The sequence below is a fragment of the Streptomyces sp. NPDC031121 genome (genome assembly GCF_055570615.1).
Genome location: NZ_JBVIGV010000003.1, coordinates 240,632 through 286,788, shown reverse-complemented (window position 1 = coordinate 286,788; position 46,157 = coordinate 240,632). Strand labels below are relative to the sequence as shown.

Here is a 46,157-nt window from a genome sequence, read left to right as displayed (position 1 = left end):
TGCACCACACTACATGTGTCCTCTTTCTTTTTCTTGGGTTTGTCCCGCTGCTCCCTCACCTGCCCCACACAGCCCCCCCCCCCCCTCCGCCCCCCCCCCCCCCCCCCCCCCCCCCCCCCTCTCCCCTCCGTGCCCCGTGGTTCCCGCGGTCCCCCCGGGCCGCAAAGGATCACGGATTGGCCTGGACCAACATAGACGCCAGTCGGGCGGGTCCCGTGCCGCGCGGGGCGGCGCGGGGAGTGACCTTCGTCCCACGGCGGGGCCGGCCGTTCACCGGGTCGGGCCTGGTCGGCGCCCCGTCAGGGCCGGTCGAGCCGGAGCCGCTCCGCCCGCGGAAGGCCCGCGACCACCAGGTCGTAGCTGTCCTCGACGAGTTCGCGGACCAGCGCGTCGGGGAGGGCGCCGGCGCCGCCCGCGGTGACCGTGTTCCAGTGCCGCTTGTTCATGTGCCAGCCCGGGACGACCGCCTCGTGCTCGGCGCGCAGCCGCACCGCGTTCTCCGGCTCGCACTTGAGGTTCACCTTCAGCGGCTCGCCGTCGAGCGCCGACAGCGCGAACACCTTGCCGAGCACCTTGAACACGGAGGTCTCGGGACCGAAGGGGAACTCCTCGACGGCCGCGTTGAAGCCGAGGCAGAAGGCGCGCAGCTCCGCCGGCGTCACCCGGCCTCCCCGTCCTCGTCCTCGGCGGGCTCCACCGGCTCCACCAGCACCGTCACGATCTTGTTCCGGCGTCCGGCCGGGGCCTCGGCCGTCAGCCGCAGCGGCCGCCCGTCGGGCAGCTCCACCATCGCGGACGCGCCGGCGATCGGGACCCTGCCCAGCGCCTTCGCCAGCAGCCCGCCGACCGTCTCCACGTCCTCGTCGTCGAAGGCGTCGACCTTGAACAGCTCGCCGAGGTCGGTGATGTCCAGGCGCGCGGTGACCCGGTAGCGGTCCCCGCCCAGCTCCTCGACGGGCGGGAGCTCCCGGTCGTACTCGTCGGTGATCTCCCCGACGATCTCCTCCAGGATGTCCTCGATGGTGACGATGCCCGCCGTGCCGCCGTACTCGTCGATGACGACGGCGACGTGGTTGCGGACCTGCTGCATCTCGCGCAGCAGGTCGCCCGCGTTCTTCGTGTCCGGTACGAAGGCCGCCGGCCGCATCGCCGTCGAGACGAGGTCGGTCTCGGCGTCCCGGCTGACGTGCGTCCTGCGGACGAGGTCCTTCAGGTACACGATGCCGACGATGTCGTCCTCGTTCTCCCCGGTCACGGGGATGCGGGAGAAACCCGAGCGCAGCGCGAGCGTCGTCGCCTGCCGGACGGTCTTGTAGCGCTCGATGCACACCAGGTCGGTGCGCGGCACCATCACCTCGCGCACCAGCGTGTCGCCGAGCTCGAAGACCTGGTGCACCATGCGGCGCTCCTCGTCCTCGATCAGCGACTCCCGCTCCGCCAGGTCCACCATGGCGCGCAGCTCGGCCTCGGAGGCGAAGGGGCCCTTGCGGAAGCCCTTGCCGGGGGTGAGGGCGTTGCCGAGGAGGATCAGCAGCTGCGGGATCGGGCCCATCACGCGGGCCAGCGGGACGAGCACGTACGCGGCGGCCGTGGCCGTGCCCAGCGGGTGCTGGCGGCCGATGGTGCGCGGCGAGACGCCGACGGCCACGAACGACACGAGGACCATCACGCCGATCGCGGTGAGCAGCGCCGTCCAGTTCTCGCCGAACTCGTCGAGGCAGACGTACGTGACGAGCACGCCGGCGGCCATCTCGCAGGTCACGCGCACCAGCAGCGCGACGTTCAGGTAGCGGGTGGTGTCGGCGGCGACCTGGACGAGCTTCTCGGCGCTGCGCCTGCCCTCCCGTACGGCCTGCTCGGCGCGGAAGGAGGAGACGCGGGCGAGCCCCGACTCGGCGCAGGCCGCGAACCAGGCGACCACGACGAGCAGGACCGCCCCGGTGATCAGCTGGGGTGCGGTCACGAGACGGTGGGGGCCGGGGAGGGGCCGGTCAGGCCGCGCTCGGTGCGCCAGCCGTCCACGATGGCCGCCTGGAGGCCGAACATCTCGGCCTTCTCCTCGGGCTCCTCGTGGTCGTAGCCCAGCAGGTGCAGCACCCCGTGGACGGTGAGGAGCTGGAGCTCCTCGTCCATGGAGTGCTGCGTCGGCGCCTCCAGGCCCTGCTTCCTCGCCACCTCGGGGCAGAGCACGATGTCGCCGAGGAGGCCCTGCGGGGGCTCCTCGTCGTCCTTCGACGGCGGGCGCAGCTCGTCCATCGGGAAGGACATGACGTCGGTGGGTCCGGGGAGGTCCATCCACTGGATGTGGAGCTGCTCCATGGCGTCCTCGTCGACGACGATGACGGAGAGCTCGGACAGCGGGTGGATCCGCATCCGGGTGAGCGCGTAGCGGGCGATGTCGAGGATCGCCCGCTCGTCTACTTCGGTTCCGGACTCGTTGTTGACGTCGATCGACATGGTGCGCTGGGTTCTACTTCCGCTGGGTGCCGTTCCGGGCGGGCCGGGTTTCCTGGCCCGCCTGGCTGTCGTCGTACTTCTCGTACGCATCGACGATACGGCCGACCAGCTTGTGCCGGACCACATCCTCCGACGTGAGCCGCGAGAAGTGGATGTCGGGCACCCCGTCGAGGATCGCCTGGACCTGCCGCAGGCCGGACTTCGTGCCGCCCGGGAGGTCGACCTGGGTGATGTCGCCCGTAATGACGATCTTCGAGTCGAAGCCGAGCCGGGTCAGGAACATCTTCATCTGCTCCGGGCTCGTGTTCTGCGCCTCGTCGAGGACGACGAAGGCGTCATTGAGCGTGCGCCCGCGCATGTACGCGAGCGGGGCCACCTCGATCGTCCCGTTGGCCATGAGCCGCGGGATCTTGTCGGGGTCGATCATGTCGTGCAGCGCGTCGTACAGCGGCCGCAGGTAGGGGTCGATCTTGTCGAACAGCGTGCCGGGCAGGAAGCCGAGCCGCTCCCCCGCCTCGACGGCCGGGCGGGTCAGGATGATCCGGCTGACCTGCTTGGACTGCAGGGCCTGGACCGCCTTGGCCATGGCGAGGTAGGTCTTGCCGGTGCCCGCGGGTCCGATGCCGAAGACGATCGTGTGCTTGTCGATCGCGTCGACGTACCGCTTCTGGTTGAGCGTCTTGGGGCGGATGGTGCGGCCGCGGTTGGAGAGGATGTTCTGGGTCAGCACCTCGGCGGGCGTCTCCTGCGGCCCGTCGCCGTTGTCGCTCGCCTTGAGCATGGCGATCGAGCGTTCCACTGCGTCCTCCGTCATCGGCTGCCCGGTGCGGAGCACGAGCATCATCTCGTCGAACAGGCGCTGGATCAGGGCGACTTCCGCCGCGTCCCCGACCGCGCTGACCTGGTTTCCCCGGACGTGGATGTCGGCCTTCGGGAAGGCATTCTCGATCACGCGGAGCAGGACGTCACCGGAGCCGAGCACGGCCACCATCGGATGGCTGGCCGGAACGGTGAAGTGCGCTCGCGCCTGACCCTGCGCCGGGGTGTGGGCTGTGGATGTCTGAGTCATGGGCCGGCACTGTGGCCTGCACATACCTCCCGCTGAGGGGTCGCGCCGATCGACGACCTCCGGAGTACCAAGGGTACGTCGCCGACCGGGCGGCACCCAGGGGTTTTACCCGGCCGCCCGTCCCGGCCGGGCGGCTCCCCGGCTACGCCGTGTGGCGGAAGCCGATCGTCGGGACCGCCCGGCGGCGCGGGGCGTGCGAGCCGGCCGGCGGGAGCAGCTCGTCGAGGAAGGCGTAGCGCTCCCGCAGCCCGTCCGGGGCGGCCGCCCACCAGTGGGCCACCTCGGCCCAGCCGGGGGCCGAGAGGGAGCCGCCGAACTCGCGGACCGACAGGGCGGCCGTCAGACCCGCGAAGGCCAGCCGGTCGGCCAGCGGCCAGCCCGCCAGCGAGCCGGTGACGAACCCGGCCACGTACACGTCGCCCGCCCCCGTCGGGTCCAGGGCGTCCACCGCGATCCCCGGCACCTCGGCCGTCTCGCCGGTGGCGGAGTCCACGGCGTACGAGCCCTCGGCGCCCAGGGTCACCACCGCGACCGGGACGCGCTCGGCCAGCGCCCGGGCCGCCGCCCGCGGGCAGTCCGTCCGCGTGTACCGCATCGCCTCGCCCGCGTTCGGCAGGAACGCCTCGCAGTGCTCCAGGTCCGTCAGCTCGGCCAGGGCCCACCTGCCGGTGGTGTCCCAGCCGACGTCCGCGAAGACCCGCGCCCCGCGGCGGGCGGCCTCCCCGATCCAGCCGTCCTCGCGGGCGGGGGCGAGCGAGGCCACGGCGGCCCGCGTGCGGGGCGGGCACTGCGGGAAGACGGCGCCTCCCGGCCCGGCCGCGCCCTCCCCGCCGAAGCCGGGGGGCGCCTCGTGGCCGTGCGAGACCATCGTGCGCTCGCCCTCGTACGCCATGGAGACCGTGACGGGGCTGTGCCAGCCGGGGATGGTCCGGGACATCGACAGGTCGATGCCCTCGCCCTGCTCCAGCGCGTCCCAGCAGTACTCGCCGTAGTGGTCGTCGCCGAAGGCGGCGGCGAGCGAGGTGCGCAGGCCGAGCCGGGCCAGCGCGGTGGCCATGTTGGCGACGCCGCCGGGGCTGGAGCCCATGCCGCGCGCCCAGGACTCGGTGCCGCGCACGGGCGCCGAGTCGAGGCCGGTGAAGATGATGTCGAGGAAGACCGTGCCGGTCAGGAAGACGTCGCACCCGGGCTCTTCGGGATCGCGCACCGGACCGAGGGGGTCCACTGCTGCGCTGCGGCTGAAGCGGCTGTCCCGGTTGACCACGGTGTTCTCCCCGATCGGCGCGAAGGGTCGTTTCCGCAGGGCGGGACGGGGCGGACCGCGTCGGACGACCGGCAGTCCCGCCCGTCCCGGCCGGACGGAAACCCAGTGTGGCGCACATCACTGCCGCGGACTCTCCCGCGGCTCGCGATCCCCTCGTGCGGCCGCCCCGCCCCTGCCGCGGTCAGCCGCCGGCCGTCAGGCCTCGGCCCGCTTGGGGACGGGGATCCGCGCGAGGTCCGCCGCGATGGTCAGCTCCCCCTCGAAGCCCGCCGCGCGCGCCTGGCGCTCGAACTCGCCGGGGTCTCCGTAGCGCTGCGAGAAGTGCGTGAGCACCAGGTGCCGCACGCCGGCGCCGCGGGCGATGCGCGCCGCCTGCCCGGCGGTCAGGTGGCCGTGGTCGGCGGCCAGGCGCCCGTCCTCGTCGAGGAAGGTCGACTCGATGACCAGCAGGTCGCAGCCCTCGGCGAGCTCCTCCGCGCCGGAGCACAGCCGGGTGTCCATGACGAACGCGAACCGCTGGCCGGGCCGCGGGACGCTGACGTCGCCGAGGGTGACCGCGCCCAGCCGGCCCTCGCGCTGGATCCGGCCCACGTCGGGCCCCTTGATGCCGTGCCGCGCGAGCAGCTCAGGGACCATGCGCCGCCCGTCGGGCTCGGTGATCCGGTAGCCGAAGGACTCCACCGGGTGCGAGAGCCTGCGCGTCTCCAGGAGGTACGGGGGGCCTTCGGCCAGCACGCCGTCCCCGGTGACGGGCTCCTCGCGGAGCTTGACGGTCTCCCGGTAGGCGGTGGCGTACCGCAGCCGGTCGAAGAACACCTGGCCGGAGGCCGGGTAGTGCGCGGTGACGGGATGCGGGACCTGGTCGAGGTTGATGCGCTGGACGACGCCCGCGAGGCCGAGGCTGTGGTCGCCGTGGAAGTGCGTGATGCAGATCCGGTTGATGTCGTGCGCGGCCACGCCGGCGCGCAGCATCTGGCGCTGGGTGCCCTCGCCGGGGTCGAAGAGGATGCCCTCGCCGTCCCAGCGCAGAAGGTAGCCGTTGTGGTTGCGGTGGCGGGTGGGCACCTGGCTGGCGGTGCCCAGCACCACGAATTCGCGTACGGACACGGATTACCCCGGCGGCCACTGGAGGCCGCGCCCGCCGAGGACGTGCGCGTGCGTGTGGAAGACGGTCTGGCCCGCCCCGGAACCGGTGTTGAAGACGATCCGGTAGCCGTGGTCGTCGACCTTCTCCTGGGCGGCGATCTCGCCGGCCTCGCGGAGCACGTCGGCGGCGAGCTCCGGCGCGCCCGCGGCGAGCGAGGCGGCGTCCGCGTAGTGCGCCTTGGGGATGACCAGGACGTGCGTCGGCGCCTGGGGGTTGATGTCCCGGAACGCGACGGTCGTCTCGGTCTCCCGGACGACGGTCGCCGGGACGGTCCCCGCGACGATCTTGCAGAACAGGCAGTCCGCCTGCGGTTCCCCTGCCATGGCTTCGCCTTCCGTGACGGTGGCGCGGGCGCTGCCGCCCGCACGGGTTGATCAGTTCGGGCATCGTATCGGGCGGCCCGCCGCCGCCCGCCCGCATTTCAGGACCAGCGGCCGGTCCGGGCCAGCAGCACCGCGGCGGCCGCCGTGCCCGCGGTGGAGGTGCGCAGCACCGAGCGGCCCAGCCGGCAGGTGCGGGCGCCGGCCTCCGCGAAGGCGGCGAGCTCCTCCGGGGAGACGCCTCCCTCGGGGCCCACGACCAGGACGACGGAACCGGACTCCGGCAGCTCGGCCGCGGCCAGGGCCTCCGAGGGGGCGTCGCGGTCCTCGTGCAGGACCACGGCGAGGTCGGCGCCCGCCAGCAGCGCCGCGACCTGCTTGGTCGACATGGCCTCGGCCACCTCGGGGAAGCGGACGCGCCGGGACTGCTTGCCGGCCTCGCGGGCGGTGCTGCGCCACTTGGCGAGGGACTTGGCCCCGCGGTCGCCGCGCCACTGGGTGATGCAGCGGGAGGCCTGCCAGGGCACGATCGCGTCGACGCCCGTCTCCGTCATCGTCTCGACGGCGACCTCGCCGCGGTCGCCCTTGGGCAGGGCCTGGACGACGGTGATCGTCACCTCCGGCTCCGGCTCCTCGCCCGTCGCGGACACCGCCACGACGAGCCGGTCCTTGCCCTCGGCCGCCTCGACGACGGCCTCGGCCCAGCCGCCGCGGCCGTCGGTGAGGACGACCGCCTCGCCCGGGGCCAGCCGCTTGACGGACACCGCGTGCCGGCCTTCGGGGCCGTCCAGGACGAACCGCGGCCCCGCCGGGACCTCCTCCACCACGAACACGGGGGCGGTCATGTCGTACTCCTCTTCTGCATGTCGTTCAGGGCGCTCTGCGCCTCGGCGATCTCGGCGGCCAGCACCTCCACCAGCTGCCCCGCGGGCAGCGCCCGCGCCAGCCGGTGCCCCTGGCCCGCCCACAGCGCCATGCCCTGCGGGTCCCCGGCCGCGGCGGCCGCCTTGCGCAGCCCCGCGGTGATGTGGTGGACCTGCGGGTACGCGGCCGGGGCGTACGGCCCGTGCTCCCGCATGAACCGGTTGACCAGGCCGCGGGCGGGGCGCCCCGAGAACGCCCTGGTCAGCTCGGTGTGCGGGAACAGCGGGTCGGTGAGCGCCTTCTTGTGCAGCGGGTGCGCCCCGGACTCGGGGCAGGGCAGGAAGGCGGTGCCGAGCTGCGCTGCCTCGGCCCCGGCGGCGAGCAGCGCCGCGATCTGCGAGCCGCGCATCAGCCCGCCCGCGGCGATGATCGGCAGGCCGACGGCCTCCCGGACCTGGGCGACGAGCGCGAGCAGCCCGACTCCGGCGGTGGCGTCGGCCTGCGGGTCGTCGCGGTGAGTGCCCTGGTGGCCGCCGGCCTCGACGCCCTGGACGCAGACGGCGTCGGCGCCCGCGGCCTCGGCGGCCCGGGCCTCGTCGACCGAGGTGGCGGTGACGATGCTGTACGTGCCGGCCCTGCGCAGGGCGGCGACCGTCCGCGGGGCGGGGCAGCCGAAGGTGAACGACACGGCGGGGACGGGGTCCTCCAGCAGGATCGCGAGTTTGGCGTCGTAGCCGTCGTCGCTGGTGCCGGCGGTGTCCTCCTCGGCGAGGGAGACGTCGTACCAGCTGCCCTCACCCGCGAGCTGCCCGCGGTACGTCTCGATCGCGGCCGGGTCGGCGTGGCCGGTCTGCGGCATGAAGAGGTTGACGCCGAACGCGCGCCGGGTGAGCGCGCGCAGCCGTTTGACCTCCTGGTACATCCCGTCGGCGGTCTTGTAGCCGCCGGCGAGGAAGCCCAGGGCGCCCGCCTCGCACACCGCGGCGGCGAGCGGCGGGCAGGAGGCGCCGCCCGCCATGGGAGCCTGCACGATCGGGTACCCGGCGAGACCGTTCAGTGGCGAGGACATGCACCGCATCGTGCCATGTCCCGCTCACGGGGCCGAATCACCGTATCCGCCTGGCATAGTCCGCCGCGCCGGGCGGCCGCGGCGGTCCCGGGAACGCGCCGAACCCGGCCCGGGGTGTTCCCGGGCCGGGCTCGGCGGGGTGGTCCGCTCCGGCCGGTCAGCGGCCGTTGAAGGCGTCCTTCAGGCGGCTGAAGAGGCCCTGCTGGCCGGGGGCGAACTGGCCCATGGGGCGCTCCTCGCCGCGCAGCTTGGCGAGCTGCCGCAGCAGCTCCTCCTGCTGGGCGTCCAGCTTGGCGGGGGTCTGGACCTCGACGTGCACGATGAGGTCGCCGCGCCCGCCGCCGCGCAGGTGGGTCACGCCGCGGCCGTGCAGCGGGATCGACTGGCCGGACTGGGTGCCGGGCCGGATGTCGACCTCCTCCATGCCGTCGAGCGTTTCCAGCGGGCACTTGGTGCCGAGCGCGGCCGCGGTCATCGGGAGGGTGACCGTGCAGTGCAGGTCGTCGCCGCGCCGCTGGAAGACCGGGTGGCTCAGCTCGTGGATCTCCACGTACAGGTCGCCGGCGGGGCCGCCGCCGGGGCCGACCTCGCCCTCGCCCGCGAGCTGGATCCGGGTGCCGTTCTCGACGCCGGCGGGGATCTTCACCGTGAGGCTGCGGCGGGAGCGGACCCGCCCGTCGCCCGCGCACTCGGGGCACGGGGTGGGGACGACCGTGCCGAAGCCCTGGCACTGCGGGCAGGGGCGCGAGGTCATGACCTGGCCCAGGAAGGACCGGGTGACCTGCGAGACCTCGCCGCGGCCGCGGCACATGTCGCACGTCTGCGCCGAGGTGCCGGGAGCGGCGCCCTCGCCGGAGCAGGTGGTGCACACGACGGCCGTGTCGACCTGGATCTCCTTGGTCGTGCCGAAGGCGGCCTCGTCCAGCTCCAGGTCCAGGCGGATCATGGCGTCCTGGCCGCGGCGGGTGCGCGAGCGCGGGCCGCGCTGCGCCGCCTGGCCGAAGAAGGCGTCCATGATGTCGGAGAAGTTGCCGAAGCCGCCCGCCCCGAAACCGCCCGCGCCGCCGCCGCCCGAGGAGGACAGCGGGTCGCCGCCGAGGTCGTAGACCTGCTTCTTCTGCGGGTCCGAGAGCACCTCGTACGCGGCGTTGATCTCCTTGAAGCGCTCCTGCGTCTTCGGGTCCGGATTGACGTCCGGGTGGAGTTCGCGCGCGAGGCGGCGGAAGGCCTTCTTGATCTCGTCCTGCGATGCGTCGCGGCGCACGCCGAGTACGGCGTAGTAGTCCGTGGCCACTTACGACTCCGCCAGGATCTGTCCGACGTAACGTGCCACTGCGCGTACCGCTCCCATCGTTCCGGGGTAGTCCATGCGGGTCGGTCCGACCACGCCGAGTTTGGCGACTGTTTCGCCGCCCGAACCGTAGCCGACCGAGACGACGGACGTGGAGTTCAGTCCCTCGTAGGCATTCTCATGCCCGATTCGTACGGCCATGCCCGATTCATTGGCCTCGCCGAGCAGCTTGAGGAGCACGACCTGCTCCTCCAGCGCCTCCAGCACCGGCCTGATCGTCAGGGGGAAATCGTGTCCGGAGCGCGTCAGATTGGCGGTGCCGCCGATCATCAGGCGCTCCTCGGCCTCCTCGGCCAGGGTCTCCAGCAGCGTCGACAGCACCGTCGACACCGTGCCCCGGTCCTCCGGCTCGAATGCCTCGGGGAGGTCCTGCACCAGCGTCGGTACGTCCGTGAACCGGCGGCCGACGACCCGGCTGTTGAGCCGCGCCCGCAGGTCGGCCAGGGAGGTCTCGCCGAAGGGCGCCGGGCAGTCGACGAGCCGCTGCTCGACCCGGCCCGTGTCGGTGATCAGCACGAGCATCAGGCGCGCGGGAGCCAGCGACAGCAGCTCCACGTGCCGGACGGTCGAGCGGGTCAGCGACGGGTACTGGACGATCGCGACCTGCCGGGTCAGCTGCGCGAGCAGCCGCACGGTGCGGCCGACGACGTCGTCGAGGTCGACGGCCCCGTCGAGGAAGTTCTGGATGGCCCGGCGCTCGGGCGTCGACAGCGGCTTGACCCCCGCCAGCCGGTCGACGAACAGCCGGTAGCCCTTGTCCGTGGGGATGCGGCCCGCGCTGGTGTGCGGCTGGGCGATGTAGCCCTCCTCCTCCAGCACGGCCATGTCGTTGCGCACGGTGGCGGGCGAGACGCCGAGCTTGTGCCGCTCGGTGAGCGCCTTGGAGCCGACCGGCTCCTCCGTCCCGACGTAGTCCTGGACGATGGCGCGCAGCACCTCGAGTCTGCGTTCGCTGAGCATCGCGCGCACCTCCAGCTGTGATGCGGGTCGTGGTGGTCGTTCGTTTTGGCACTCGGGTCGTACGAGTGCCAGAGATCCCCCGGTCAGTGTACGGCCGGGGGGTACGCGGCTAGCAAGGGCGGCCCGCCAGGTAGCGTCGCGGTATGGACGTGGCTTGGGAAGAGGCGGGCTGGGAGAGGCTGACCGGGCGGACCGGCCGGAAGCGCCTCCCGGTGTGGGATTGCACCGTGGGACTGGTGGTGGGGGACGATTCCGTACTGATCGTCGACCCGGGTTCCAGTGTGCGCGAAGGGGCCCTGCTGAGGGCAGAGGCGGAGCGCCTGACGGGCCGGCACGTGACCCATATCGCATTCACGCACGGCCATTTCGATCATGTTCTGGGCGGTGCGGCCTTCGCCGGCGCCGAGGTGTACGGCGCCGTCGGCCTCGACGCCGAGCTGTCCGCGGGCCGCGAGGAGCTCCGCGGCGACGCCGTACGGCACGGCCTGGACCCGGCGGACGCCGCCGAGGCGGCCGACCTGCTGGTTGTCCCGCGGCACCTGGTGTCGGGCGAGTGGACGCTGGACCTGGGCGGGGTGCAGGCGCTGCTCGCGAACGTCTCCCCCGGGCACACCCGCCACGACCTGGCGGTGCTCGTGCCCGGCGAGCGGGAGACGGTCTTCTGCGGCGACCTGGTGGAGGAGTCCGGGGAGCCGCAGGCCGGCCCCGACGCGGTGCCCGCGCAGTGGCCCGCGGCGCTGGACCGGCTGCTGGCGCTGGGCGGCGGGGACGCCCTGTACGTGCCGGGGCACGGGGCGGTCGTCGACGCGGCGTTCGTCCGTGCGCAACGCGCCACACTGGCGGTGCGTTTCGGCGTGTCGGACGCCTGAGCGCGCCCGCTCTCCTAGGGTCGGCCGGATGCGCGAGTACTCCCCCGACCTCACCCCGCAGTGGAAGCGCCCCAGGCCCGTCCCGGAGGTGCCGGCCGAGCCGGACCTCGTCGTGGAGGAGGCGGGCACGGGCTTCTGCGGCGCCGTCGTCGCCTGCGAGGCGGGCACGGTGACCCTGGAGGACCGCTTCGGCAAGCGGCGCGTGTTCCCGCTGGAGCCGCGGGGCTTCCTGCTGGAGGGCGCCCCCGTCACCCTCGTACGGTCCTCCCGGGCCCCGTCCGGCCCGCGGCGCACCGCGTCGGGCTCGATCGCCGTCCCCGGCGCCAGGGCGCGGGTGGCCCGGGCGGGCCGCATCTACGTGGAGGGCCGGCACGACGCCGAGCTCGTCGAGCGGGTCTGGGGCGACGACCTGCGGATCGAGGGCGTCGTCGTGGAGTACCTGGAGGGCGTCGACGACCTCCCGGCCGTGGTTGCCGAGTTCGCGCCCGGCCCGGGCGCCCGCCTGGGCGTGCTGGTGGACCACCTCGTGCCGGGGTCGAAGGAGTCCCGCATCGCCGCGCAGGTGTCGGGCGAGCACGTCCTGGTCGCGGGTCACCCGTACGTGGACGTCTGGCAGGCGGTGAAGCCGTCGTCCCTGGGTATCGCGGCCTGGCCGGCGGTCCCGCGGGGCCAGGACTGGAAGACGGGCGTCTGCCGCGCCCTGGGCTGGCCGGAGAACACGGGCGCGGCCTGGCGGCACATCCTGTCCCGCGTGGCGTCGTACCGCGACCTGGAGCCGTCCCTGCTGGGCCGCGTCGAGGAACTGATCGACTTCGTCACGGCCCCCGCCGGCTGAAGGCGCGGCGGCCCCGGGGCCGCCCGCCCGCTTCAGTCCACCAGGTCCCGGACCACCGCGTCGGCGAGCAGCCGCCCCCGCAGCGTGAGGACGGCCCGCCCCTCCCGGTACGGCCCGGCCTCCAGCAGCCCGTCCGCGAGCGCCCGGCGCGAGGCCGCGAGCCCCTGCTCGGCGAGCAGCGCCAGCGGCGCGCCCTCCGCCAGCCGCAGCTCCAGCAGGATCCGCTCCACGCGGCGGTCCTCCGCGGACAGCAGCTCCCGGCCCGCCCCGGGCGAGCGCCCGGCGGCGAGCGCGGCCGCGTACGCGCCGGGGTGCTTCACGTTCCACCAGCGCACGCCGCCGACGTGGCTGTGCGCCCCGGGGCCGGCGCCCCACCAGTCGGCGCCCCGCCAGTACAGCTCGTTGTGCAGGCAGCGCCCCGCCTCGGAGGCCGCCCAGTTCGAGACCTCGTACCAGTGGAAGCCGGAGCCGGCGAGGACCTCGTCGGCGATCAGGTACCGGTCGGCGTGGACGTCGTCGTCCGTCATGGGGACCTCGCCGCGCCGGATCCGGCGGGCGAGCTGGGTTCCCTCCTCGACGATCAGCGCGTACGCGGAGATGTGGTCGGGGCCGGCGCCGAGCGCGGCGTCGAGGGAGTCGCGCCAGTCGTCGTCGCTCTCGCCGGGGGTGCCGTAGATCAGGTCGAGGTTGACGTGCTCGAAACCGGCCCGGCGGGCCTCGGCGACGCAGGCCTCGGGGCGTCCCGGGGTGTGGGTGCGGTCCAGCACCTGCAGGACGTGCCGCTTGGCGCTCTGCATGCCGAAGGAGATCCGGTTGAAGCCGCCCTCGCGCAGTTCGGCCAGGTAGGCGGCGTCGACCGACTCGGGGTTGGCCTCGGTGGTCACCTCGGCGCCGGGAGCGAGGCCGAACTCGTCGCGGACGGCCGCCAGCATGCGGACGAGGTGCGCGGCCGGCAGCAGCGTCGGGGTGCCGCCGCCGACGAAGACCGTGCGGACCGGCCGGGGGTCGTCGCCGAGGACCTTGCGGGCCAGGCGGACCTCGTCGGCGAGGGTGTCGGCGTAGTTCTCGCGGGACGCGAGCACGCCTCCGCTGCCTCGCAGCTCGGTGGCGGTGTACGTGTTGAAGTCGCAGTAGCCGCAGCGCGTGGCGCAGTACGGGACGTGCAGGTAGAACCCGAGCGGACGGTCCCCCGCGCCCGCCAGGGCGTGCGGCGGCAGGGCGCCGTCTTCGGGCATGGGTTCACCGTCGGGCAGTGCGGAAGGCATGGGCCCATTGTCCCGCACGCCCGCCCGGGCCCGGCCGTGCGCGCGGCGGGCGCGGGCCTGCGGGGGGCGGTCCGGCGGCGGGCCCGGCCCCCTCCGGCGGGGCCGGGGGCCCGCCGGTACGGGGCCGGTCGGGGTTTCAGGCCTCGCGGGTGCCCTCGTACATCTCGTCGATCAGGTGCTTGAACTCACGCTCGACGACGGGCCGCTTCAGCTTGAGGCTGGGCGTGAGGTCGCCGTGCTCGACGTCGAGGTCGCGCGGCAGGATCCGGAACTTCTTGATCGTCTGCCAGCGCTGGAGGCCCTCGTTGAGGGTCTGGACGTACGTCTCGACCAGGCGGTCCGTCTCGGGGGCGGCGAGCACCTCGGAGTACGTCTTCCCGTCCAGCCCGTTCTCGGCGGCCCAGCCGAGGATGGCGGCCTCGTCGAGGGCGACGAGGGCGGTGCAGAAGTTCCGGTCGGCGCCGTGGACGACGATCGACGACACGTACGGGCAGATCGCCTTGAACTGGCCCTCGATCTCGGCGGGGGCGACGTACTTGCCGCCCGACGTCTTGATCAGGTCCTTCTTGCGGTCGGTGATGCGCAGGTAGCCGTCGGGCGAGAGCTCGCCGATGTCGCCGGTGTGCAGCCAGCCGTCCTCCTCCAGCACCTCGGCGGTCTTCTCGGGCTGGCCGTGGTAGCCCTGCATGATGCCGGGGCCGCGGAGCAGGACCTCGCCGTCGTCGGCGATGCGGACCTCGGTGCCGGGGAGCGGCTTGCCGACGGTGCCGGTGCGGTAGGCCTCGCCGGGGTTGACGAAGGAGGCGGCGCTGGACTCGGTGAGGCCGTAGCCCTCCAGGATGTGGATGCCGGCGCCGGAGAAGAAGTAGCCGATCTCGGGGGCGAGGGCGGAGGCGCCGGAGACGGCGGCGCGCAGCCGGCCGCCGAAGGCGTCGCGGAGCTTGGAGTAGACGAGCGCGTCGGCGATGCGGTGCTTGGCGGTGAGGCCGAGGGGGGCGGTGGCCCGGCCGGTGCGCCGGTAGTTGTCCTGGGTGGCCTTGGCGTACTCGCGGGCGACGCCGACGGACCACTGGAAGATCTTGTACTTGGCGCCGCCGCCGGCGCGGGCCTTGGCCGCCACGCCGTTGTAGACCTTCTCGAAGATGCGCGGAACGGCCGCCATGTAGGTCGGCTGGACGACCGGCAGGTTCTCGATGATCTTGTCGATGCGGCCGTCGACGGCGGTGACGTGCCCCACCTCGATCTGGCCGGAGGTGAGGACCTTGCCGAAGACGTGGGCGAGCGGCAGCCACAGGTACTGGACGTCGTCGCCCCTGATCAGGCCGGTGGCGACGGTGGCCTTGGCCATGTACGACCAGTTGTCGTGCGGCAGGCGGACGCCCTTGGGGCGGCCGGTGGTGCCCGAGGTGTAGATCAGTGTGGCGAGCTGGTCGGAGGTGATGGCGCCGATCCGCTCGCGGACCGCGTCCGGGTGCTTGGCGAGGTACTCGCGGCCGCGGTCCTCCAGGTCGGCGAGGGAGAGCACCCAGCCCTCGGGGTCGTCCTCGGCGGCGACGGCGTCGGCGGCCTCCAGGACGACGACGTGGGCCAGCTCGGGCAGCTCGGCGCGGCGCTCGCGGGCCTTGGCGAGCTGGGCCGCGTCCTCGGCGATCAGCACGCGGCTGGCGGAGTCGGCCAGGATGAACGCCGACTCGTCGGCGTTGGTGCTGGGGTAGACGGTGGTGACGGCGCCGCCGGCGCACATCACGCCCAGGTCGCTGAGGATCCACTCGACGCGGGTGTTGGAGGCGAGCGCGACGCGGTCCTCCGGGCCCAGGCCCAGGTCGATCAGACCGGCGGCGATCGCGAAGACCCGGTCGGCCGCCTGGCCCCAGCTCAGCGACTTCCAGTCGTCGGGGCCGCTGCCGGATGCCGCGGGCACCGGGTACCGGTAGGCCTCGGCGTCCGGCGTGGCGGCGACACGCTCAAGGAAGAGGGCCGCCACGGTGGGCGGGCGGTTCTCGATCTGGGTCAGTGTGTCGCTCACGGACGTCCTCCGGACCACGCGGCAGGGCTGCCGCCCGAGGGGGTGGGACGGCGGCTTCCAACAGGGTTTGAGACCAGGCTGCGAAACTGGCGGGTAACCAACGGGGCAGTGATCAGACTAGGGGCCCTCCGGCTGCCGCGTAAGAGTCCTTGAGCCGCCGATTCATAACGAAACAGGCCCCCGCCGGTGCGTGCGGGGGCCTGTTCCGGGTGGCGGTGCGGCCGGCTGCTACTTCTTCTTGGCGCCGGACTCGTCGCTGGAGAGGACGGCGATGAAGGCCTCCTGCGGGACCTCCACGGAGCCGACCATCTTCATCCGCTTCTTGCCTTCCTTCTGCTTCTCCAGCAGCTTCCGCTTACGGGAGATGTCACCGCCGTAGCACTTGGCGAGGACGTCCTTGCGGATGGCGCGGATGGTCTCGCGGGCGATGACCCGCGAGCCGATGGCGGCCTGGACCGGCACCTCGAACGCCTGCCGCGGGATCAGCTCGCGCAGCTTGGCGACCAGGCGGACGCCGTACGCGTAGGCGGCGTCCTTGTGGGTGATGGCGGAGAACGCGTCGACCTTGTCGCCGTGCAGCAGGATGTCGACCTTGACGAGGCTGGAGGCCTGCTCGCCGGTGGGCTCGTAGTCGAGGGAGGCGTAGCCTCGGGTCTTGGACTTCAGCTGGTCGAAGAAGTCGAAGACGATCTCCGCGAGCGGGAGGGTGTAGCGGATCTCGACGCGGTCCTCGGAGAGGTAGTCCATGCCGAGGAGGGTGCCGCGGCGGTTCTGGCACAGCTCCATGATCGAGCCGATGAACTCGGTGGGCGCGAGGATGGTGGCGCGCACGACCGGCTCGTACACCTCCGAGATCTTCCCCTCGGGGAACTCGCTCGGGTTGGTGACCGTGATCTCGCTCTTGTCCTCCATGACCACGCGGTAGACCACGTTGGGCGCGGTGGCGATCAGGTCGAGGCCGAACTCGCGCTCCAGGCGCTCGCGGATCACGTCGAGGTGGAGCAGGCCGAGGAAGCCGACGCGGAAGCCGAAGCCGAGCGCCGCGGAGGTCTCCGGCTCGTACACCAGGGCGGCGTCGTTGAGCTGGAGCTTGTCCAGGGCGTCGCGCAGCTCCGGGTAGTCGGACCCGTCGAGCGGGTACAGGCCCGAGAAGACCATCGGCTTCGGGTCCTTGTAGCCGCCGAGGGCCTCGGTGGCGCCGCGGGTCTGCTGGGTGATGGTGTCGCCCACCTTCGACTGGCGGACGTCCTTCACGCCGGTGATCAGGTAGCCGACCTCGCCGACGGAGAGGCCGTCGGCGGGGAGCATCTCGGGGGAGTTGGTGCCGATCTCCAGCAGCTCGTGCGTGGCGCCGGTGGACATCATGCGGATGCGCTCGCGCTTGCTGAGCGTGCCGTCGACGACGCGGACGTAGGTCACCACGCCGCGGTACGAGTCGTAGACGGAGTCGAAGATCATCGCGCGGGCGGGGGCGTCCTTGACGCCGACCGGCGCCGGGACGTTCTGCACGACGCGGTCGAGGAGCGCCTCGACGCCGACACCGGTCTTGGCGGACACCCGCAGCACGTCGTCGGGCTCGCAGCCGACGAGGTTCGCCAGCTCCTCGGCGAACTTCTCCGGCTGGGCGGCCGGCAGGTCGATCTTGTTCAGGACCGGGACGATCGTGAGGTCGTTCTCCATCGCCAGGTACAGGTTGGCGAGGGTCTGCGCCTCGATGCCCTGGGCGGCGTCGACCAGCAGGATCGTGCCCTCGCACGCCGCGAGGGAGCGCGACACCTCGTACGTGAAGTCGACGTGCCCGGGGGTGTCGATCATGTTGAGGATGTGCGTCCTGCCCACGCCGTCGCCCTCGGTGGGCGCCCAGGGCAGGCGGACGGCCTGGGACTTGATCGTGATGCCGCGCTCGCGCTCGATGTCCATGCGGTCGAGGTACTGGGCGCGCATCTGCCGCTGGTCGACGACACCGGTGAGCTGGAGCATCCGGTCGGCGAGCGTCGACTTGCCGTGGTCGATGTGCGCGATGATGCAGAAGTTGCGGATCAGCGCCGGGTCGGTACGGCTCGGCTCGGGCACGTGGCTGGGGATGGCGGGCACGCAGTGTCCTGATTCTCGGGTCGCAGTCGGAAGCCTGGCTGGGTGTCGGTCCGTTCCATGGTCCCATGGACGGGGCAGTGCGCTCGGTTTGGGCCACCCGCGGGCGCCCTGGTAGCGTGGGCAGCTGTGTCTTCCACGCCCTCTCAGCTGGGGGACACAACCGGAAGATCAAACTCTGAACCTGAAAAGGCTCTTTCGTGGCGAACATCAAGTCCCAGATCAAGCGGAACAAGACGAACGAGAAGGCGCGCCTGCGCAACAAGTCCGTCAAGTCCGAGCTCCGCACCTTCATCCGCAAGGCCAACGAGGCCGTCGCCGCAGGCGACGTCGAGAAGGCCACCGCGGCGGCGCGCGTCGCCTCCCGCAAGCTGGACAAGGCTGCTTCGAAGGGTGTCATCCACAAGAACTCGGCCGCCAACAAGAAGTCGGCGCTGGCTTCCAAGGTTGCCTCCCTCCAGGGCTGAGCACTCGATGTGATCGCCGGAACGGACCCAGCGGGCCCTCTCTTCCGCTCCTGACCGGCACCTCCCCCGCCCCGGCGGGGAGACCAGCGCCGCACGCGGCCTGCGTTCGCCACGCGGGTGCGGCGCACCAGAGCAGTAACCGAAGGCCCCGGCCGTCGCCCTTCCCCAGGGCACCGGCCGGGGCCTTCGGCATGCCGTGCCGGGTCAGTGGGCGGGGCGGCGGGGGCGGGCCGCGCGGGCCACGGCCACGACCGCCTTCTCCAGGGCGTACTCCGGGTCGTCGCCGCCGCCCTTGACGCCGGCGTCGGCCTCGGCGACGGCGCGCAGGGCGTCGGCGACGCCGTCCGCGGACCAGCCGCGCATCTGCTGGCGGACCCGGTCGATCTTCCACGGCGGCATGCCGAGGTCGCGCGCCAGGTCGGCGGGGCGGGCCCCCCGCGGGGCGGACGCCAGCTTGCCGACGGCCCGGACGGCCTGCGCAAGCGCACTGGTGATCAGCACGGGGGCGACACCCGTCGCGAGGGACCAGCGCAGGGCTTCGAGGGCCTCCGCGGCCCGGCCCTCCACCGCCCGGTCGGCGACGGTGAAGCTGGACGCCTCCGCCCGCCCCGTGTAGTAGCGGCCGACGACGGCCTCGTCGATGGTGCCCTCGACGTCCGCGCACAGCTGCGCGGCCGCGCTGGCCAGCTCCCGCAGGTCGCTGCCGATCGCGTCGACCAGCGTCTGGCAGGCCTCCGGCGTAGCCGACCGGCCCAGTGTGCGGAACTCGCCCCGGACGAACGCCAGCCGGTCCGCGGCCTTGGCCATCTTCGGGCAGGCGATCTCCCGGGCGCCGGCCTTGCGGGCGGCGTCCAGCAGCCCCTTGCCCTTCACGCCGCCCGCGTGGAGGAGCACGAGCGCGATGTCCTCGAGGGGCGCGCCGACATACGCCTTGACCTCCTTGACCGTGTCCGCGGACAGGTCCTGGGCGTTGCGCACCACCAGCACCTTGCGTTCGGAGAACAGCGAGGGGCTGGTCAGCTCGGCGAGGGTGCCTGGCTGGAGCTGGTCGGGCGTCAGGTCCCGCACGTCCGTGTCGGGATCGGCGGCGCGGGCGGCCGCCACCACCTCCCGTACGGCGCGGTCGAGCAGCAGGTCCTCCTGACCCACCGCGAGGGTGAGCGGGGCGAGCGGATCGTCGGTGGTGTTCTTTCTGGTGGCCATCGCATACAGGATCCCATGCCGCACCGACAGGCCCCCGCGCCCCGTGCCCGACAATGGTCGCGTGAACGTGCGACATGTACTGGTGCTGCCGGACCGAGACGCCGCCGAGGAGGTGGCGGACGAGGTCGTCGAGCGGTTCGGGCCCGGCGAGGAGCCGCAGTTGGTCCGGGACGCCCTCGCCGGGGAGGACGACGCCGAGGACGCCCAGTGGCTCGTGGTCGTCGAGGATCCGGAGAGCCGGCTCGACACCGCGGAGCTGGACGGCCTCGCCGCCGAGTACGAGGGGTGGCTGGAGGCCCCGTAGGGCCCGGGTCAGGCCTTGCGGACGACCTGCACGTCGAGTGTGACGTCGACGGCGGAGCCGATGGCGGCGACCCCGCCCGCCAGCACCGACTGCCAGTCGAGGGCGAAGTCCTCGCGGTGGAGGCCGGCGGTCGCCCGGCAGGCGGCCCTCGGCTCGCCCTCCATCCCCGTCCCCAGCCCCAGGTACTCGGTGTCCAGGGTCACCGACCGGCTGGTGCCGTGCAGGGTGAGTGCTCCCGCGACGGCCCACCGGCTGCCGCTGCGGTGGATGAACCGCTCGCTGTAGAACTCCACCGTCGGATGGCGGGCGGCGTCCAGGAAGTCCGCGGAGCGCAGGTGGTCGTCCCGCATCCGCAGCCCCGTGTCGATGCTCGCCGTGTCGATGATCACGTGCATGGAGGAGTCCTCCATGCGGTCGGCGATCCGGACCGCGCCGGCGAAGGTGGTGAACCGTCCCCGGATCCTGGCGAAGCCGATGTGCCGGGCCGTGAAGACGATCGAGGAGTGCCCCGGGTCGATCTCCCAGTGCCCGGGCGCGGGCAGCAGCGGCGGCTCCACCGCATCGAGGATGATCTCCGCGGTGCCGGCCGGCGCGGCGTCCCCGAGCAGCGTCGCCCCGTGGAACGGCGCGTAGCCCTCCGCCGTGACGGTGAGCCGGTACTCGCCCTCCGGGACCGCCGCCGTGAACCCCCCGTACGGGTCGGTCTCCCCGCTGACGACGTGGCGGCCGATCGGGTCGGTCACCTCGAACGCCGCCCGCCGGACCGGCTGGTGCACCGTGTCGAGGACCCGGCAGCTGAGCAGGCGAGCCGTATGAGGCAGCGTCAGGGTCGCGGATGTGTGCGAGCCGGCGCTCCCGGCCGTCTCGGACCCCCGTCTGCGACCGAACATGGTTGATGCACCCCCGTGCTGCGTGGACTTGTTCCGCTGTGGCGAAAACGCATTCGATCATGCGGCCGGGTTGGGGGCAAACAGAGCGGGCGCGCCCGGTATGGGCGTGTCGCCGCGTTCGTCGCGCTGGGAATGCGCGCAGTCGCGGACCGCTTCCGGCCACGGCCACCGACCCGTCGGTGTCGGTCCGCAGGACGGTCGCTCCGAGCGCCCTCAGCCGGGCGAGCGTGCCCCGTGCGGGATGCCCGTAGCGGTTCCCCTCACCGACCGGGACGACCGCCAGGCGGGGCCTGACGCGGGCGTGCAGCTCGGCGTCCTGGTGGGCGGACCCGTGGTGTGCGACCTTCAGGACATCGACCGGGCCGAGGTCTGGCCGGCTTGCCAACAGGGCTTGCTGCGAAGGCGGTTCGAGGTCTCCGAGCAGCAGCAGGGTCAGCCCGGAGGTACGGGCCAGCAGGGCGACGCTCGCGTCGTTGGGGCCCTCGGGCGCAGGGCCGCCGGGCGGCGGCCACAGCACCTGCCACTCGAGCGGCCCGGCCCGGCGGCGCTCCCCCGCCCAGGCGGGCACGACCGGCACCCCGGCCGCCGCGGCGGTCCTCCGGACGAACGCGGCCTGCCCGGCGGGCTCTTCCAGCGCAGTGGTCTGGATCACGCCGACGGACCGGCCGTTCAGCACTCCGCGGAGGCCGCCGACGTGATCGGCGTGGAAGTGCGTCAGGAGCAGCAGCGGCACCCGCCGCACCCCGAGGGCGCGCAGGCAGGAGTCCACCGGCCCAGGTTCGGGCCCCGCGTCCACCACGACGGCCGTGCCCGGGCCCGCGGCCAGGACCGCGGCGTCGCCCTGCCCCACGGCGCACTGCACGTAGCTCCAGTCGGGCGGCGGCCAGCCCGTGAGCGTACGGGTGAGCTGCGGCGGCCGCAGCAGCGCGGCAAGCAGCAGCACCGCCAGCCCGGCGCACGCCCACGGCCGGCGGGCCAGCCGCGGGCCGAGCAGTACGGCGGCCCCCGCGGCCGCGGCCAGCAGCAGCCCGCCGCCGAGCCCGCCGGGCCAGGCGAGCTCCGCCCCCGGCAGCCGGGCGCCCGCCCGCGCGACCGCGGCGATCCACCCGGCCGGCCAGGCCGCGCACCAGGCGAGCAGCTGCGCGGCGGGCGCGTACAGCGGGGCGGCCGCCAGCGCGGCGAAGCCCAGCACGGTCGCCGGAGCAGCGGCGAACTCCGCCAGCAGGTTGCACGGCACCCCGACGAGGCTGACCCGGGCGGAAAGCACGGCCACCACCGGCGCGCACGCCGCCTGCGCGGCGGCTGCGGCGGCGAGCGCCTCCGCGGGCCGGGCCGGCATCCCGCGCCGCCGCAGGGCCAGGCTCCACCGCGGGGCGAGAGTCAGCAGTGCGCCGGTGGCGAGGACGGAGAGCAGGAATCCGGGGCTGCGGGCCAGCCACGGGTCGTGGAGGAGGAGCAGCAGCGCGGCCGCGGCGAGCGCCGGCAGGAGCGAGCGCCTGCGGCCGGTGGCGACGGCCAGCAGCCCGATCGCCCCGCAGGCCGCGGCCCGCAGCACGCTGGGGTCGGGCCGGCAGACGGCGATGAACGCCAGCACCAGGGCCGCGCCGGCGAGGGCGGTCGCCCGCAGGGAGAGCCCGAGGCGGGGCGCGAGTCCGCGCCGCTCGGCGAGCTGGGCCCGCGCGGGCGGACCGATGAGCAGGAACAGGACCACGGTGAGGTTGGAGCCGGAGACGGCCAGCAGGTGCAGCAGGTCGGTGGCCCGGAACGCCTCCTGCAGGTCGGGCGGGACCCGGGAGGTGTCCCCGACCACGAGCGCCGGCAGCAGTGCCCTGGGGTCGGGAGCGAGCCTTTCGGTGGCCTCACGCAGCCCCTGCCGGAGCCGCCCGGCCGCCTGCTGGACGGCTGTGGGCGGGCCGGTCACGGCAGGGCCGGTGCCGGTCTGCGGCCGCAGCACGGCGACCGCCCGCTCGCCGGCCCGGCCGGGTGCCAGCCGGCCCTCCACCGCGACCCGGGTGGACGGCAGCAGCCGCGCCCACCCCGGATCGGCGGCGAGGACGCGCACCGGTGCGGCCACCCGGACGTGCCCGCCGCCGGGCGCCCCCACCCGGGTCAGCAGCGCGTCCACCACGACCAGCGGCGGGCCGCTGCCCCCGCGGGCGGTCCGCGGGTCGGCGGTGACGGCCACCTCGGCGAGCACCCGGGCGTGCTGCCGGGCCAGGCCGGGGACAGGCCCGGCCCGCTCCTCGGCCCGGGTCAGCCCGGCCGCGGCAGCACCGGCCGCGGCGCACAGCAGTGCGAGGGCGGCGGCCGTCCCGGCCCGCCACAGCCGCTCCGGGCGCCGGCACCCGGCGCACAGCAGCAACCCGGCCCCCGCGAGGGCCCCGCCGACGCCCGCGGCGGTCCACGCGCCGGGTACGCCGAGCGCGGCCGCGGCGGCCGCCCAGGCCGCCAGTGCGGGCACCACCAGCCGCAGGTCCGCCGGCCCCCTCTCGGGGTCGCCCTCGCCGGGCGCCGGGCCGCCGGGCGCACTCCGGACGGTCGGCCCACGGTTCACGGCCGCACCAGCTTCCGCAGGTCGGCGAAGCGCCGCTCACCGATGCCGTCGACCTGCCGGAGCTCCTCCACCGAGCGGAAGCCGCCACGGGCGGTGCGGAAGTCGATGATGTGCCGGGCCAGCACCGGCCCCACCCCGGGCAGGGCGTCCAACTGCTCGACGGTGGCGGTCCCGAGGCTGAGCGGCCCGCCGGCGGGCCCGCCCGGGGCCCCTTGGCCGGGCGGTGCGGCCGGTGCGGCCACGCCGACCAGCACCTGCTCGCCGTCGATGAGGACGCGGGCCCGGTTGAGGGCGGTGGTGTCCGTGCCGGGAAGCACTCCCCCGGCGGCGGCGAGCGCGTCCTCCACGCGGGAGCCCGCGGGCAGCCGCCGCAGCCCGGGCTCTCGGACCTTGCCGCCGACGTCCACCACGACGCGGGACGCCGGTCCGGCAGCGGCAGGCGGGGCGGGGGCCGCACCCGGCGAGGGTCCGGGCACCGCGGCGGGGGCGACCACGGCGGGCGGGACCACCGGCCGCGGCCGCGCCGACCAGAACTGCTGCGCCCCGAACGCCACCCCGGCCGCCAGGACCACCGCGACGGCTGCCACCGCACGCGGCCGCACCTCCAGCCGCGCCTGCACCCACACCGGCAGCCGCTCCCGCACCCCCATCCACCGCATCCCCCGGACCCCAGCGCCCTGGCCGCCCACCGGCGGCTCCACGCCCCGCACCGGCTCGGCACCCCCCGCCCGGGGCCGCCCCGGGCCCGCAGCACCGCCGGACTCCACACCCCCGCCCCCATCCCCGGGCCGGTCCGCAGCCGCAGGCCGGACCGGAACGGCAGCACGGCCGGACTGCGCACGCCCGGGCGCATCAGCAGCCCCGACCGCCTCCCAGGGCCGGAGCGGGACCTCGGGCCTGCCCGGAACCGCAGCGCCGCCGGGTCCCGCACGCCCGACCTCATCCGCCGCCCGGCCCGGAACCGCGCGCGGGACAGCGTCCGCGGAACCGCTGGGCTCCGACACCCCGGGCGGGCCGACCTGCCGGGCCCGATCCGCCGGCCCGGCCGGATCCACCCCGGCGGCGTCGGACGGCGCGGAGCGGGGCGGCGGAGGTGGTGGCGGCGGGGGCGGCGGAGCCGGAGGCCGAAGCGGCGGCGGGCTGATCCCGCCGAGGAGGGCCTCGGCTCGCCGGCGGACGGCGTCGGGTTCGGGATGCCCGGCGCCGCGCCGGCGGGGCCGCCCGCGGCGGTCCCGCAGCCGGTGGTCGGAGAGCGCCGGCCGGCCCGGGCCCGAGGCGGCTCCGGGGCGGCGCGTACGGCGTGTGTGAAGAGTCATGCCCCGACGGTAGGGGCGCCTCCCCGATCCCGTGCGGAGTCCTCAATTCCGGTGGATGGCCCCGCCGTTGTGGACAACCCGGCCACCCGTTCGGGTGCGCACCGCCGGGTCAGCGGGGGGAGACGACCGCCGCCAGCAGCCCCGGCCCCGTGTGCGCGCCGATGACCGCGCCGACCTCGCTGACGTGCAGTTCGACCAGCCCGGGGATGCGTTCGCGCAACCGCTGCGCCAGCTTCTCGGCCCGCTCGGGAGCGGCCAGGTGGTGCACGGCCACGTCGACGCTCGCCGCGCCCGCCCGCTCGACCGCGAGCTCCTCCAGCCGCGCGATGGCCTTGGAGGCGGTGCGCACCTTCTCCAGCATCTGGATGCGGCCGCCGTCCAGGGTGAGCAGCGGTTTGACGGCCAGCGCCGAGCCGAGGAGGGCCTGGGCGGCGCCGATGCGGCCGCCGCGGCGGAGGTAGTCGAGGGTGTCGACGTAGAAGTACGCGGCCATGTCCGCGGCCCGCTTCTCCGCGGCGGCCACCGCCTCGTCGAGGGAGCCGCCGGCCTCGGCCGTCTCCGCCGCCGCGAGGGCGCAGAAGCCGAGGGCCATGGCCACCATGCCGGTGTCGACGACGCGCACGGGCACGGGCGCCGTCTTCGCGGCCAGGACGGCGGCGTCGTACGTGCCGGAGAAGTCCGCGGAGAGGTGCAGGCTCACGATGGCCTCGGCGCCGCTCTCGGCGACGGCCCGGTAGGCCCGGACGAACTCCTCGGGGCTCGGACGGGACGTGGTGACGGAACGGCGCTTCTGCAGTGCCAGGGCCAGGCTGCGCGCCGAAATCTCGGTCCCCTCTTCTAGAGCCTCGTCGCCGAGGACCACGGTCAGCGGGACGGAGGTGATTCCGTGCCGCGCCATGGCCGGTTGGGGCAGGTAGGCCGTGGAATCGGTGACGATCGCGACATGCCGGGACATGAGGCGGAGGTTACCGCCAGAGCGGGCACGTCGGCAGCCCGACCCCTCCCGCCGCGTGGGCCGCGGTGCCTCCACCCGTCCCAGGGGCCGTCACCCGACGGTCTCCGACCGTCCCCCGGCCGTCTTCCCGACCCGCCTCAGGTGGTCGTCTCGGGCCGGGTGCTCTTCTGCCACGGGTACTGCGGTGCCGGCGAGGCGGCGTCGAGAGCCGGGGTCTGCGAGGCCCCCTGCTGCCCCCGGGCCTGCCGCCGCTCCTCGCCCGGAGCGGTGCCCGCGCCGGAACCGGTCCCGGCCGCCGGACCCGCCCCGGTGTCCCACGGGGCCGCGGCGTCCGCGAGGTCGTCGAGGGGGTCGCGGCGCGAGGCGTAGTCCCGCAGCGCGTCCGACTCGACCTCGATCTGCGCCGACAGGGTCGACAGGTCGTCCTCGGCGAACCGGCGGGCCCGGTCGCGCGCGGCCCACCGCAGGGAGTCGGCGGACTGGGTGATCTTCGCGACCCGTTCCCGCAGGTCGGGCAGGGCCGCGGCGACGCGCGCCCGGTCGGGCTCCTGCTCCAGCCGCTTCAGCTCGTCGTCCAGTTCGCGCCCGTACGCGCTGAGCCGCTCGAAGAGGACGAGCGACTCCTTGAGCGAGGCGTCGACGCGGGAGCCCTCCCTGAGGGCCTCCTGCGTGGTGCGCATGGACGTGCGCAGGTCCAGCCGCAGCTGGGCGAGCGCCCCCGGCACCCCGACCTGGCCGATGCTCTTCGCCTTGAGCGCGGTGTCCTCGACGGTCCGCTTGGCCTGGGTGATCGCCCGGTCCGCGCCGCGCTTCGCCGCGCCGACCGCCTTCACCGTGGCCCAGGCGCCGAGGCCCAGGAGGGCGAACAGCATCACCAAGGTGAACATGATGATCAACGCGCCTGCCTCCACGAGGACCCCTTCCCCTGCCATTTTCCGTCCCCTCCACCGTAAACGCCGCGGGCAGGTCGGGGGTTCCCATCGAACCCCCAACCTGCCCGTACGGGAAGACCCCGAGCATCAGTGGGAAACCGGCCCCGGACGCCGGGCCTCACACGTCAGACGACGATGTTGACCAGCTTGGGCGCGCGGACGATCACCTTGCGGATCTCTGCCCCGCCCACGGCCGCCACGACCGCCGCGTCGGCCAGCGCCAGCTGCTCCAGGTCGGCCTCGGAGATCGCCGGCGGCACCTCCAGGCGGGCCTTGACCTTGCCCTTGACCTGGACGACGCAGGTGACGGTCTCGTCCACCACGTACGCCGGGTCGGCGACCGGGAACGCCTGGTGCACGACCGAGTCGCTGTGGCCCAGGCGGTGCCACAGCTCCTCCGCGATGTGCGGGGCGAGCGGGGCGACCAGCAGGACCAGCGCCTCGGCGACCGGGCGCTCCAGCGGTCGGCCCGCCTTGGTCAGGAAGTTGTTCAGCTCGGTGATCTTGGCGATGGCCGTGTTGAAGCGCAGGCCCGCCATGTCGGAGCCGGCGCCGTCGATCGCCTTGTGCAGGGCGCGCAGGGTGTCCTCGCCCGGCTCGCCGTCGACGACGGTGACGGCGCCCGTCTCCTCGTCCACGATGTTGCGCCACAGGCGCTGCAGCAGGCGGTACTGGCCGACCACGGCCCGCGTGTCCCACGGCCGCGAGACGTCCAGCGGGCCCATGGCCATCTCGTACAGGCGCAGGGTGTCCGCGCCGTACTCCTCGCAGATCTCGTCGGGCGTGACGGCGTTCTTCAGGGACTTGCCCATCTTGCCGTGCTCCCGCTTGACCGGCCGGCCCTCGAAGAAGTAGCCGCCGTCGCGCTCCTCGACCTCGGCCGCCGGGACGTACACGCCGCGCTCGTCGGTGTAGGCGTACGCCTGGATCATGCCCTGGTTGAACAGCTTGTGGAACGGCTCCGCCGAGGAGACGTGGCCCAGGTCGAACAGCACCTTCGACCAGAAGCGGGCGTACAGCAGGTGCAGCACGGCGTGCTCGGCGCCGCCCACGTACAGGTCGACGCCGCCGTGCGGCGCGCCCTCGCGCGGGCCCATCCAGTACCGCTCGATCTCCGGGTCGACCAGGGCCTCGCGGTTGTGCGGGTCCAGGTAGCGCAGCTCGTACCAGCAGGAGCCGGCCCAGTTGGGCATGGTGTTGGTCTCGCGCCGGTAGGAGCGGACGCCGCGGCCGTCGCCCAGGTCCAGCTCGACGTTGACCCAGGCCTCGTTGCGGGACAGGGGGGTCTCGGGCTGGGAGGCGGCGTCGTCGGGCTCGAAGGTGCGCGGCGAGTAGTCCTCGACCTCGGGCAGCTCCAGCGGCAGCATCGACTCGGGCAGGGAGTGGGCGACGCCGTCCTCGTCGTAGACGATCGGGAAGGGCTCGCCCCAGTACCGCTGGCGGCTGAACAGCCAGTCGCGCAGGCGGAAGTTGACGGTGCCCTCGCCGATGCCCCGCTCGGTCAGCCAGGCGGTGATGGCGGCCTTCGCCTCGACGACGCCGAGGCCGTCCAGCGAGATGCCCTCGCCGGCCGAGTTGACGATGGTGCCGTCGTACGAGGTGAACGCGTCCTCCCACTCGGCGGGGTCGGCGTCGCGGCCGTCGGAGGGCTCCACGACGCAGCGGACGGGCAGCTCGAAGGCGCGCGCGAAGGCGAAGTCGCGGGAGTCGTGCGCCGGGACGGCCATGATCGCGCCGGTGCCGTAGCCCATCAGCACGTAGTCGGCGATGAAGACGGGGACGGGGTCGCCGCTGACCGGGTTGACGGCGTACGCGCCGGTGAAGACGCCGGTCTTGTCCTTGGCCTCGGCCTGGCGCTCGACGTCCGACTTGGCGGCGGCCTGCTTGCGGTAGGAGTCCACGGCCTCGGACGGGGTCGCCGAGCCGCCGGTCCACACCTGGTGGGTGCCCTCGGGCCACTCGGCCGGGACGATCTTCTCCACCAGCGGGTGCTCGGGCGCCAGCACCATGTAGGTGGCGCCGAACAGGGTGTCGGGACGGGTGGTGAAGACGGTGACGGTGTCGCCGCCGACGGCGAAGTCGACGCGGGCGCCCTCGGAGCGGCCGATCCAGTTCCGCTGCTGCAGCTTGATGGCCTCGGGCCAGTCCAGCGCGTCCAGGTCGTCCAGCAGCCGGTCGGCGTACGCGGTGATCCGCATGTTCCACTGGCTCAGCTTGGCCTTGAAGACGGGGAAGTTGCCGCGCTCGGAGCGGCCGTCCGCGGTGACCTCCTCGTTGGCCAGGACGGTGCCCAGGCCGGGGCACCAGTTCACGGGGGCGTCCGAGGCGTACGCCAGCCGGAAGTCGTTCAGGACCGCGGACCGCTCGGCGGCGGTCAGCTCGGCCCAGGCTCGCCCGCCGGGAACCTCACGGCTGCCGTCCTCGAAGGCGGCGACCAGCTCGGCGATGGGGCGGGCCTTGTTCGCATCGGCGTCGTACCAGGCGTTGTAGATCTGCAGGAAGATCCACTGGGTCCACTTGTAGTAGTCCGGGTCGATCGTGGCGAAGGAGCGGCGCTTGTCGTGGCCCAGGCCCAGGCGGCGCAGCTGCTTCTTCATGTTCTCGATGTTGGCCTCGGTGGACACGCGCGGGTGCGTGCCGGTCTGCACGGCGTACTGCTCCGCCGGCAGGCCGAAGGCGTCGAAGCCCAGGGTGTGCAGGACGTTGTGGCCGCTCATCCGCTGGTGGCGGGCGTAGACGTCGGTGGCGATGTAGCCCAGCGGGTGGCCGACGTGCAGGCCCGCACCGGAGGGGTACGGGAACATGTCCATGATGAACTTCTTCGGGCGCGCGGCGACCGCGGCGTCCCCGGCCAGGTCACCGGTCGGGTTCGGGGCCTCGTAGGTGCCCTGCGCGTCCCAGACGTCCTGCCAGCGTGCCTCGATGTCGGCGGCCATGGCGGCCGTGTAACGGTGCGCCTCGGCCGCCTCGGCGGCCGGGGTGTTCGTCTCGCTCATGTCTTCGGAAGCTCCATCGATCGTCTCTGCCGTCTCTGCCTGCCCAAACGAAAAAACCCCTCGCACAGGAGGGGGAGCCGCGCCGATGCCGACCATCGCGGGTCGGCCCTGATCAGCGCGGCTCGGTAAGCAGAAGGCGTACGGCACGCATGGCGCCAGGGTACCGCAGCAGCCTCGGCGGCCGCTCGGTCGTTCCGCACAACGAGAAGCGGGGCACCCGATCCGGGTGGCCCGCTTCCGCACTGTGGAGCTAAGGAGAATTGAACTCCTGACCTCTTGCATGCCATGCAAGCGCTCTACCAACTGAGCTATAGCCCCTTGCTTCTCTGCCGCCGGGCCCCTTCTCGGTTTCCCTTGCCGGTTCCCCCTGGCGACACCCAGAACATTACACGGTTCCGGCCCAGGTCCAAAAACGGGATTCCGAGGGGGTCGACATGCCCACCCTTGTCCACTCTTGCCCGTTTCGCGGCGTCTAGGCGCGGGCGAACTGGTAGAAGCGCTTGAGCGTGCAGTGCTCGTCGAGGAGCCGGCCGTAGATCGGCTCGCCCTCCAGCTCGCGGTACGTCTCGATGGGGTCGCCCTTGATGATCAGCGCCCGCGCGCACTCCTCGCACCAGTACTGGTAGTCGGAGTTGACCGGGTCCATGTCCCGCACGATCGGCGTGCCGTTGTTGCACCAGTCGCACCGGCGCCGGTGTGCACCCATCCGTCAGCGACTCCCTCCCGCGTCGGGCCGTCGACTCCCCCTCCGGCCGTCCGATTCTGCCACGCGGGCGCGCGGCAGGTCAGCAAGCGCAGGCAAGGGGCAAACGCGAGGATCCCGCCCCCTGTTGGGGACGGGATCCTGATTGTGGAGCTAAGGAGAATTGAACTCCTGACCTCTTGCATGCCATGCAAGCGCTCTACCAACTGAGCTATAGCCCCGCTCTCCGCCTCGCTCCCCCGTTTCCGGTGTTCCGCGCTGCGAACAAGAAGAACTTTAGCCGCGACCAGCCGGAAAGTGAAATCCGGGTCGGGGGCGCCCCTGAGACGGGCTCAGACGGGCCCCCGGCGGAGCTCAGTCGTCGTCGCCGAGCACGGGTTCCGGCAGCGTGCCGGCGTTGTGCTCGAGCAGGCGCCAGCCGCGGGCGCCCTCGCCCAGGACGGACCAGCAGCAGTTGGAGAGACCGCCGAGGCTCTCCCAGTCGTGCGGCTGGAGGCCGAGCAGCCGGCCGATGGTCGTGCGGATGGTGCCGCCGTGGCTGACCACCACGAGCGTGCCGCCCTCCGGCAGCCGCCCGGCGTGCTCCAGCACCACCGGGGCGGCCCGGTCGGCGACCTCGGTCTCCAGCTCGCCGCCGCCGCGGCGCACGGGCTCTCCGCGCTTCCAGGCGGCGTACTGCTCGCCGTGCTTCGCGAGGATCTCGTCGTGGGTCAGGCCCTGCCACTCGCCGGCGTACGTCTCGCGCAGCGCGGCGTCCCGCGCCACGGGCAGCCCCGTGACGGAGGCCAGCTCCGCGGCCGTCGCGGAGGCCCGCCGGAGGTCGGAGGCCACGATGGCGTCCGGCCCGAGGGAGGCCAGCAGGCGGGCGGCGCGGCGGGCCTGCGCGACACCGGTCTCGGTCAGCGGGATGTCCGTGGAGCCCTGGAAGCGGCGCTCCAGGTTCCAGGCCGTCTGGCCGTGCCGCCACAGGACGATCTTCCGGCCGGTCCGGGCCGGCCGCCCGGGGGCCGTGCCGGCGGCTGCAGCCGGCCGCGGGTCCGGGCCCTCGCCCGGCTGCGTGCTCGCGCTCAGAACAGATCACCGTCCAGCTCGTCGTCGCCCTGCGCCTCGCGCAGCTTGGCGTACTCCTCGGCCTTGCCCTTGGTCAGCTTGGCGTCCTCGGGGAGCTCGATCTCGGGGCAGTCCTTCCACAGGCGCTCCAGCGCGTAGAAGACGCGCTCCTCGCTGTGCTGCACGTGGACGACGATGTCGACGTAGTCCAGCAGGATCCAGCGGGCGTCGCGGTCGCCCTCGCGGCGCACCGGCTTCGCGCCGAGCTCCTTGAGCAGGCGCTCCTCGATCTCGTCGACGATGGACTTGACCTGGCGGTCGTTGGGCGCCGAGGCGAGCAGGAAGGCGTCGGTGATCGACAGCACGTCGCTGACGTCGTACGCGATGATGTCGTGCGCGAGCCGGTCGGCCGCCGCCTGGGCGGCGGTGGTGATGAGCTCGATGGAGCGGTCCGTGGCGGTCACTGGCCATGCTTTCGGGTCGGCGGGCAGATCCCTACAAGGGTCTCATGTGCCGCCGACGCCGCCCGCGCCGTTCCTCCGGCGGGGCGGCGGGCCCGGCGGGGCCGCCGGTCAGGAGGGCTTCCAGTCGCTGCCCAGCGTCACCACGACGTCGGCGTTGACCGGGTTCTCGCCCTTCTTCACCGCCGTCTCCGGCAGCCCCAGCGTCTTGGCGACCTCGACGGCGCGGGGGCGCTGGGCCTCGTCCTGGTACGTGACCTGCGTCGCGGACTGCGACCGGTCGGCCCTGCCCCCGTCGACGAAGGTGTAGCCGCCGTTGAGGAGGGCGGCCTTGGCCGCGACCTGCGTCTTGGCGTCGCCGGTGGCGTCCCGCAGGCCCACGCGCGGCGCGGCGCCGGGCTGCGCGGCGGTGAAGCTGCCGCCGAGGACCTCCCTGACCACGGTCCGGTTGGCCTCGTCGGTGAGGGTGCCGTCGGGCTTCACGCCCAGCACGTCGGTACGGTACGCGGCCCGGCCCTCCTTGGCGTGCTCGCCGAGCCTGGCCAGCATCGCGCCGAGGGTCTGGGCGTTCAGGGAGGGGTCGAGGATCTGGCCCATGCTCTCCACGGTCGTCGTGGCCGACCCCGCGTCGCCGGGGATCTTGCGCAGCACCCCGTACAGCACCCGCCCCAGGCGCTCCAGCTGCTCGGCCTCCGGCTCGCCCGGGGCGCGGTGGGTGGCGTAGGCGACGGCCATGGCGCCGCTCAGGTGCTGATTCTCGCCCCGGCCCACGGCGGGGACCTTGGCGGCCTCGTCGGCCGGGACGGCGGTGTCGGTGTCGGCCTCGATGCCGCCGACCAGCTCGACGAGGTTCTCCAGGAACGGCGTGTCCAGGCGCCAGGTGCCGCCGATGGCGGTGCCGAGCACCGAGTCGAGGGACTCGCGCACGCCGAGGCCGCCCTTCTCGACGGCCTGGCCGAGGGGGGTCGCGGTGCCGTCGTCCCCGGTGACGCCGAGGGCGTTGGGCAGCAGGACGGTGGCGCCGCTGCCGGTCGTCACGTTGTCGACGAGCAGGGCGGTGGAGGTGCCGCCCTTCTTCGTGTTGTGGACGTGCACGACGATCATGTCGCGCTTCTGCGGCCCCGCGGCGGTGGCGCCGCCCTTGCCGTCGGCCCCGCCGAGGAAGGGCAGCATGCCCGCCCACCAGAGGTAGCCAGCGCCCGCGACGGCGACGAGCGCGAGGACGGCGGTCAGGGCGACGACGCGGTTGCGTCCGCGGCGACGGGCCTCCTCGCGGCGTTCGGTGCGGCTCTCGGTGAACTTGAGCCAGTCGATGACGTCCTCTGAGTCCTCGTCCGGCTGGTCGAGGAACGCGAACTGCTCGGTCCGGTAGCCGGGGTCGTCCCCTCCGTCCCCGGCATCCCCGCCGTCCCCGCCATCACCGGCCCGGCGCGGCTCGGGGACCTGGGCCGTGCGCGGCCCCGCGGGGGCGGGCGCGGGCTGCGGGGCGGGCTGCTGGTGCGGGATCCACTGCTCGCGCACCTGCTGCGCGTCCTGGCCGTACGCCTCGGCCGCGGGGTACTGCTGGGGGGCGTATTGCGGGGGCGCGTGGTGCTGGGGCTGCGCCGGGTAGTGCTGCTGTCCGCCGTACGGGGGCGTGCCGCCGTAGGCCGGGTCCGCGCCGTAGCCGGGGTCCGCGACGTACCCGGGGCCCGGTCCGTAGCCGGGGTCCGCGTACCCCGAGCCATGGCCGTGGTGGCGGGGCGGCGGGGCCGCGGGCGCGGGGCCGTACACCGGGCGCCCGTACGCGTCGTAGCCGATGAGCTGCTGCTCCAGGGCTCCGTACGGGTCGTACGGCTCCTGTCGGTCGTTCACCGCGGGCCCCTCTCGTCGCCGGGAGCTCAGACTCCCCGGTACAGCTCACGCTTGTCGATGTAGCGCACCACACCGTCGGGCACCAGATACCAGACCGGGTCGCCCTGGGCCACGCGTGTGCGGCAGTCGGTGGAGGAGATGGCGAGGGCGGGCACCTCGACCAGGGAGACGCCGCCTTCGGGCAGGCCGTCGTCGGAGAGGGCGTGGCCGGGCCGGGTCACCCCGATGAAGTGGGCGAGGGAGAACAGCTCGTCCGCGTTGCGCCATGTGAGGATCTGCGCGAGGGCGTCGGCGCCGGTGATGAAGAAGAGGTCGGCGTCCTGGTTGAGCGCGCTGAGGTCGCGCAGGGTGTCGATCGTGTACGTCGGGCCGCCGCGGTCGATGTCGATGCGGCTCACCGAGAACTGGGGGTTGGACGCCGTCGCGATGACCGTCATGAGGTAGCGGTCCTCGGCGGGCGACACGGCCCGGTGCGACTTCTGCCAGGGTTCGCCCGTCGGTACGAAGACCACCTCGTCGAGGTGGAACAGGGCGGCCACTTCACTGGCGGCCACCAGGTGTCCGTGGTGGATCGGGTCGAATGTCCCGCCCATCACGCCGAGCCGGCGCTTGACCGGGCCGGTAGGCGTCTCCTGCTCTCCCATGAGCGCAGAGCCTACTGGCCCGGCCGGCTGCCGCGGGCCCGGGTCGGGCGCGTGCGCACCCGCGGGGCGGTTCAGCGGTCGCGGTTCAGGCGCGTGGTGACCCAGAGCATCAGGAGCAGGATGGCGAGCGCGGCGCCGCCGGTGAGGTACGGGTTGAGGCTGTCGTGGTTGCCGCCGTGCTGCTCGGCCCCCTCCGAGGCGAGGAGAACCAGGGAGTGGGCGGTTGAGGTGAGGCTCATCAGGGGGTACCTATCGAGTCGGGGAGCGGGCGGAGATCTCGCTCACATCGTATGCGGGGGCCTGGGGCACGCTCACGCCGACTCAGGCGTTGGAGAGGATAGACGCACGTGCATCCAGGTCCGATCGAGGGGGAGGCGTCATGAGCGGGACGGTTTTCGAGAAGGTGCCGGCGCGCAACCGGAGGAGGTTCGAGGGCATTTCGTCCCGGGCGTACGAGCACCCGGCGGACCGGTCCGCCCTGGTGGCGCTCCGCAAGCTGAGCGGGTTCGACACGGTGTTCAAGGCGCTGAGCGGGCTGCTGCCGGAGCGCAGCCTGCGGCTGCTGTTCCTGTCGGACTCGGTGCGGGTGGGCGAGACGCAGTTCCCGCACCTGCACGAGATGCTCCGCGACGCCTGCTACATCCTCGACCTGGACAAGGTCCCGCAGATGTACGTCCAGCAGGACCCCAGGCCGAATGCCATGTGCATCGGCCTGGACGAGCCGATCATCGTGGTGACGACGGCCCTGGTCGAGCTCTTGGACGAGGAGGAGATGCGGGCGGTCGTGGGCCACGAGGTGGGGCACGCGCTGTCGGGCCACTCGGTGTACCGCACGGTGCTGCTCTTCCTGACGAACCTCGCGCTGAAGGTGGCCTGGATCCCGCTGGGCACGGTTGCGATCTCCGCGATCGTGACGGCGCTGCGGGAGTGGTTCCGCAAGTCGGAGCTGTCGGCGGACCGGGCGGGGCTGCTGGTCGGGCAGGACGTGAACGCCTCGATGCGCGGCCTGATGAAGATCGCGGGCGGCAACCACCTGCACGAGATGAACGTGGACGCCTTCCTCGCGCAGGCGGAGGAGTACGAGTCGAGCGGTGACCTGCGGGACTCCGTCCTGAAGATCCTCAACATGCTGCCGCGGACGCATCCCTTCACCGCGGTGCGGGCGGCCGAGCTGAAGAAGTGGTCCCAGAGCCGGGACCACCAGCGGATCATGGAGGGCCACTACCCGCGGCGCGAGGAGGACAAGGACGCCTCGGTGACGGACTCCTTCCGGCAGTCGGCCGCGCACTACGCGGACTCGGTGCGCACGAGCCGCGATCCGCTGATGAAGCTGGTGGGCGACATCGCGGGCGGGACCGCCGACCTGGGCGGCCGACTGCGGGACAAGTTCACCGGCGCGGCCGGCGGCTCCGGGGCGGCTTCCGGTCCGGCGGGCGCGGCGGGCGGCGAGTCGGGGGGTGCTACGGGGCGGGGCTGACGGGCGGCTCCGCCGGCTCGGGCGGCGCCAGTACGCCGCAGAGGCCTGCGGTGCGCCGGGGCCGGCCGGCGGCGTAGGGGTCGCTCGCGGCCGGGCCCACGGTGGTGGGCCCGGTGCCGGCCGGGAGCGGGCGGAAGGCGCCGGCCGGGTCCGCGGAGCAGGCCTGGGGGCCGGCCAGCACGTAGGCCGACACCAGTTCCGTCCGCCGGGTGGCCAGGTCCTCCAGGTCGAAGCGGAAGCGGAGTTCGCGGCGGACCGTGAAGAGGGAGGCCTCGCCGGAGTCCGGCCGGGCCGCCGCGACGGGCCGTACGGCGTACACGAAGGTGTGGTCGGTGGTGACCTCCAGGACCTCCGGGGAGACCTCCTCGAAGGCGAGGGTGCCGTGGACGCGGACCCGCGGGTCGGCGACGGCGGCGGTGCCCTGGTCGAAGCGGACCAGCCAGCCGGTGGCGGCGTGCCGCCCGTCACCGGCGGGCGAGGCCATGCTGCGGTCGAACTGCTCCAGTTGGTCGGGGTCGAGCAGGACCCGGACGGGCCGGGTGGCGGTGCCCGCGAGGACGTCGGGGTCGAGGGAGGACTGCACGAGGTAGTCCTTCGCGATGGACAGGGCGGTGACGACCTGCCCGTCGGTGAAGTGCGCGGTGCGCCGGACGGCCGGCATGGTGATCCCGGCGGCCCCGATGCGGTACGCGGCGGCCGGGCCCTGCTCGAACAGCTCGGCGGGCTTCCCGCCGGGCACGGCTGCAACCGGGGCCAGCGGGACGACGGTGCTGGCCAGCGACTCGGTCCTGATCTGCGCCCGGGGCCCGGCAGGGTTGCTCAGGCCCATGTACACGGCCGCGGCGAAGGCCACCGCGATGAGCAGGACGAGCAGCATGCCCTGGCGGGCGGCGCGGCCCGGAGTGCCGGTCCGGGGCTTGGCGGGGCCGCTGCCGGACCAGAGAGAGCGGCTGCGGACGGCCCGTGCGTGCTCGCCCATCCGCTCCTGGGCGGAGAACTCCTGGAGGCGGGCAGCACGGACGAAGTCCTCGTCGAACACCACCGACCGGTACTCGTCCGGGCGGAACTCGTCGTCGCCCCCGCCGATGCCGTCGGGGGTTCCGTCGGGTGGATCTGCCGGCGCGGCCATTGCTTCTCCCCGCTGTCACCGGTTCAGAGAAGCCCCCTGCCCGCGTGGACGGATCGGGGCCGTACCTTCAGGGTTGGCGGCCGGCGGGTTCCATAAACGCCCCGGCGCCGGTGACTTCCCTGAGCGGGGTGCTGGAGGGGGCCGGGGCGGGCTCGGAGCCGCCGGCGGCGCTGCGGTAGACGGCGCTGAAGGCGAGCGCGACCATGCCGAGGCCCATCACGAAGGCGAGGACCCAGGCGACGGGGCGGAGCCACGGGGAACGGCCGCGGTAGGGGCGCAGGCTGCCGCCGTAGGTGCCGTAGGGCCCCTCGGGGTAGCCGTGGGCGTAGTGGTGCTCCCAGCCTGGCTCGTCGATGCCGTAGCCGCCGGGGCGGCCGTAGCCGTAGCCGTCGTGGTCGTCGTCGGAGGTCCGGCCGCCGGAAACGGCCCGCGCGGCCTCGGCCTCGGCGCGGGCGCGGTCGGCGGCCCGCTGCCGCTCGGCGGCGCTGGGCTCGTGGATCTCCGCGCTGCGGATGAAGTCCTCGTCGAGCACCACGGCGGCGAAGTCGAACTCAACGCCTCCGCGGTCGTCGTCGGGCTCCCCGTCGTCCGGGTACCTGCCCCCCACGTCGTCCGGCACGGGACCAGCCTAGACCTGGGGGGCGGCTTTGGGCAGGGTGTCCGGCGAAATGCCGCCACCCGGTGTCCACCGGAGGGTTACCGCACGTGGCCGTCGCCGGTGACGATGTACTTGGTGGAGGTCAGCTCGGGGAGGCCCATCGGGCCCCGGGCGTGCAGCTTCTGGGTGGAGATCCCGATTTCCGCGCCGAAGCCGAACTCGCCGCCGTCGGTGAACCGGGTGGAGGCGTTCACGGCGACGGTGGTGGAGTCGACCAGCTGGGTGAAGCGGCGGGCGGCGGCCTGCGAGGTGGTGACGATCGCCTCGGTGTGGCCGGAGGTCCAGCGGCGGATGTGCTCGACGGCGTCGTCGAGGGAGTCGACGACGCCGGCGGCGATGTCGTAGGAGAGGTACTCGGCGGCCCAGTCCTCGTCGGTGGCGGGCACGGCGGTGGCCTTCGAGTCCTCGGCGGCGGCGAGGACCCGCGCGTCGCCGTGGACGGTGACTCCGGCGTCGGCGAGGGCGTCGAGGGCGCGCGGCAGGAAGGCGTCGGCGATGTCGCGGTGGACGAGGAGGGTCTCGGCCGCGTTGCAGACGGAGGGCCGCTGCGCCTTGGAGTTGACGAGGATGTCCACCGCCATGTCGAGGTCGGCCTGCGCGTCGACGTAGACGTGGCAGTTGCCGGTGCCGGTCTCGATCACCGGGACGGTGGACTCCTCCACGACGGTCTTGATGAGGGAGGCGCCGCCGCGCGGGATGAGGACGTCGACGAGGCCGCGGGCGCGCATCAGCTCGCGGACGGAGTCGCGGGACTCGCCGGGGACGAGCTGGACCGCGTCGGCGGGCAGGCCGGCGGACTCGACGGCGTCGCGGAGGATGGCGACGAGGGCGGTGTTGGAGGCGTAGGCGGAGGAGCTGCCGCGCAGCAGGACGGCGTTGCCGGACTTGAGGCAGAGCGCGGCGGCGTCGACGGTGACGTTGGGCCGGGCCTCGTAGATGATGCCGACGACGCCGAGCGGGACGCGGATCTGCCGCAGGTCGATGCCGTTGGGGAGGGTGGAGCCGCGGACGACCTCGCCGACGGGGTCGGGGAGGGCGGCGACGTCGCGGACGTCGGAGGCGATGGCGCGGATCCGCTCCGGGGTGAGGGTGAGGCGGTCGATGACGGTCTCGCTGGTGCCGGCGGCGCGCGCCTTGTCGGTGTCGACGGCGTTGGCGGCGGTGATCTCGGCGGTACGGGCCTCCAGGGCGTCCGCGATGGCCAGGAGCGCGGTGTCCTTGGCGGACCGCGGGAGCGGGGCGACGGCCGCGGCGGCGGTGCGGGCGCGGCGGGCGGCGGCGAGGACGGGCGAGTTCGTGGCATCGTGCGAGGTCATGCCGCCCAGGGTAGTCCCCGGCCCGGCCGGCCCGGCTGGCCTTCCCACCCCGCGAGACGGGGGAAGCTCCCGCCGCCGGCCGGCCGCGCCCGGAGCTGTACGTGCCCCTGCGCCGCCCCGCCCGCACCGGCCGGCGCGGTGGCGGGGCGCCGGCTCAGTACGGGTGGACGCCCACGGGGTGCGCCGGGGGCGGGCCGTAGCCTTCCGCGACGCGGAGGTGGTAGGTGGCCCGGTCGATGACCTCCAGGCCGACGATCTCCCACGCGGGCAGCCGGGCTGTGGAGCGGTGCTCGCCCCACAGCCTCAGGGCGACGGCCGCCGCGTCGTGGAGGTCGCGGGCCTCCTCCCAGTACCGGATCTCGGCGTGGTCGTCGGCGTATCTGCTGGTCAGCAGGAAGGGGTGGTCGTGGGCCAGTTGCTCCAGGCCGCGCCGCACCTCGGACAGCGGCGCCGGCTTGCCGGAGACGCTCAGGGTGACGTGCCAGAGGCGGGAGGCCTCGACCTGCTCGTCCCCGCCGCCGTTGATGCTGGTCAGCGCTCGTCTCACCAGCCGCCTCCTGTCTGCACCACGCGTTGTCGGGCCTTTCACAGTTGACCAGCCCGCGGGCCGCCGCGCGGCTGTTTTGCCGAACCTCAGCCCTGCAGCAGGACCAGATCGTCCCTGTGGATGACCTCGCGCTCGTACTCGGGACCGAGTTCCCGGGCAAGTTCGCGGGTCGAGCGGCCGAGGAGCCGCGGCAGCTCCTTCGCGTCGAAGTTGACGAGGCCGCGCGCGACGGCCCGCCCGTCGGGCGCCCTCAGCTCGACCGGGTCGCCGGCGGTGAAGTCGCCCTCGACGGCGGCGATCCCGGCGGGCAGCAGGGAGCTGCCGCGCTCGGTGACGGCGCGTACGGCGCCCTCGTCGAGGACGAGGTGCCCCTGGGGCGTCGAGGCGTGCTGGAGCCAGAGCAGCCGGTCGGCGGAGCGGCGGCCGGTGGCGTGGAAGTGGGTGCCGGTCTCGCGTCCGGCGAGCGCGTCGGCGGCCTGGCTGGCGGAGGTGAGGACGACGGGGATGCCCGCGGCGGCGGCGATGCGGGCGGCCTCGACCTTGGTGACCATGCCGCCGGTGCCCACGCCGGCCTTGCCGGCGCTGCCGATGGAGACGTGCGCGATGTCCTGCGGGCCGCGGACCTCCTCGATGCGGGTGGTGCCGGGCAGCGAGGGGTCGCCGTCGTAGAGGCCGTCGACGTCGGAGAGCAGGACGAGGAGGTCGGCGCGGACGAGGTGGGCGACGAGCGCGGCGAGGCGGTCGTTGTCGCCGAAGCGGATCTCGTCCGTGGCGACGGTGTCGTTCTCGTTGACGACCGGCAGGGCGCCCATGGCGAGGAGCTGGTCGAGGGTGCGGTAGGCGTTGCGGTAGTGCGCGCGCCGGCTGGTGTCGTCCGTGGTGAGCAGGACCTGGCCGACGCGGACGCCGTAGCGGGCGAAGGAGGCGGTGTAGCGGGCGACGAGCAGGCCCTGGCCGACGCTGGCGGCGGCCTGCTGCCGGGCGAGGTCGGTGGGGCGGCGGCGCAGGCCGAGCGGGGCGAGGCCGGCGGCGATGGCGCCGCTGGAGACGAGGACGATCTCCTTCTCGCCGCCGCTGCGGGCCTTGGCCAGTACGTCGACCAGTGCGTCCACCCGGTCGGCGTCCAGTCCGCCGGCCGCGGTGGTCAGGGAGGAGGAGCCGACCTTGACCACGATCCTGCGGGCGTCGATGACGCCCTGCCTAGCCGCTGACACGTGTGTTCCCTTGCCCCTCGCCTTGCCGGTACGTCTGTCATCTCAATCTACGGGGTGCCCGGAGGCCGCCGCTCCGGGGTTTCGGAGGGTGGACGGCGGCCTCCGGCCGCACCGCGGGCGGCGGTGTCAGCGGGGCCCGGGGCAGCTTCCGGCCGGCTCCCGCGGCCCGGCGGCGGTGCGCCCGCCGGGGACGAGGATCTTCCGGGAGAGCAGGAAGGTGAAGGGGATGGCGGCGACGGCCGCGACGAGCGGGGCGATCCGGGTGTCCATCCCGGCCCAGGCCACGAGGGCGTAGAGGCCCGCCGACTGGACCACGTAGTTGGTGACGTTGGTCAGCGGGAAGAGGAGGAACTTCTTCCAGGTCGGCTTGGTCCGGTAGGTGAAGTAGGTGTTCATGAAGAACGAGCCGACCATCGCCAGCAGGAATGCCAGCGTGTAGGCGAGGAAGTACGGCATCCACGGGTGCAGCAGCAGGTAGATCCCGAAGAAGGTGCCGGTGTTGACGGCTCCGACGAGGGCGAAGCGGAAGATCTGGCCGAGCTGCTCCCTCACGTCCGGGGCACCTCCCCGTCCGCGGTGACGGGGGCCGGTCCGGCCGCCGCGGCGGCAGCGGCCGGGCGCCGCCGGACCCCGGCCCCGTGGGACTCCCGCACCAGGAAGTGGGGGCGGCGCTTGGTCTCGTAGTAGATGCGCCCGATGTACTCGCCGATCAGCCCAAGCATGATCATCTGCACGCCGCCGATGCCCACGATGATCGCGACGAGCGTGACGTAGCCCGGCGCGTCCACCCCGTGCGTCATGGCCGTGACCGCCACCCACAGGGCGTACAGGGCGGTCAGCGACACCAGCGACACGCCCGCCCAGATCCCGATGCGCAGCGGACGGTTGTTGAAGGAGATCAGCCCGTCCATGGCGTAGTTCAGCAGGGAGCCGAACTTCCACTTGGTCTCCCCGGCCTCCCGCTGGGCGTTGCGGTAGTCGAAGTGGACGGTGTCGAAGCCGATCCAGGAGAAGAGGCCCTTGGAGAAGCGGTTGTACTCCGGAAGCGACAGCAGCGCGTCGACGGCGGGTCGCGACAGCATCCGGAAGTCGCCGACGCCGTCCGTCAGTTCGACGTCCACCCAGCGGTTGACGCCGCGGTAGTAGAGGCGGCTGAGAGCGGAGCGGACCTTCCTGTCGCCCTCGCGGGTGCGGCGGGCGATGATCTGGTCGTGTCCCTGCCGGTGGTAGTCGAGCATGGTCGCGATGAGCTCCGGCGGGTGCTGGAGGTCCGCGTCCATGATCACGACGGCGTCGCCGGAGGCCTCGCGCAGGCCCGCGAGCATGCCGGCCTCCTTGCCGAAGTTCCTGCTGAAGGAGACGTAGCGGGTGCGGTCCGCGTACTCGGCCGCGATCTTCCGGAGTTTGCCGAGGGTGCCGTCGCGGCTGCCGTCGTCGACGTAGCAGACCTCGTACTCGACCGGCAGGGAGTCGAGGACCCTGCGGATCTCCCGGTCGAAGCTGTCGATCACGGCTTCTTCGTTGTAGCAGGGAACCACTACGGACAGCTTCGTCATGAACACTTCCTGCGGGGTCCGAACGGATGATGGACGACCACCGGACCAGCCACTCGCCTTCCTCGAAAGTATGCATGCCGAGGGTCGGCCTGCCTGAGATCACTTCGGTACACGGTAGCTTTGACGGGTTAAGCGGAATGGAACGAAGGGATCGAGGTGCACGTGCCTGACGTCTCCGTGGTCGTCATCGTCTACAACGACGAAGAGCGTCTGCCGACAGCCGTCCGGTCGGTTTTGGACCAGACGCTGCACGGGGTCGAAGTCGTGATCGTCGACGACTGCAGCAAGGACCGGTCCTACGCGGTCGCCCAGGAGCTCGAAGCCGCCCACCCCGGCCGGGTCCGCGCCTTCCGGCTGCCCGAGAACAGCGGCGGCTGCGGAGCCCCCCGCAACCACGGCATCCGGCAGGCCGCCGGCACGTACGTGATGTTCCTCGACAGCGACGACGTCCTGGAGCGCAACGCCTGCCGCAACATGCTGGACGCGGCCGAGCGGACCGGCTCGGACCTGGTCTCCGGCATGTGCGTTCGGGTGCACCTCGACAACCGCTGGGGCAAGACCACCGAGTGGTACCCCTGGATCTACTCCCGCACCCGCACCCTGGAGTCGATCACCGAGTTCCCCGACCTGCTGGTCTACGACACGCTGTCGACGAACAAGTGCTACCGGCGCTCCTTCCTGCTGGAGCAGGGCCTGGAGTTCCCCGTCGGCATCCACTACGAGGACCTGCTGTTCTCCGCCCAGGCCTACGTCGCCGCCCGCCGCATCACCCTGATCCCGAACCAGGTCTACCGCTGGAACGTCGTCGAGAAGGCCGCATCGAAGTCGATCAGCAACCGGCGCCACGAGATCGCCAACTTCGTGCACCGCATGGAGATCCACCGCCGGGTCGACGAGCTGCTCGCCTCCAAGGGCTACACCGACATCAAGACCGCGAAGGACGCCAAGTTCCTCAAGCACGACCTCGTGCTGCACCTGCGCGACCTGCCGCTGCTCGGCGACGCCTACCGCCAGGAGTTCGCCCGCCTGGCCAACGGCTACCTGGCCACCATCGACCCCGCCGCCTACGAGCACGTCACCCACCTCCAGGCGATCTGCGCCTACCTGCTCGGCAAGGAGGACTGGGACAACCTCCTCCCGGCCGCGGACGCCATGGTCAACAAGGGCCGGCTGACCTCCCCGCTCGCCGAGCGCGACGGCCGCGTCTACTGGTGCGCGAACCACATCGACGACCCGGCCGACACCGAGGCCCGCCGGATACTGGACGTCACCGGGCAGGGATTCCACACCACCCCGCTCACGGGCCTCACCCTCGGCAACCGCCTCACCTCCTACGAGGACGACGGCCGCGGCACCGTCACCCTCTCCGGATCGATCGTGAACCCGCTGCGCCGCATCGGCCCCGACGCGGCGCTCTCCGCGGTGCTGGAGCTGCGCGCCCGCCGGCAGATCGGCGTCCGCTCCTTCAGCTTCCCCGCGGCAACCGTCCGACACGCGGGTGACACGATCGAGTGGACCGCCACCGCCGACATCGCCGGCACCGTGCGCCCCCTCGGCATCGTCGACGCCGTCTGGGACGTCCGCCTGCGCCTCGACGCCGGCGGCGAGCGCATCATCACCCGCGTCTCCACCGCCGGCCTCGACCTGGATTCCGCGGCCCGGCTGCGGGTCCGCCCGCGGCTGACCCGGCTGGTCTCCGACCGGTTCGAGCCCGAGGTCACCAAGAAGGGCAACCTGTCCTACGTCCTGACCGCCGAGGGCGCCGCCGCCGTCCGCACGCAGGCCCTCATCACCGGCGCCATGCACGGCAAGGCCGCCGGCGTCGTCAAGCGCGGCCTGCGCAAGGCCCTGCGCGCCCGCCGCAATCTGGGCTCCGGCGAGCAGAAGGTCCGCGTCTACCACGAGGTCTTCTCGAAGCTGCCGGTCAGGAAGGGCCTGGTCGTCTTCGAGAGCCACATGGGCAAGCAGTACAGCGACAGCCCGAAGGCGATCTACGAGGAGATGGTCCGCCAGGGCGTCCCCTTCGAGGCGGTGTGGTCCTACGCGGGCGCCAAGCCGACCGGCTTCCCGAAGGACGCCACCCTGGTCAAGCGCTGGAGCTGGCAGTACCTGCGCGCGCTCGCCCAGGCCGAGTTCTGGATCGACAACCAGGGCTTCCCCCTCGCACTGGCCAAGCGCGAGGGCACCACCTACATCCAGACCTGGCACGGCTCGGCCCTCAAGCGGATGGGCTTCCACGAGCCCCGCACCAAGGCCCAGGGCCGCGCCGCCCAGGACCGCTTCCAGGCGGCCGTGGACCGCTTCGACCACTTCCTCGTCCGCTCCGAGCACGACGTGCGCACCCTCGCGAAGGGCTTCCGGCTGCGCGACGAGGTCCTGCTGCGCGCCGGCTACCCGCGCAACGACGCCCTTGTGGAGGCGCACCGCGCCGAGGCGCAGAGCGGGGAGCGGGTCCGCGGTCCGCTCGCCGCCGAGCTGGGCATCGACCCGGACAAGCGGGTGCTGCTGTACGCGCCGACCTTCCGGGCCAACGCGGAGGGCGCCGTCGAGGGATTCGAGTTCCCGTTCGACGTGGAGGAGTTCGCGGACCGCCTCGGCGACCGCTTCACGCTGCTGGTGCGCACGCACTACCTCAACAGCGTCTCCCTTCCGCCGTCGGTCGCGGGCCGCGTCGTCGACGTCTCCCGGCACCACGACATCACCCCGCTGCTGGCCCTCGCCGACGGGCTGATCACCGACTACTCGTCCGTGATGTTCGACTACGCGGTCCTGGACCGGCCGATGCTGTTCTTCGCGTACGACTACGACAGCTACGCGGGTGACATCCGCGGCACGTACTTCGACCTGAAGGAGAAGGCCCCCGGCCCGGTCGTGGCCACCGCCGAGGAGCTCTTCCAGGCCGTCGCCGCCTTCGACGAGGCGGACGCCAAGTACGCGGAGGCGCGCCAGCGCTTCCTCACCGAGTTCGGCGAGTACGACCGCGGCGACGCAGCCCGCCGGATCGTCGAGAAGTTCTTCACCAGGAGCGGAAAGTGAGCCAGCAGACCGCCGGGACCGCAGCGGACCTCGAACAGCGCGGCGGCCGCGACGTCTTCATCGTCTCCAACAGCGTCGACGAGATCGGCGGGGTGACGACCTGGTCGCACCACATGGCCCGGCTCTTCACCGACCGCGGCCACCGCGTGCACCTCGTCGGCATCGCGCCCGTCGCCGAGGAGCTCCGGCAGAGGCTGCCGCAGGACCTGCCGTACGCGGTGACCACCCTGTACGACGCCCACCCGCCGCAGGCCCGCCGCCTGCGCGGCGTCAAGGGCCGGCTCAACGCGCCCGAGCGGCGCCGCCAGGCCGCGCGGCGGGCACTGATGCGGCAGAAGGCGGAGCAGCTGAGCACGCTGCTGCGGGCGGCCCGTCCCGGCGGCGTCGTGATCGTCACGCAGGTGTGGGCGATGGAGTGGGTGGCGCTCGCCGACACCAAGGGGCTGTCCGTCATCGGCATGAGCCACGAGTCGTTCGAGGCCAGCCAGAAGTCGACGCGAGGCGAGCGGGTCCGCCGCCACTACCGCGACGTCGACCGGCTGCTGGTGCTCACCCCGGAGGACGCGGACCTGTGGATCCGGGCCGGCATGGAGAACGTCTCCAGCATGCCGAACCCGCTGCCGTTCATGCCGGACTCCCCCGCTCCGCGCACGGAGAAGGTGGTCGTGAGCGTGGGCCGCCTCGCCTTCGAGAAGGGCGTGGACCTGCTGCTCGACGCGTGGGCGGAGGCGGCCCCGCTGCACCCGGACTGGATCCTGCGGATCCACGGCGCGGGCGTCGAGGAGGCGCGGCTGCGGGAGCACGCCGCCTCCCTCGGGGTGTCCGGCTCCGTGGAGTGGGCGGGCAGCACCGACGACGTGCTGGGCGCGCTGCGCGGGGCGTCGGTGTTCGCTCAGGCGTCGCGCGCCGAGGGCTTCCCGATCACCCTGCTGGAGGCGATGGCCGCGGGGCTGCCGGTCGTCGCGTTCGACTGCGCGCCCGGCGTGCGCGAGATCGTCGAGCACGGTGAGGACGGGCTGCTGGCCCGGCTGGGCAACACGATGGAGCTGGCCGGGCACCTGGACGCGCTGATGGCGGACCGGGAGCTGCGCGACCGGCTCGGCGACCGGGCCTTCCGGGCGGTGCGGCGCTATTCCGCGGCCGAGATCACCGACCGGTGGGAGAGGCTGTTCGCGTTCCTGGAGCGCTGACCCGGCCCAGGCGCATACGGCGGAGGAAAACTACCCCCGCCCCCCAGGGGGGGGGGGCCAGAACACAGTACCCCCACAGAAAGGGAGGGTGCCCGACTCCCACAAAGGGGCAATTCTT

The 46,157-nt window shown here is 73.3% G+C and carries 40 protein-coding genes, 2 tRNA genes and 1 pseudogene; 7 read left to right on the top strand and 36 right to left on the bottom strand.

Annotated elements, in window-relative coordinates; translation table 11 throughout:
• Positions 1 to 299: 299 nt before the first annotated feature.
• The 11 genes from ACZ462_RS06885 to hrcA all read right to left on the bottom strand — a co-directional run bounded on the left by ACZ462_RS06885 (position 300) and on the right by hrcA (position 10,501).
• Entirely contained in the window at positions 300 to 662 is a 363-nt protein-coding gene (locus ACZ462_RS06885; RefSeq protein WP_467806954.1) for an MmcQ/YjbR family DNA-binding protein, read from the bottom strand.
• Positions 659 to 1,963: a hemolysin family protein gene (locus ACZ462_RS06880; RefSeq protein WP_467806952.1), complete on the bottom strand. Its 1,305-nt coding sequence runs from the start codon at positions 1,961 to 1,963 to the stop codon at positions 659 to 661. Before ACZ462_RS06880 ends, ACZ462_RS06885 begins: the two co-directional genes overlap by 4 nt.
• Positions 1,960 to 2,457 (bottom strand): rRNA maturation RNase YbeY, encoded by a 498-nt coding sequence (gene ybeY / locus ACZ462_RS06875; RefSeq protein ID WP_467806950.1) that lies wholly within the window; start codon positions 2,455 to 2,457, stop codon positions 1,960 to 1,962. Before ybeY ends, ACZ462_RS06880 begins: the two co-directional genes overlap by 4 nt.
• A gap of 13 nt (positions 2,458 to 2,470) precedes the next feature.
• Positions 2,471 to 3,526: a PhoH family protein gene (locus ACZ462_RS06870; RefSeq protein ID WP_467806948.1), complete on the bottom strand. Its 1,056-nt coding sequence runs from the start codon at positions 3,524 to 3,526 to the stop codon at positions 2,471 to 2,473.
• A gap of 142 nt (positions 3,527 to 3,668) precedes the next feature.
• Positions 3,669 to 4,790: a PfkB family carbohydrate kinase gene (locus ACZ462_RS06865; protein ID WP_467806946.1), complete on the bottom strand. Its 1,122-nt coding sequence runs from the start codon at positions 4,788 to 4,790 to the stop codon at positions 3,669 to 3,671.
• A gap of 195 nt (positions 4,791 to 4,985) precedes the next feature.
• The gene (locus ACZ462_RS06860; RefSeq protein WP_467806944.1) at positions 4,986 to 5,897 is read right to left on the bottom strand and encodes a ribonuclease Z; all 912 of its coding nucleotides are present in this window, start codon (positions 5,895 to 5,897) and stop codon (positions 4,986 to 4,988) included.
• Positions 5,898 to 5,900: 3 nt separating this feature from the next.
• Complete coding sequence (locus tag ACZ462_RS06855) at positions 5,901 to 6,260, bottom strand: histidine triad nucleotide-binding protein (RefSeq protein WP_467806943.1); 360 nt, start codon at positions 6,258 to 6,260, stop codon at positions 5,901 to 5,903.
• Between the two features lie 98 nt (positions 6,261 to 6,358).
• Positions 6,359 to 7,102 carry a 16S rRNA (uracil(1498)-N(3))-methyltransferase gene (locus ACZ462_RS06850; protein WP_467806942.1) on the bottom strand — a complete coding sequence of 248 codons (744 nt, stop codon included), beginning with the start codon at positions 7,100 to 7,102 and terminating at the stop codon, positions 6,359 to 6,361.
• Positions 7,099 to 8,190: a nitronate monooxygenase gene (locus ACZ462_RS06845; protein WP_467806940.1), complete on the bottom strand. Its 1,092-nt coding sequence runs from the start codon at positions 8,188 to 8,190 to the stop codon at positions 7,099 to 7,101. Before ACZ462_RS06845 ends, ACZ462_RS06850 begins: the two co-directional genes overlap by 4 nt.
• 157 nt (positions 8,191 to 8,347) lie before the next feature.
• On the bottom strand, positions 8,348 to 9,484 hold the full coding sequence (gene dnaJ, locus ACZ462_RS06840; RefSeq protein ID WP_189808436.1) for a molecular chaperone DnaJ: 1,137 nt from the start codon (positions 9,482 to 9,484) through the stop codon (positions 8,348 to 8,350).
• Positions 9,485 to 10,501 (bottom strand): heat-inducible transcriptional repressor HrcA, encoded by a 1,017-nt coding sequence (gene hrcA, locus ACZ462_RS06835; RefSeq protein ID WP_467806939.1) that lies wholly within the window; start codon positions 10,499 to 10,501, stop codon positions 9,485 to 9,487.
• A 143-nt stretch (positions 10,502 to 10,644) separates the two neighbouring features.
• On the opposite strand from hrcA, the gene ACZ462_RS06830 reads away from it, so the two are divergent.
• Entirely contained in the window at positions 10,645 to 11,370 is a 726-nt protein-coding gene (locus ACZ462_RS06830) for an MBL fold metallo-hydrolase (protein WP_467806937.1), read from the top strand.
• Between the two features lie 28 nt (positions 11,371 to 11,398).
• Entirely contained in the window at positions 11,399 to 12,205 is an 807-nt protein-coding gene (locus tag ACZ462_RS06825; protein WP_467806935.1) for a DUF3097 domain-containing protein, read from the top strand.
• A gap of 32 nt (positions 12,206 to 12,237) precedes the next feature.
• Here the strand turns inward: ACZ462_RS06825 and hemW are convergent, their stop codons facing one another.
• The 3 genes from hemW to lepA all read right to left on the bottom strand — a co-directional run bounded on the left by hemW (position 12,238) and on the right by lepA (position 17,590).
• The gene (gene hemW / locus ACZ462_RS06820) at positions 12,238 to 13,470 is read right to left on the bottom strand and encodes a radical SAM family heme chaperone HemW (RefSeq protein ID WP_467806933.1); all 1,233 of its coding nucleotides are present in this window, start codon (positions 13,468 to 13,470) and stop codon (positions 12,238 to 12,240) included.
• 136 nt (positions 13,471 to 13,606) lie between these two features.
• Positions 13,607 to 15,496, bottom strand: a complete 1,890-nt coding sequence (locus ACZ462_RS06815; protein WP_467806931.1) for an AMP-dependent synthetase/ligase — start codon at positions 15,494 to 15,496, stop codon at positions 13,607 to 13,609.
• Positions 15,497 to 15,724: 228 nt separating this feature from the next.
• The gene (gene lepA, locus ACZ462_RS06810) at positions 15,725 to 17,590 is read right to left on the bottom strand and encodes a translation elongation factor 4 (RefSeq protein WP_467806930.1); all 1,866 of its coding nucleotides are present in this window, start codon (positions 17,588 to 17,590) and stop codon (positions 15,725 to 15,727) included.
• Between the two features lie 197 nt (positions 17,591 to 17,787).
• Here lepA and rpsT point away from each other — a divergent pair, with 197 nt between their 5' ends.
• On the top strand, positions 17,788 to 18,054 hold the full coding sequence (rpsT, locus tag ACZ462_RS06805) for a 30S ribosomal protein S20 (RefSeq protein ID WP_114057514.1): 267 nt from the start codon (positions 17,788 to 17,790) through the stop codon (positions 18,052 to 18,054).
• Positions 18,055 to 18,258: 204 nt separating this feature from the next.
• On the opposite strand, the gene holA is transcribed toward rpsT, so the two are convergent.
• Entirely contained in the window at positions 18,259 to 19,257 is a 999-nt protein-coding gene (gene holA, locus ACZ462_RS06800) for a DNA polymerase III subunit delta (RefSeq protein ID WP_467806929.1), read from the bottom strand.
• Between the two features lie 61 nt (positions 19,258 to 19,318).
• Between holA and ACZ462_RS06795 the strand changes: the two genes are divergently transcribed.
• Positions 19,319 to 19,561, top strand: coding sequence for a hypothetical protein (locus ACZ462_RS06795; RefSeq protein ID WP_467806928.1), 243 nt, complete (start codon positions 19,319 to 19,321; stop codon positions 19,559 to 19,561).
• A gap of 8 nt (positions 19,562 to 19,569) precedes the next feature.
• On the opposite strand, the gene ACZ462_RS06790 is transcribed toward ACZ462_RS06795, so the two are convergent.
• The 14 genes and pseudogenes from ACZ462_RS06790 to ACZ462_RS06725 all read right to left on the bottom strand — a co-directional run bounded on the left by ACZ462_RS06790 (position 19,570) and on the right by ACZ462_RS06725 (position 34,155).
• Complete coding sequence (locus ACZ462_RS06790; RefSeq protein ID WP_467806927.1) at positions 19,570 to 20,451, bottom strand: YceI family protein; 882 nt, start codon at positions 20,449 to 20,451, stop codon at positions 19,570 to 19,572.
• 133 nt (positions 20,452 to 20,584) lie between these two features.
• A pseudogene (locus ACZ462_RS06785) lies at positions 20,585 to 23,005 on the bottom strand (ComEC/Rec2 family competence protein); the annotation flags it as partial.
• Entirely contained in the window at positions 23,002 to 23,664 is a 663-nt protein-coding gene (locus tag ACZ462_RS06780; RefSeq protein WP_467806926.1) for a ComEA family DNA-binding protein, read from the bottom strand. The gene ACZ462_RS06780 and the pseudogene ACZ462_RS06785, both read right to left, overlap by 4 nt.
• A gap of 766 nt (positions 23,665 to 24,430) precedes the next feature.
• On the bottom strand, positions 24,431 to 25,276 hold the full coding sequence (locus ACZ462_RS06775; RefSeq protein WP_467806925.1) for a DegV family protein: 846 nt from the start codon (positions 25,274 to 25,276) through the stop codon (positions 24,431 to 24,433).
• Between the two features lie 137 nt (positions 25,277 to 25,413).
• Entirely contained in the window at positions 25,414 to 26,208 is a 795-nt protein-coding gene (locus tag ACZ462_RS06770; protein WP_467806923.1) for a hypothetical protein, read from the bottom strand.
• Between the two features lie 125 nt (positions 26,209 to 26,333).
• Positions 26,334 to 29,204: a leucine--tRNA ligase gene (gene leuS, locus ACZ462_RS06765; RefSeq protein WP_467806922.1), complete on the bottom strand. Its 2,871-nt coding sequence runs from the start codon at positions 29,202 to 29,204 to the stop codon at positions 26,334 to 26,336.
• Between the two features lie 245 nt (positions 29,205 to 29,449).
• Positions 29,450 to 29,522: transfer RNA gene (locus ACZ462_RS06760), tRNA-Ala, on the bottom strand.
• Between the two features lie 154 nt (positions 29,523 to 29,676).
• Positions 29,677 to 29,910 (bottom strand): hypothetical protein, encoded by a 234-nt coding sequence (locus ACZ462_RS06755; RefSeq protein ID WP_267718557.1) that lies wholly within the window; start codon positions 29,908 to 29,910, stop codon positions 29,677 to 29,679.
• A 145-nt stretch (positions 29,911 to 30,055) separates the two neighbouring features.
• Positions 30,056 to 30,128 (bottom strand) — tRNA-Ala (locus ACZ462_RS06750).
• Between the two features lie 133 nt (positions 30,129 to 30,261).
• Positions 30,262 to 30,882: a histidine phosphatase family protein gene (locus ACZ462_RS06745; protein WP_467806957.1), complete on the bottom strand. Its 621-nt coding sequence runs from the start codon at positions 30,880 to 30,882 to the stop codon at positions 30,262 to 30,264.
• Positions 30,883 to 30,974: 92 nt separating this feature from the next.
• Positions 30,975 to 31,421 carry a ribosome silencing factor gene (gene rsfS / locus ACZ462_RS06740; protein ID WP_362169852.1) on the bottom strand — a complete coding sequence of 149 codons (447 nt, stop codon included), beginning with the start codon at positions 31,419 to 31,421 and terminating at the stop codon, positions 30,975 to 30,977.
• 108 nt (positions 31,422 to 31,529) lie between these two features.
• Positions 31,530 to 33,272 (bottom strand): LCP family protein, encoded by a 1,743-nt coding sequence (locus ACZ462_RS06735; RefSeq protein WP_467806920.1) that lies wholly within the window; start codon positions 33,270 to 33,272, stop codon positions 31,530 to 31,532.
• Between the two features lie 26 nt (positions 33,273 to 33,298).
• Entirely contained in the window at positions 33,299 to 33,916 is a 618-nt protein-coding gene (gene nadD, locus ACZ462_RS06730) for a nicotinate-nucleotide adenylyltransferase (RefSeq protein ID WP_125543037.1), read from the bottom strand.
• Between the two features lie 71 nt (positions 33,917 to 33,987).
• A complete protein-coding gene (locus ACZ462_RS06725) occupies positions 33,988 to 34,155 on the bottom strand; it encodes a hypothetical protein (protein ID WP_467806919.1) in 168 nt (55 codons plus the stop codon).
• A gap of 140 nt (positions 34,156 to 34,295) precedes the next feature.
• Between ACZ462_RS06725 and ACZ462_RS06720 the strand changes: the two genes are divergently transcribed.
• Entirely contained in the window at positions 34,296 to 35,393 is a 1,098-nt protein-coding gene (locus ACZ462_RS06720; RefSeq protein WP_467806918.1) for a M48 family metallopeptidase, read from the top strand.
• Here ACZ462_RS06720 and ACZ462_RS06715 read toward each other — a convergent pair.
• The 7 genes from ACZ462_RS06715 to ACZ462_RS06685 form a co-directional block, all read right to left on the bottom strand.
• Positions 35,377 to 36,522, bottom strand: coding sequence for an SCO2583 family membrane protein (locus ACZ462_RS06715; protein WP_467806916.1), 1,146 nt, complete (start codon positions 36,520 to 36,522; stop codon positions 35,377 to 35,379). The two genes, ACZ462_RS06720 and ACZ462_RS06715, sit on opposite strands and share 17 nt — an antisense overlap.
• A gap of 67 nt (positions 36,523 to 36,589) precedes the next feature.
• A complete protein-coding gene (locus ACZ462_RS06710; RefSeq protein ID WP_467806915.1) occupies positions 36,590 to 37,141 on the bottom strand; it encodes an SCO2584 family spore wall biosynthesis protein in 552 nt (183 codons plus the stop codon).
• A gap of 77 nt (positions 37,142 to 37,218) precedes the next feature.
• Entirely contained in the window at positions 37,219 to 38,496 is a 1,278-nt protein-coding gene (locus ACZ462_RS06705; protein WP_467806914.1) for a glutamate-5-semialdehyde dehydrogenase, read from the bottom strand.
• A gap of 154 nt (positions 38,497 to 38,650) precedes the next feature.
• The gene (locus ACZ462_RS06700) at positions 38,651 to 39,046 is read right to left on the bottom strand and encodes a hypothetical protein (RefSeq protein WP_467806956.1); all 396 of its coding nucleotides are present in this window, start codon (positions 39,044 to 39,046) and stop codon (positions 38,651 to 38,653) included.
• An 83-nt stretch (positions 39,047 to 39,129) separates the two neighbouring features.
• Positions 39,130 to 40,257, bottom strand: a complete 1,128-nt coding sequence (gene proB, locus ACZ462_RS06695) for a glutamate 5-kinase (protein WP_467806913.1) — start codon at positions 40,255 to 40,257, stop codon at positions 39,130 to 39,132.
• A 126-nt stretch (positions 40,258 to 40,383) separates the two neighbouring features.
• Positions 40,384 to 40,809 (bottom strand): GtrA family protein, encoded by a 426-nt coding sequence (locus tag ACZ462_RS06690; RefSeq protein ID WP_467806912.1) that lies wholly within the window; start codon positions 40,807 to 40,809, stop codon positions 40,384 to 40,386.
• The gene (locus tag ACZ462_RS06685; protein ID WP_467806911.1) at positions 40,806 to 41,813 is read right to left on the bottom strand and encodes a glycosyltransferase family 2 protein; all 1,008 of its coding nucleotides are present in this window, start codon (positions 41,811 to 41,813) and stop codon (positions 40,806 to 40,808) included. The genes ACZ462_RS06690 and ACZ462_RS06685 overlap by 4 nt, the downstream gene beginning before the upstream one ends.
• 156 nt (positions 41,814 to 41,969) lie before the next feature.
• Here ACZ462_RS06685 and ACZ462_RS06680 point away from each other — a divergent pair, with 156 nt between their 5' ends.
• Positions 41,970 to 44,849 (top strand): bifunctional glycosyltransferase/CDP-glycerol:glycerophosphate glycerophosphotransferase, encoded by a 2,880-nt coding sequence (locus ACZ462_RS06680; RefSeq protein WP_467806909.1) that lies wholly within the window; start codon positions 41,970 to 41,972, stop codon positions 44,847 to 44,849.
• On the top strand, positions 44,846 to 46,039 hold the full coding sequence (locus ACZ462_RS06675) for a glycosyltransferase (RefSeq protein ID WP_467806907.1): 1,194 nt from the start codon (positions 44,846 to 44,848) through the stop codon (positions 46,037 to 46,039). Before ACZ462_RS06680 ends, ACZ462_RS06675 begins: the two co-directional genes overlap by 4 nt.
• The last annotated feature ends 118 nt before the right edge of the window (positions 46,040 to 46,157 follow it).

Excerpts from the sequence above, each read along its gene's own strand:
- ybeY (WP_467806950.1), bottom strand. The coding sequence starts at position 2,457 with ATGTCGATCGACGTCAACAACGAGTCCGGAACCGAAGTAGACGAGCGG.
- ACZ462_RS06870 (WP_467806948.1), bottom strand. The coding sequence starts at position 3,526 with ATGACTCAGACATCCACAGCCCACACCCCGGCGCAGGGTCAGGCGCGA.
- ACZ462_RS06855 (WP_467806943.1), bottom strand. The coding sequence starts at position 6,260 with ATGGCAGGGGAACCGCAGGCGGACTGCCTGTTCTGCAAGATCGTCGCG.
- ACZ462_RS06850 (WP_467806942.1), bottom strand. The coding sequence starts at position 7,102 with ATGACCGCCCCCGTGTTCGTGGTGGAGGAGGTCCCGGCGGGGCCGCGG.
- ACZ462_RS06845 (WP_467806940.1), bottom strand. The coding sequence starts at position 8,190 with ATGTCCTCGCCACTGAACGGTCTCGCCGGGTACCCGATCGTGCAGGCT.
- hrcA (WP_467806939.1), bottom strand. The coding sequence starts at position 10,501 with ATGCTCAGCGAACGCAGACTCGAGGTGCTGCGCGCCATCGTCCAGGAC.
- ACZ462_RS06830 (WP_467806937.1), top strand. The coding sequence starts at position 10,645 with ATGGACGTGGCTTGGGAAGAGGCGGGCTGGGAGAGGCTGACCGGGCGG.
- ACZ462_RS06825 (WP_467806935.1), top strand. The coding sequence starts at position 11,399 with ATGCGCGAGTACTCCCCCGACCTCACCCCGCAGTGGAAGCGCCCCAGG.
- hemW (WP_467806933.1), bottom strand. The coding sequence starts at position 13,470 with ATGCCTTCCGCACTGCCCGACGGTGAACCCATGCCCGAAGACGGCGCC.
- holA (WP_467806929.1), bottom strand. The coding sequence starts at position 19,257 with ATGGCCACCAGAAAGAACACCACCGACGATCCGCTCGCCCCGCTCACC.
- ACZ462_RS06790 (WP_467806927.1), bottom strand. The coding sequence starts at position 20,451 with ATGTTCGGTCGCAGACGGGGGTCCGAGACGGCCGGGAGCGCCGGCTCG.
- ACZ462_RS06780 (WP_467806926.1), bottom strand. The coding sequence starts at position 23,664 with ATGCGGTGGATGGGGGTGCGGGAGCGGCTGCCGGTGTGGGTGCAGGCG.
- ACZ462_RS06775 (WP_467806925.1), bottom strand. The coding sequence starts at position 25,276 with ATGTCCCGGCATGTCGCGATCGTCACCGATTCCACGGCCTACCTGCCC.
- ACZ462_RS06770 (WP_467806923.1), bottom strand. The coding sequence starts at position 26,208 with ATGGCAGGGGAAGGGGTCCTCGTGGAGGCAGGCGCGTTGATCATCATG.
- leuS (WP_467806922.1), bottom strand. The coding sequence starts at position 29,204 with ATGAGCGAGACGAACACCCCGGCCGCCGAGGCGGCCGAGGCGCACCGT.
- ACZ462_RS06755 (WP_267718557.1), bottom strand. The coding sequence starts at position 29,910 with ATGGGTGCACACCGGCGCCGGTGCGACTGGTGCAACAACGGCACGCCG.
- nadD (WP_125543037.1), bottom strand. The coding sequence starts at position 33,916 with ATGGGAGAGCAGGAGACGCCTACCGGCCCGGTCAAGCGCCGGCTCGGC.
- ACZ462_RS06725 (WP_467806919.1), bottom strand. The coding sequence starts at position 34,155 with ATGAGCCTCACCTCAACCGCCCACTCCCTGGTTCTCCTCGCCTCGGAG.
- ACZ462_RS06720 (WP_467806918.1), top strand. The coding sequence starts at position 34,296 with ATGAGCGGGACGGTTTTCGAGAAGGTGCCGGCGCGCAACCGGAGGAGG.
- ACZ462_RS06715 (WP_467806916.1), bottom strand. The coding sequence starts at position 36,522 with ATGGCCGCGCCGGCAGATCCACCCGACGGAACCCCCGACGGCATCGGC.
- ACZ462_RS06705 (WP_467806914.1), bottom strand. The coding sequence starts at position 38,496 with ATGACCTCGCACGATGCCACGAACTCGCCCGTCCTCGCCGCCGCCCGC.
- ACZ462_RS06685 (WP_467806911.1), bottom strand. The coding sequence starts at position 41,813 with ATGACGAAGCTGTCCGTAGTGGTTCCCTGCTACAACGAAGAAGCCGTG.